This window comes from Pigmentiphaga soli, assembly GCF_039541095.1.
GTDB lineage: Bacteria > Pseudomonadota > Gammaproteobacteria > Burkholderiales > Burkholderiaceae_B > Pigmentiphaga > Pigmentiphaga soli.
Genome location: NZ_BAABFO010000002.1, coordinates 112,868 through 168,048, shown reverse-complemented (window position 1 = coordinate 168,048; position 55,181 = coordinate 112,868). Strand labels below are relative to the sequence as shown.

At 70.7% G+C, this 55,181-nt stretch carries 54 protein-coding genes and 1 riboswitch (2 of these 55 running past the window's edge); of the genes, 36 read left to right on the top strand and 18 right to left on the bottom strand.

The annotated features are described in order from the left end of the window. Positions 1-677 carry the 3' portion of a Glu/Leu/Phe/Val family dehydrogenase gene (locus tag ABD927_RS03175; protein WP_345246249.1) on the top strand. The gene continues 637 nt to the left of window position 1, outside the view, so only the last 677 of its 1,314 coding nucleotides appear in the window; its start codon lies off the left edge, out of view; it ends in the stop codon at positions 675-677. 148 nt (positions 678-825) lie between these two features. On the opposite strand, the gene dksA is transcribed toward ABD927_RS03175, so the two are convergent. The 7 genes from dksA to dapF form a co-directional block, all read right to left on the bottom strand. Further along, positions 826-1,257, bottom strand: a complete 432-nt coding sequence (gene dksA, locus ABD927_RS03170; protein ID WP_345246246.1) for an RNA polymerase-binding protein DksA — start codon at positions 1,255-1,257, stop codon at positions 826-828. A 94-nt stretch (positions 1,258-1,351) separates the two neighbouring features. Continuing rightward, positions 1,352-2,458 carry a CobW family GTP-binding protein gene (locus ABD927_RS03165; protein WP_345246244.1) on the bottom strand — a complete coding sequence of 369 codons (1,107 nt, stop codon included), beginning with the start codon at positions 2,456-2,458 and terminating at the stop codon, positions 1,352-1,354. Further along, positions 2,455-2,967, bottom strand: coding sequence for a Fur family transcriptional regulator (locus ABD927_RS03160; RefSeq protein ID WP_345246242.1), 513 nt, complete (start codon positions 2,965-2,967; stop codon positions 2,455-2,457). The genes ABD927_RS03165 and ABD927_RS03160 overlap by 4 nt, the downstream gene beginning before the upstream one ends. 296 nt (positions 2,968-3,263) lie before the next feature. After that, positions 3,264-4,457 (bottom strand): class I SAM-dependent rRNA methyltransferase, encoded by a 1,194-nt coding sequence (locus ABD927_RS03155; RefSeq protein ID WP_345246240.1) that lies wholly within the window; start codon positions 4,455-4,457, stop codon positions 3,264-3,266. Then, a complete protein-coding gene (gene xerC / locus ABD927_RS03150) occupies positions 4,450-5,517 on the bottom strand; it encodes a tyrosine recombinase XerC (RefSeq protein WP_425570159.1) in 1,068 nt (355 codons plus the stop codon). The genes ABD927_RS03155 and xerC overlap by 8 nt, the downstream gene beginning before the upstream one ends. An 81-nt stretch (positions 5,518-5,598) precedes the next feature. Then, positions 5,599-6,267 (bottom strand): DUF484 family protein, encoded by a 669-nt coding sequence (locus tag ABD927_RS03145; protein ID WP_345246236.1) that lies wholly within the window; start codon positions 6,265-6,267, stop codon positions 5,599-5,601. 53 nt (positions 6,268-6,320) lie between these two features. Then, the gene (gene dapF / locus ABD927_RS03140; protein ID WP_345246234.1) at positions 6,321-7,196 is read right to left on the bottom strand and encodes a diaminopimelate epimerase; all 876 of its coding nucleotides are present in this window, start codon (positions 7,194-7,196) and stop codon (positions 6,321-6,323) included. Between the two features lie 85 nt (positions 7,197-7,281). Between dapF and ABD927_RS03135 the strand changes: the two genes are divergently transcribed. Beyond that, complete coding sequence (locus tag ABD927_RS03135; protein WP_345246232.1) at positions 7,282-8,934, top strand: DEAD/DEAH box helicase; 1,653 nt, start codon at positions 7,282-7,284, stop codon at positions 8,932-8,934. 60 nt (positions 8,935-8,994) lie between these two features. Here the strand turns inward: ABD927_RS03135 and ABD927_RS03130 are convergent, their stop codons facing one another. Continuing rightward, positions 8,995-9,855, bottom strand: a complete 861-nt coding sequence (locus tag ABD927_RS03130; RefSeq protein ID WP_345246230.1) for a lysophospholipid acyltransferase family protein — start codon at positions 9,853-9,855, stop codon at positions 8,995-8,997. Between the two features lie 282 nt (positions 9,856-10,137). Here ABD927_RS03130 and metK point away from each other — a divergent pair, with 282 nt between their 5' ends. From metK to ABD927_RS03115, 3 genes are all read left to right on the top strand, one after another. Further along, the gene (gene metK, locus ABD927_RS03125; RefSeq protein ID WP_345246228.1) at positions 10,138-11,307 is read left to right on the top strand and encodes a methionine adenosyltransferase; all 1,170 of its coding nucleotides are present in this window, start codon (positions 10,138-10,140) and stop codon (positions 11,305-11,307) included. 8 nt (positions 11,308-11,315) lie between these two features. After that, positions 11,316-11,510, top strand: coding sequence for a DUF1289 domain-containing protein (locus tag ABD927_RS03120; RefSeq protein ID WP_345246226.1), 195 nt, complete (start codon positions 11,316-11,318; stop codon positions 11,508-11,510). 145 nt (positions 11,511-11,655) lie between these two features. Continuing rightward, positions 11,656-12,768 (top strand): glycosyltransferase family 4 protein, encoded by a 1,113-nt coding sequence (locus ABD927_RS03115; protein ID WP_345246224.1) that lies wholly within the window; start codon positions 11,656-11,658, stop codon positions 12,766-12,768. On the opposite strand, the gene ABD927_RS03110 is transcribed toward ABD927_RS03115, so the two are convergent. Beyond that, a complete protein-coding gene (locus tag ABD927_RS03110; protein WP_345246222.1) occupies positions 12,762-14,486 on the bottom strand; it encodes a GMC family oxidoreductase in 1,725 nt (574 codons plus the stop codon). The genes ABD927_RS03115 and ABD927_RS03110 overlap by 7 nt on opposite strands. Positions 14,487-14,675: 189 nt before the next feature. On the opposite strand from ABD927_RS03110, the gene ABD927_RS03105 reads away from it, so the two are divergent. From ABD927_RS03105 to metF, 7 genes are all read left to right on the top strand, one after another. Beyond that, complete coding sequence (locus ABD927_RS03105) at positions 14,676-15,599, top strand: LysR family transcriptional regulator (protein WP_345246220.1); 924 nt, start codon at positions 14,676-14,678, stop codon at positions 15,597-15,599. A 133-nt stretch (positions 15,600-15,732) separates the two neighbouring features. Beyond that, positions 15,733-16,794, top strand: a complete 1,062-nt coding sequence (locus tag ABD927_RS03100) for an Ldh family oxidoreductase (protein ID WP_345246218.1) — start codon at positions 15,733-15,735, stop codon at positions 16,792-16,794. Positions 16,795-16,926: 132 nt separating this feature from the next. Continuing rightward, positions 16,927-17,907: a tripartite tricarboxylate transporter substrate binding protein gene (locus ABD927_RS03095; RefSeq protein WP_345246216.1), complete on the top strand. Its 981-nt coding sequence runs from the start codon at positions 16,927-16,929 to the stop codon at positions 17,905-17,907. Between the two features lie 38 nt (positions 17,908-17,945). Beyond that, positions 17,946-18,749 (top strand): alpha/beta fold hydrolase, encoded by an 804-nt coding sequence (locus ABD927_RS03090; protein WP_345246215.1) that lies wholly within the window; start codon positions 17,946-17,948, stop codon positions 18,747-18,749. A 62-nt stretch (positions 18,750-18,811) separates the two neighbouring features. After that, a riboswitch (S-adenosyl-L-homocysteine riboswitch) is annotated at positions 18,812-18,923 on the top strand. Positions 18,924-19,004: 81 nt separating this feature from the next. Then, on the top strand, positions 19,005-20,426 hold the full coding sequence (gene ahcY, locus ABD927_RS03085) for an adenosylhomocysteinase (protein ID WP_345246213.1): 1,422 nt from the start codon (positions 19,005-19,007) through the stop codon (positions 20,424-20,426). A gap of 142 nt (positions 20,427-20,568) precedes the next feature. After that, positions 20,569-20,907 carry a phage holin family protein gene (locus ABD927_RS03080; protein WP_345246207.1) on the top strand — a complete coding sequence of 113 codons (339 nt, stop codon included), beginning with the start codon at positions 20,569-20,571 and terminating at the stop codon, positions 20,905-20,907. A 28-nt stretch (positions 20,908-20,935) separates the two neighbouring features. Further along, positions 20,936-21,790: a methylenetetrahydrofolate reductase [NAD(P)H] gene (gene metF / locus ABD927_RS03075; protein WP_345246205.1), complete on the top strand. Its 855-nt coding sequence runs from the start codon at positions 20,936-20,938 to the stop codon at positions 21,788-21,790. Positions 21,791-21,803: 13 nt separating this feature from the next. Here the strand turns inward: metF and ABD927_RS03070 are convergent, their stop codons facing one another. Continuing rightward, complete coding sequence (locus ABD927_RS03070) at positions 21,804-22,541, bottom strand: 5-formyltetrahydrofolate cyclo-ligase (protein WP_345246203.1); 738 nt, start codon at positions 22,539-22,541, stop codon at positions 21,804-21,806. Positions 22,542-22,596: 55 nt separating this feature from the next. On the opposite strand from ABD927_RS03070, the gene ABD927_RS03065 reads away from it, so the two are divergent. The 4 genes from ABD927_RS03065 to ABD927_RS03050 all read left to right on the top strand — a co-directional run bounded on the left by ABD927_RS03065 (position 22,597) and on the right by ABD927_RS03050 (position 27,153). Then, the gene (locus ABD927_RS03065) at positions 22,597-24,549 is read left to right on the top strand and encodes a lytic transglycosylase domain-containing protein (protein WP_345246201.1); all 1,953 of its coding nucleotides are present in this window, start codon (positions 22,597-22,599) and stop codon (positions 24,547-24,549) included. A 27-nt stretch (positions 24,550-24,576) separates the two neighbouring features. After that, positions 24,577-25,545, top strand: coding sequence for a complex I NDUFA9 subunit family protein (locus ABD927_RS03060; RefSeq protein ID WP_345246199.1), 969 nt, complete (start codon positions 24,577-24,579; stop codon positions 25,543-25,545). Next, positions 25,542-26,684: a tRNA nucleotidyltransferase/poly(A) polymerase-related protein gene (locus tag ABD927_RS03055; RefSeq protein WP_345246197.1), complete on the top strand. Its 1,143-nt coding sequence runs from the start codon at positions 25,542-25,544 to the stop codon at positions 26,682-26,684. The genes ABD927_RS03060 and ABD927_RS03055 overlap by 4 nt, the downstream gene beginning before the upstream one ends. Before the next feature lie 106 nt (positions 26,685-26,790). Continuing rightward, positions 26,791-27,153, top strand: coding sequence for a YkvA family protein (locus tag ABD927_RS03050; protein WP_345246195.1), 363 nt, complete (start codon positions 26,791-26,793; stop codon positions 27,151-27,153). Between the two features lie 75 nt (positions 27,154-27,228). Here the strand turns inward: ABD927_RS03050 and ABD927_RS03045 are convergent, their stop codons facing one another. Both ABD927_RS03045 and ABD927_RS03040 read right to left on the bottom strand, forming a co-directional pair. Then, on the bottom strand, positions 27,229-28,404 hold the full coding sequence (locus tag ABD927_RS03045) for a class I SAM-dependent methyltransferase (RefSeq protein WP_345246193.1): 1,176 nt from the start codon (positions 28,402-28,404) through the stop codon (positions 27,229-27,231). Positions 28,405-28,496: 92 nt separating this feature from the next. Further along, positions 28,497-29,114, bottom strand: coding sequence for an LON peptidase substrate-binding domain-containing protein (locus tag ABD927_RS03040; RefSeq protein WP_345246191.1), 618 nt, complete (start codon positions 29,112-29,114; stop codon positions 28,497-28,499). A gap of 159 nt (positions 29,115-29,273) precedes the next feature. On the opposite strand from ABD927_RS03040, the gene ABD927_RS03035 reads away from it, so the two are divergent. The 4 genes from ABD927_RS03035 to ABD927_RS03020 all read left to right on the top strand — a co-directional run bounded on the left by ABD927_RS03035 (position 29,274) and on the right by ABD927_RS03020 (position 32,418). Continuing rightward, a complete protein-coding gene (locus ABD927_RS03035) occupies positions 29,274-29,873 on the top strand; it encodes a chromate transporter (protein WP_345246189.1) in 600 nt (199 codons plus the stop codon). Further along, positions 29,870-30,397 carry a chromate transporter gene (locus ABD927_RS03030; protein ID WP_345246187.1) on the top strand — a complete coding sequence of 176 codons (528 nt, stop codon included), beginning with the start codon at positions 29,870-29,872 and terminating at the stop codon, positions 30,395-30,397. Before ABD927_RS03035 ends, ABD927_RS03030 begins: the two co-directional genes overlap by 4 nt. A gap of 190 nt (positions 30,398-30,587) precedes the next feature. Beyond that, positions 30,588-31,565 carry a tripartite tricarboxylate transporter substrate binding protein gene (locus ABD927_RS03025; RefSeq protein WP_345246185.1) on the top strand — a complete coding sequence of 326 codons (978 nt, stop codon included), beginning with the start codon at positions 30,588-30,590 and terminating at the stop codon, positions 31,563-31,565. Between the two features lie 46 nt (positions 31,566-31,611). After that, the gene (locus tag ABD927_RS03020; RefSeq protein WP_345246183.1) at positions 31,612-32,418 is read left to right on the top strand and encodes an SDR family oxidoreductase; all 807 of its coding nucleotides are present in this window, start codon (positions 31,612-31,614) and stop codon (positions 32,416-32,418) included. A gap of 29 nt (positions 32,419-32,447) precedes the next feature. Here ABD927_RS03020 and ABD927_RS03015 read toward each other — a convergent pair whose 3' ends face one another. After that, a complete protein-coding gene (locus ABD927_RS03015) occupies positions 32,448-33,371 on the bottom strand; it encodes a LysR family transcriptional regulator (RefSeq protein WP_345246181.1) in 924 nt (307 codons plus the stop codon). 138 nt (positions 33,372-33,509) lie between these two features. Here ABD927_RS03015 and ABD927_RS03010 point away from each other — a divergent pair, with 138 nt between their 5' ends. Then, complete coding sequence (locus ABD927_RS03010) at positions 33,510-34,463, top strand: dihydrodipicolinate synthase family protein (protein WP_345246180.1); 954 nt, start codon at positions 33,510-33,512, stop codon at positions 34,461-34,463. A gap of 4 nt (positions 34,464-34,467) precedes the next feature. Continuing rightward, positions 34,468-36,195: an oxidoreductase gene (locus ABD927_RS03005; RefSeq protein ID WP_345246178.1), complete on the top strand. Its 1,728-nt coding sequence runs from the start codon at positions 34,468-34,470 to the stop codon at positions 36,193-36,195. Between the two features lie 4 nt (positions 36,196-36,199). On the opposite strand, the gene ABD927_RS03000 is transcribed toward ABD927_RS03005, so the two are convergent. Further along, positions 36,200-36,688, bottom strand: coding sequence for a GFA family protein (locus ABD927_RS03000; RefSeq protein ID WP_345246176.1), 489 nt, complete (start codon positions 36,686-36,688; stop codon positions 36,200-36,202). A 111-nt stretch (positions 36,689-36,799) separates the two neighbouring features. Here ABD927_RS03000 and ABD927_RS02995 point away from each other — a divergent pair, with 111 nt between their 5' ends. From ABD927_RS02995 to ABD927_RS02970, 6 genes are all read left to right on the top strand, one after another. Further along, positions 36,800-37,612: an SDR family oxidoreductase gene (locus ABD927_RS02995; RefSeq protein WP_345246174.1), complete on the top strand. Its 813-nt coding sequence runs from the start codon at positions 36,800-36,802 to the stop codon at positions 37,610-37,612. A gap of 11 nt (positions 37,613-37,623) precedes the next feature. Further along, positions 37,624-37,998, top strand: a complete 375-nt coding sequence (gene folB, locus ABD927_RS02990; protein WP_345246172.1) for a dihydroneopterin aldolase — start codon at positions 37,624-37,626, stop codon at positions 37,996-37,998. After that, the gene (gene ttcA / locus ABD927_RS02985; protein WP_345246170.1) at positions 37,995-39,014 is read left to right on the top strand and encodes a tRNA 2-thiocytidine(32) synthetase TtcA; all 1,020 of its coding nucleotides are present in this window, start codon (positions 37,995-37,997) and stop codon (positions 39,012-39,014) included. The genes folB and ttcA overlap by 4 nt, the downstream gene beginning before the upstream one ends. A gap of 3 nt (positions 39,015-39,017) precedes the next feature. Further along, entirely contained in the window at positions 39,018-39,773 is a 756-nt protein-coding gene (locus ABD927_RS02980) for an ABC transporter ATP-binding protein (RefSeq protein WP_345246168.1), read from the top strand. A gap of 116 nt (positions 39,774-39,889) precedes the next feature. Then, positions 39,890-40,648 carry an ABC transporter permease gene (locus ABD927_RS02975; RefSeq protein ID WP_345246486.1) on the top strand — a complete coding sequence of 253 codons (759 nt, stop codon included), beginning with the start codon at positions 39,890-39,892 and terminating at the stop codon, positions 40,646-40,648. 78 nt (positions 40,649-40,726) lie between these two features. Next, positions 40,727-41,719 carry an ABC transporter substrate-binding protein gene (locus tag ABD927_RS02970; RefSeq protein ID WP_345246166.1) on the top strand — a complete coding sequence of 331 codons (993 nt, stop codon included), beginning with the start codon at positions 40,727-40,729 and terminating at the stop codon, positions 41,717-41,719. Positions 41,720-41,735: 16 nt separating this feature from the next. On the opposite strand, the gene ABD927_RS02965 is transcribed toward ABD927_RS02970, so the two are convergent. Beyond that, a complete protein-coding gene (locus tag ABD927_RS02965) occupies positions 41,736-42,464 on the bottom strand; it encodes a DUF3108 domain-containing protein (protein ID WP_345246164.1) in 729 nt (242 codons plus the stop codon). A 132-nt stretch (positions 42,465-42,596) separates the two neighbouring features. Between ABD927_RS02965 and ABD927_RS02960 the strand changes: the two genes are divergently transcribed. From ABD927_RS02960 to ABD927_RS02950, 3 genes are read left to right on the top strand one after another with little or no spacing between them, the layout of a single operon-like run. Beyond that, complete coding sequence (locus ABD927_RS02960) at positions 42,597-43,604, top strand: fumarylacetoacetate hydrolase family protein (RefSeq protein ID WP_345246162.1); 1,008 nt, start codon at positions 42,597-42,599, stop codon at positions 43,602-43,604. Continuing rightward, a complete protein-coding gene (locus ABD927_RS02955) occupies positions 43,601-44,398 on the top strand; it encodes a PhaM family polyhydroxyalkanoate granule multifunctional regulatory protein (RefSeq protein ID WP_345246160.1) in 798 nt (265 codons plus the stop codon). Before ABD927_RS02960 ends, ABD927_RS02955 begins: the two co-directional genes overlap by 4 nt. A 37-nt stretch (positions 44,399-44,435) precedes the next feature. Next, positions 44,436-45,674, top strand: a complete 1,239-nt coding sequence (locus ABD927_RS02950) for an FIST signal transduction protein (protein WP_345246158.1) — start codon at positions 44,436-44,438, stop codon at positions 45,672-45,674. A gap of 85 nt (positions 45,675-45,759) precedes the next feature. On the opposite strand, the gene ABD927_RS02945 is transcribed toward ABD927_RS02950, so the two are convergent. Next, positions 45,760-46,614, bottom strand: coding sequence for a DUF6279 family lipoprotein (locus ABD927_RS02945; RefSeq protein ID WP_345246156.1), 855 nt, complete (start codon positions 46,612-46,614; stop codon positions 45,760-45,762). Between the two features lie 69 nt (positions 46,615-46,683). On the opposite strand from ABD927_RS02945, the gene glmU reads away from it, so the two are divergent. Next, the gene (glmU, locus tag ABD927_RS02940; protein ID WP_345246154.1) at positions 46,684-48,069 is read left to right on the top strand and encodes a bifunctional UDP-N-acetylglucosamine diphosphorylase/glucosamine-1-phosphate N-acetyltransferase GlmU; all 1,386 of its coding nucleotides are present in this window, start codon (positions 46,684-46,686) and stop codon (positions 48,067-48,069) included. An 82-nt stretch (positions 48,070-48,151) separates the two neighbouring features. Here glmU and ABD927_RS02935 read toward each other — a convergent pair whose 3' ends face one another. After that, the gene (locus ABD927_RS02935) at positions 48,152-48,619 is read right to left on the bottom strand and encodes an Lrp/AsnC family transcriptional regulator (RefSeq protein ID WP_345246152.1); all 468 of its coding nucleotides are present in this window, start codon (positions 48,617-48,619) and stop codon (positions 48,152-48,154) included. Between the two features lie 153 nt (positions 48,620-48,772). On the opposite strand from ABD927_RS02935, the gene glmS reads away from it, so the two are divergent. After that, positions 48,773-50,605, top strand: a complete 1,833-nt coding sequence (glmS, locus tag ABD927_RS02930; protein WP_345246150.1) for a glutamine--fructose-6-phosphate transaminase (isomerizing) — start codon at positions 48,773-48,775, stop codon at positions 50,603-50,605. A gap of 13 nt (positions 50,606-50,618) precedes the next feature. On the opposite strand, the gene ABD927_RS02925 is transcribed toward glmS, so the two are convergent. After that, a complete protein-coding gene (locus ABD927_RS02925; RefSeq protein WP_345246148.1) occupies positions 50,619-50,942 on the bottom strand; it encodes a hypothetical protein in 324 nt (107 codons plus the stop codon). A 110-nt stretch (positions 50,943-51,052) separates the two neighbouring features. Between ABD927_RS02925 and ABD927_RS02920 the strand changes: the two genes are divergently transcribed. The 3 genes from ABD927_RS02920 to ABD927_RS02910 all read left to right on the top strand — a co-directional run. Continuing rightward, positions 51,053-52,744 (top strand): RecQ family ATP-dependent DNA helicase, encoded by a 1,692-nt coding sequence (locus ABD927_RS02920; RefSeq protein WP_345246146.1) that lies wholly within the window; start codon positions 51,053-51,055, stop codon positions 52,742-52,744. Positions 52,745-52,756: 12 nt separating this feature from the next. Beyond that, positions 52,757-53,836, top strand: coding sequence for a flavodoxin family protein (locus ABD927_RS02915; protein WP_345246144.1), 1,080 nt, complete (start codon positions 52,757-52,759; stop codon positions 53,834-53,836). A gap of 83 nt (positions 53,837-53,919) precedes the next feature. Further along, positions 53,920-55,181: the 5' portion of a putative bifunctional diguanylate cyclase/phosphodiesterase gene (locus tag ABD927_RS02910; RefSeq protein ID WP_345246142.1), read on the top strand. It continues 328 nt past the right edge of the window; 1,262 of the gene's 1,590 nt are visible here — the first part of the coding sequence; it begins with the start codon at positions 53,920-53,922; its stop codon lies off the right edge, out of view.

The following is a 55,181-nucleotide window of genomic DNA, read 5'->3' as shown; positions in this document are numbered from 1 at the left end:
GCGGCGTGTTCCTGGCCGCCCGGGAAGCGGGCCGACACCGCGGCATCGATCCGCGCGGCGCCCGCGTCGCGGTCCAGGGTTTCGGCAATGTCGGCGGCATGGCGGCCAGGATGTTCTTCGAGGCCGGCTCGCGCGTGATCGCCCTGCAGGACCATTCGGCCACGCTGTACCGGGACGCGGGCATCGACGTGCATGCCGCGCTGGCCCACGTGGCGGCGCACGGCCGCCTGGAAGGCTTCGAGGGCGCGGAAACGATCGGCGACGACGACTACTGGCAGCTGCCGATGGACTTCTTCGTGCCGGCCGCGCTGGAAGGGCAGCTGGTGGCGGAACGCGCGCGCAAGCTGCAGGCCAGGATCGTGGTGGAAGGCGCCAACGGGCCGACCACGCCGGCGGCCGACGACATCCTGCAGGAGCGCGGGATCCTGGTGGTGCCCGACGTGCTGGCCAACGCCGGCGGCGTGGCCGTGTCGTATTTCGAATGGGTGCAGGACTTCTCCAGCTTCTTCTGGACCGAAGAAGAGATCAACCAGCGCCTGGAGCGCATCATGGTCGGCGCCTTCGACAGCATCTGGAAGCTGGCGGCCGAACGCAAGACGTCGCTGCGCACGGCGACCTTCATCGTGGCGTGCCAGCGGGTGCTGGCGGCGCGCGAGCAGCGCGGGCTGTATCCCTGACGGGTCGGCCGTGCGCGGCGCGTGGCGGGTACCGCCGCGCGCGGCCCGGCGCCGGCGCATGGCACCGCGCATAAAAAAACCGGCGAACGCATCGCCGGCCTCTCGCCTCAGGCGCGGCCGCCCCGCGTAAGGGAGCGGCGGCCCGGGATCAATCGCCGTACAGCTTCTGCCGCAGTTCGCGCCGCTGCTGGGCTTCCAGCGATAGCGTGGCGGTGGGCCGCGCCAGCAGGCGGGCCACGCCGATGGGCTCGCCGGTTTCCTCGCACCAGCCGTATTCGCCGGACTCGATGTGTTCGAGCGCCTGCTGCACCTTTTTCAGCAGCTTGCGCTCGCGGTCGCGGGTACGCAGTTCCAGCGCGTGCTCTTCCTCGATCGTGGCGCGATCGGCGGGATCGGGCACGAACGGGGTTTCGCGCAGGTGCTCGGTGGTCTGCCCCGCGTTCTGCAACAGCTCGCGTTCGAGCGCCTGGAGCCGGCTCTTGAAGAAGGCGAGCTGCGCCTCGTTCATGTAGTCGCTCTCTGGCATGGCCAGGATTTCTTCTTCGGACAGGCCGCCTGCCGGGGCCGCTTGTTGGGTCAATACGCTTTCCAAAGCGTCCTCCTGGTTCACTTCTTGGGATTTGCTTGCCGCTTTCGTTGCCATCAAAGTACTCCGCGAGGCGTATCGGTTCTGGTCAAGACGCTAGGCACTGCTCCAGGCCGTGGGTGAAGATGTCCTTCGGCAGGTTGCGGCCGATGAACACCATCTTGGTGGAACGCTTCTCGCCGGGGGCCCAGGCCCGGCCGACGTCGGCGCCCATCAGCATGTGCACGCCCTGGAACAGCATGCGGCGGTTCACGCCCTGCATGTACAAGATGCCCTTGTACCGCAATAAATCGGTGCCGTACACCTGGACGATGCCGCCCAGGAATTCCTCCAGCTTCAGGGAATCGAACGGCTTGTCGGACTTGAACACGAAGGCGCCGATCGCGTCGTCGTGATGGTGGTGGTGGTGATGATGATGGTGATGATCGTGGTCGTGGCCATGGTCGTGGTCATGATCATGATCGTGGCCATGGGCGTGATCGTGGCCATGGTCATCGTCGACCGCGTCGGGATGCACCTCGGCCAGGAACTCGGGGTCGATGTCGAGGATCGAGTTCAGGTTGAAGCCGTTGATGTCGATGATCTGCTTCAGGTCGACTTCGCCGAAGTTGACCGGCGTGATCTGCGCGCGCGGGTTGATCCGCACCAGCCGCGACCGCAGCGCCTGGTATTCGTCGTCGCTGACCAGGTCCACCTTGGACACCAGCAGCCGGTCGGCGAAGCCCACCTGGTTCAGCGCTTCGGGCTGCTCGTCCAGGGTCTGCATGCCGTGCTTGGCGTCGACCACGGTCACCACGGCGTCGAGCCGGAAGTAGTTGGCGACGTCGTCGTCCATGAAGAAGGTCTGGCACACCGGGCCGGGGTTGGCCATGCCGGTGGTCTCGATGATGACGCGCTCGAAATTCAGCTTGCCGGCGCGCCGCTTGGCCTTCAGGTCGATCAGGATGCGCACCAGGTCGCCGCGCACGGTGCAGCAGATGCAGCCGTTGTTCATCTCGACGATTTCTTCGTCGCGGTCCTGGATCAGCAGGTCGTTGTCGACGCCTTCGGGCCCGAACTCGTTCTCGATGACGGCCACGCGGCGGCCATGGTATTCGTTCAGGATCCGGTTCAGCAGCGTGGTCTTGCCGGCACCGAGGAAACCGGTCAGGATCATGACCGGGACTTGCTTGGGAATGTTATCCGCCGCACTCATTTGACTGACTCCTTGCGCAATGCTTGACTGCCGCGCGGGCGCGAACGCCGCGCGGACGCGGCGTGCAGCGACTCGGCGCAGGCGGGGCACAGCCCGCGCACCACGACGTCGACTTCACGCCCTTCGAACCCGGCGGGCAGCCGGGCCAGATTCTGTTCGACGCCGACCGGGGCGTCGATGCAAAACATGCGGCGGCACACGTCGCACTGGAAGTGCCCGTGCGGCTCGCCGTGGTGATCGTGGCCGTGGCGCGCGTCGTCTTCGGCATGCCGGGCGACGCTGAAGCGCCAGACGCGGTCTTCGCCGGCGATGCGGTGGGCCAGGCCGGTCTGCACCAGCCACTCCAGCACCCGGTAGGCGGTGACCCGGTCCACCGAACCGATGCGGTCCAGCAGCTCCTGGTGCGACAGCGCGCTGGACGAAGCCATCAGGCCCGCGAGCACGCGCACCCGCGTGGCGGTCACCCGCGCGCCCTGGGTGCGAATCGCTTCGCGAGCTTGCTCTTCCAACGCGTTCTCCTATGCCCGCCGGCCAAATCCACAGCCCCACCAAAAGCCGGCAACGCCATCCAGGGCGCCGCGGATCCGGCTCCGCCGGTCCGCCAGCGCCGCCCCCTTGAGGGGATGCGGCCGAAGGCCGCGCGGGGGTGGGCTCAAAAAGCAGCGAACGGTGTAACACGAAATGCCGCCGGCAGGCGTTGGATATGTGTCCAAAGGAGGGGAATTCAAGGCCGCAGGGCCATTCTGTAACGTCCGCGGCGCGAAAAGCCGCTGCCAGCGCGCCGGAAGGACTCCGCCCCCCCTCCTCAGACCCGCTGCAGCAGCAGCCCCTTCAGGTATTCCCCCTCCGGATGGGTCATCCGCACCGGATGGTCGATGCCGGCGCCCAGCCGGTCCAGCAGGACGAAATCCAGCCGCGAGTCGATCGCCGCGCCGGCCACGATCTTCTGGAACAGGACCGGATCGACGGCCCCCGAGCACGAGAAGGTCAGCAGGTAGCCGCCAGGGCGAACCAGCTGCATGCCCTTGAGGTTGACGTCCTTGTAGGCGCGCGCGGCGCGCTCCACATGCTGGGCCGAGGGCGCGAACTTGGGCGGGTCCAGCACCACGATGTCGAACCGGCGCCCTTCGGCGGCCAGCGCGCGCTGGGCGTCGGCCACCTTGGCGACGCGGCATTCGAAGGCGGTGGCCGGGATGCCGTTGCGTTCGGCGTTGCGGGCCGCGGCCTGCAGCGCGTCGGCCGAGGAATCGACCGAAATGGCATGGGCGGCGCCGGCGCGCAGTGCCGCCAGCGAAAAGCCGCCGGTGTACGAGAAGCAGTTCAGCACGGTGGCCGACGGGCCGATGGCGGCCGCCAGTTCGGCCACGCGGCGGCGGCTTTCGCGCTGGTCGAGGTAGAAGCCGGTCTTGTGGCCGCCGATCACGTCCACCCCGTAGCGCACGCCGTCTTCCACGATCTCCACCCCGGCCTCGGGCGCCGGGCCGCGCAGGGCGCCGGTGCGCGGCGCCAGGCCTTCGCGCTCGCGCACCGCGGCGTCGGAGCGTTCGTAGACCCGGCCGCAGCCGGTGGCGGCCGCCAGGGCGTCGACCAGCGCGTCGCGCCAGCGCTCCACGCCGGCGGCCAGGAACTGGACCACCAGCTGGCCGGCATAGCGGTCGGCCACGAAGCCCGGCAGCGCGTCGGCCTCGCCGAATACCAGCCGCACGCCGTCGGTGCGGGAAGCCAGCGTGCGCCGGCGGCCCACCGCGTCGGCCACCCGCGCGGCCATCCAGGCCTCGTCGATGCGGGCCTCGGGGTCGAAGCTCCAGCAGCGCACCCGGATCTGCGAGGCCGGGCTGAAGGCGCCCCAGGCCAGGAAGCGGCCCTGGGCGTCGACCACCCGGACGGTGTCGCCCGGCTGCGGATTGCCGGTTGCCTGCGCCACCGCGGTGGCATAGACCCAGGGATGGCGGCGCAGCAGGGATTTCTCCTTGCCGGGCCGCAGAACCACGTCAATCATGCTTGTCCTGTTCGTCGTCGGCGCCGGCCGGCGCGCTCCCCACCCGCGCGGCGCGCGGATGGGCCTTGTCGTAGACCTTGGCCAGGTGCTGGAAGTCCAGCCGGGTATAGATCTGGGTGGTGGAAATGCTGGCATGGCCCAGCATTTCCTGTACCGCGCGCAGGTCTTCGGCCGACTGCAGCACGTGGCTGGCGAAGCTGTGGCGCAAGACGTGCGGATGCACGTGGGCCGGCACGCCGGAGGCCTTGGCCCATGCGGCCAGCCGCTCCTGCACCACGCGCGGCGCGATGCGCCGGCCACGCCGGCCGAGGAACAGCGCATGCGGGTCGAGCCCGGGCCGCGCCAGCGCCGGCCGCTCCGCCAGCCAGGCGCGCAGGGCATCGGCGGCCTGGCTGCCGACCGGCACCGTGCGCCGCTTGCCGCCCTTGCCCAGCACCGATACCTCGGCCTGCTCCAGGTCGAGCCAGCCGGCCGATTCGTAGCCCGGCTCGCGCGCGTAGCCGGCGTCGAGCCCGGTCAGCTCGGACAGCCGCAATCCGCTCGAATAGAACAGCTCGAACATCGCGCGGTCGCGCGCCAGCACCGCGCGCGCTTGCGGGCCGTCGTCGGCCGCCACGGGCTCGTGTTCGAGCAGCGCCTGGGCCTGCTCCACCGACAGCGCCTTGGGCAGGCCGCGCGGCGCCTTCGGCGGCCTCAGCCCCGCCACCGGATTGGCCGCCAGCCCGGCGCGCGGCGCCCACCACTGGTAGAAGCCGCGCCAGCCGGCCACCGTGCGCGCCAGCGTGCGCGGCCCCAGCCCGCGCGCATGCAGCTGGCCGAGAAAGCGGCGCACATGGCCCGGCGACAGGTTTTCCAGCGGCAGCGGGCCGGCCAGTTCGACCAGCCGCGCGAGGTCGCGGCGATAGGCTTCGAGGGTATGGCCCGAATAGCGGCGCGATCCGCGCAGGTACTCCAGCCACTGGGCCACCGCGGGCGGCGGCGACGATGCAAACGGCTCAGCCACGGCGCAATTCCTCTTGGTTTTCCACGACGCCACGCACCTTCGCCAGCGCCTCCCCATCCAGGATGCGACGGATCCGGCTCCGCCGGTCCGCCCGCATCGCCCCCTTGAGGGGGCGCGCGAAGCGCGTAGGGGGTGGGCTCACCCCAACAAGCGCGACAACGACGCGCTTGCCAATTCGCCGATGCGCGACAGGAAGGCGGTGCCCATCGACGGCGTGAAGCGGTCGGCGTCGGCCGAAGCCAGCGCCAGCAGCCCGAAGGCCTGCGGCGCGGCGCCCACGCGCAGCGCGATCAGGGCGATCGAGCGCGCCTCGCCATCCAGCCAGCCGGCGGCCTCGAAACCGGTGTTGGGGCCGCAGTACGGCGCCGTGAGATTGTCGGCGAAGGCCTTGGCGTCGGCCGACACGTCGGCCTGCCAGGGCTCGCCGGCCACGCCTTCGCACGGCGCCCAGATGCGCAGCGCCACCAGCGGCACGCTGAAGACCTCGGCCAGGCCGCCGGCGACCGCGTCCGGCAGGCCGGCCGCCGCGCGCGCCTTCAACAGGCCGCGGCACCACAGCAGCAGGCGATCGGAAATGTGCTCGTTCTCGGCCGCGGCGCGCACCAGCTCGGCCACCCGCAGCTCCATCAGACGCACCTTTTCGCGCAGCGTCAGCACCTGCCGTTCCGACAGCGAGATCGCCCGCCCTTCGTGCGGATGCGGCACGCGCATCGAGGTGAACAGGTCGGCGTGCTGGTCGAAGAAGTCGGGATGATCGCGCAGATACTGCGCAACGGCGTTGGCGTCCATGTCTTGGTTGGCATCCATTTCCAGTAATCCATCAAAAGCCCGCATGCGGGCGCAATGCAGCGCGCAGACCGCTACCCCAGCAGGCGATCGACGTCGACGCAGCCTTCGAACACCGTGACGGCCGGCCCGGTCATCAGCAGCTGTTCGCCGTCCCAGGCAATGGTCAGCACGCCGCCGCGCGTCTGCACCGCCACCGGCGAATCGAGCAGGCCGCGGCGGATGCCGGCGGCCACCGCCGCGCAGGCGCCGGTGCCGCAGGCCAGCGTTTCGCCCGAGCCGCGCTCGTACACGCGCAGCCGGATGCGGTGGCGGTCCACCACCTGCATGAAGCCGGCGTTGACGCGCCGCGGGAAGCGCGGATGGCTTTCGACGCGCGGGCCGACCGAGGCCACCGGGGCGGCGTCGACGTCGTCCACGACCTGTACCGCGTGCGGATTCGAAATGCCCACCACCGACACCCACACGATGCGTTCGGGGCCGCTGCCGCCCGACACGTCGAGCGGCCACAGGTCGTCCTGCCCTTCGCGGCGCGGCGCCAGGCCGGCGCTGTCGAACGGCACCGCGGCCGGCTCGAAGCTGGTGCGGCCCATGTCGACGCTGACCTCGCCGTCGTCGCGTTCGGTCAGCACGATGATGCCGGTGCAGATCTCGGCCCGCACCGGGTTGCGGTCGGTCAGGCCTTTCTCGCGGACGAAGCGCACGAAGCAGCGCGCGCCGTTGCCGCAGTGTTCGACCTCGCCGCCGTCGGCATTGAAGATGCGATAGCGGAAATCGGCATCGGCCCGCGTGGCGGGCTCGACCAGCAGGATCTGGTCGGCGCCGATGCCGAACTGCCGGTGGGCGAGCTTGCGCGCGCGCTCGGCGGTGAGATGGATGCTCTGCCGGACGCCGTCGAGAACGACGAAATCGTTGCCGGCGCCGTGCATTTTGGTGAAGTGCCAGTTCATGCGCGGATTATCGCATTTGCGCGCCGGGGCCGGCGCGACGCGGTATCCTGCGTGCGTCACAGTTCATCTTTGGCGCGAACGCATCATGGCCCGCATCGTTCCCGACGGCTGGCGCGAAGTCAGCGCCGCCGGCGCCGCCCGGCGGCAGATCGAAACCCTGGCGCTGCTGGCGCGCGGCCTGCCCGACGGCTACACCGTCTACCACGCCGTGCATTGGACCAATATCGAACACGGCTTCTCGATCTACGGCGACATCGACTTCGCCATCGTCAACGCCGCCGGCGACCTGCTGCTGGTCGAACAGCAGAGCGGCTTCCTCGACGAAACCCCCGACGGCCTGTGCAAGAAATACCCCGACCGCGTGGTCAACGTGCCGGCGCGCATCGGCCGCCAGGTGGCCACGCTGCGCGGCCGGCTGGTCAAGCGCCCGCAGCTTGAGAACGTGCGCGTCGAGTACCTGTTCTACTGCCCCGACTACACGGTGCGCCATCCCGAGACGGCCGGCATCGCCGCCGAGCGCATCGTCGACGCCGGCGAGCGCGACCGCCTGTGCGCCATCATCCAGCTGGCGCTGCCGCCGGCGCCGGGCCATCCGCGCGCGCAATCGGTGCGGCGCTTCCTGGACGACGTGCTGCAGCTGGAGCCCGACGCCAACGCGCTGATCGGCCAGGCGCGCGAACTGGTCACGCGCATCGCCGGCGGGCTGGCGAGCTGGGCGCGCCGGCTCGAATTCGCGCCGTTCCGGCTGCGCGTGATCGGCACCGCCGGCTCGGGCAAGACCCAGCTCGCGCTGGCCGAATACCGCGCCGCGCTGGAAGCCGGCCGGCGTCCGCTGTACGTGTGCTTCAACCGCCCGCTGGCCGACCACTTCGCCGGCATCGCGCCGGCCGGCGGGCTGGCCTGCACCTTCCACACGCTGTGCGAGCGGGTGCTGCAGGCGGCCGGCCAGACGGTGGATTTCTCGCGCCCCGGCGCCTTCGACGGCCTGGTCGAACGCGCCGCAGCGCAGCCCCTGCCCGACGCGCTGCGCTTCGACACCGTCATCGTCGACGAGGGGCAGGATTTTCCACAGGCCTGGCGCGACCTGGTGCTGCGCCACGCGGCCGGCGGCCCCGGCACCCGCGCCATCTGGCTGGAAGACCCGATGCAGAACCTGTACGACCGCCCGCCGGTGGAACTGCCGGGCTGGGTGGCGCTGCGCGCCGAGGGCAACTACCGCAGCCCGCGCAGCGTGGTGGCGCTGCTGCAAGGCCTGCTGCCCGGCGACGCGCGGGTCGAGCCGCGCGGCCCGATCGCCTCGGGCGGCGTGGAAATCATGGTGTACGACGGCGAGGAAGAAATGATCGCCCACACCAAGCGCGCGATCTCGCAATGCCTGGCCGCGGGCTTCAAGCGCGCCGACATCGCGGTGGTGACCTTCCACGGGCGCGAGCATTCGGCGCTGCTGGCCCAGCCGCAGCTCGGGCCGCACGCGCTGCGCGCCTTCACCGGCCGCTACGACCTGTTCGGCAAGCCGGAGTTTTCCGCCGGCGACGTGCTGGTCGAATCGGTGTACCGCTTCAAGGGGCAGTCGGCGGCGGCGGTGGTGTTCACCGAGATCGACTTCGAGCAGATGGACGCGCGCGCCGCGCGCAAGCTGTTCGTGGGCGCCACGCGGGCGATGATCAGGCTGGTGCTGGTGCTGTCGCGGCGGGCGGCGGCGCAGTGGCTGCCGGATCTGCACGAAGCGCCGCGCTAAACCCCGGCCGCGGCGTTCCGGCTCGGGCCGGCCGGCGCCGCGCGGCGTCCGGCCCGCCCGCTATGGCGATTCGGGCGCCGTCGCGTCGCGCACCGTGCCGGGCGGTGCCTTGTAGCGGTTGTAGCCCCACAGGTATTGCTCCGGACAGCGGCGGATCATCGCTTCCATCCCGGCGTTGATCCACGCCGCCTGCCCCTGCGGCGTATCGGGCAAGGCGCCCGGCATCCGCAGGTAATGGATGCGCCAGCCGCGCCCATGCGGCAGGCGCTCGCCGGCGGTCAGCACCACCGGCGCGCCGGTCTGCGCCACCAGCCGGCCGGGCAGCACGATGGTGAAAGCGTCGCGGCCGAAGAACGGCGCCCACACGCCTTCGCCGTTGCCCGGCACCTGGTCGGGCAGGATGCCGATCGACTCGCCCTTGCGCAAGGCCCGCACCAGCTGCCGCACGCCGTTCAGGTTGGCCGGCGCAGTGGCCAGGCCGGGCGCCGCCCGCGCGGTCTCCACCAGCCGCGCCAGCCAGGCCTTGCGCGGCGGCCGGTACAGAACGGTGATGGCGCCGTTGCGGCGCGCCAGGTAGCGGGCCGTGACCTCGAAACAGCCCAGGTGCGGCGTCAGGAACAGCACGCCCTTGCCTTCGGCCACGGCAGCTTCGACCACGCCCCAGTCGTCGGTATGGCAGCGTGCCAGCGCGCGTTCGGCGCGGAACCATACGCAGGGCACTTCGAGCGCGCTGGCGCCGGCCTCGGCCGCCGCGCGGCGCGCGAAGGCGTCGCCGGGATAGCCGGCGCGCGCGGCGTTCTCGCGCAGGCGTGCGGCGTAGGCAGGAGACAGGCGGTAGACCATGCCGCCCACGCGGCGGCCGATCCATTGCAGCCAGGACAGCGGCAGCCAGGCAAGCAGGCGATAAAGGACGAGAAGCATCTGGGGTGGCGCGAAAACCAAGAGCGGAAACGGAAACGGCATGCCGGGACACATGAGGCCCTCATGCCCGGGGCTGCCGGAAGTCGGGATTTTCCCCTAAAATGGGATCGATCGCCGAGTTAACACGACAACTTGCGGGGCGATCATGGCGCAGCTCCGGCTGCGCCAGCAAAATGCCGCTAAAGCGTCGCTGCTCGATCCAGGTCCTCCTGCCGTGCAACACGCCGCGGAATCCGGTCGCCGGCCGCCCAGCGCGCCGGCAACACATGAAAGGACTATCGAGTGGCCAACAACGACTACCTCTTCACCTCGGAATCGGTTTCCGAAGGGCACCCCGACAAGGTCGCCGACCAGATCTCCGACGCCATCCTCGACGCGCTGCTGGCGCAGGATCCCACCTCGCGGGTCGCCGCCGAAACGCTGTGCAACACCGGCCTGGTGGTGCTGGCGGGCGAGATCACCTCGCGCGCCAACGTCGACTACATCCAGGTCGCGCGCGACACCATCCGCGGCATCGGCTACGACAACACCGATTACGGCATCGACTACAAGGGCTGCGCGGTGCTGGTGGCCTACGACAAGCAGTCGCCCGACATCGCCCAGGGCGTGGACCGCGCCTCCGACGACTACCTGAACCAGGGCGCGGGCGACCAGGGCCTGATGTTCGGCTACGCGTGCACCGAAACGCCCGACCTGATGCCCGCGCCGATCTGGTACTCGCACCGCCTGGTGCAGCGCCAGAGCGAACTGCGCAAGGACGGCCGCCTGCCGTGGCTGCGGCCCGACGCCAAATCGCAGGTCACCTTCCGCTACGTGGAAGGCAAGCCGGTGGAAGTCGACACCGTGGTGCTGTCGACCCAGCACGCGCCCGAGGTCTCGCAGGAAACCATCCGCGAGGCGGTGATCGAAGACATCATCAAGAAAAGCTTCCCGGAAGGCCTGCTCACGGCCAGGACGCGCTACCTGGTCAACCCCACCGGGCGCTTCGTGATCGGCGGCCCGCAGGGCGACTGCGGGCTGACCGGCCGCAAGATCATCGTCGACACCTACGGCGGCGCCAGCCCGCATGGCGGCGGCGCGTTCTCGGGCAAGGATCCGTCCAAGGTCGACCGCTCGGCCGCCTACGCCGCCCGCTACGTGGCCAAGAACATCGTGGCCGCGGGCCTGGCCACGCGCGCGCAGATCCAGGTCAGCTACGCCATCGGCGTGGCGCAGCCGATCAACATCACGGTCGATACCTACGGAACGGGCGTGATCGCCGACGACAAGCTGGCCGAACTGGTGCGCGAACATTTCGACCTGCGGCCGAAGGGCATCATCGCGATGCTGGACCTGCTGCGGCCGATCTACCGCAAGTCGGCCGCCTACGGCCACTTCGGCCGTTCCGAGCCGGAGTTCACCTGGGAAGCCACCGACAAGGCCGCCGCGCTGCGCGCCGCCGCCGGCCGCTGATCCCGCCCATGGCCGATCGCCAGCGGCCCGCCGCGCAGGCAGACTCGCCCTGCGTGGCGGTTTGTTCCACGCTGTTCGACGAGATCTGCCGCGGCTGCGGGCGGACGGCCGCTGAGGTCGCGAACTGGGTGTCGATGTCGGACGAGGAAAAGCGCGTGGTGTGGGTGCGCATCCGCGCCCAGGGATACCCGCGCAGGCGGTAAGGCGTCGCAGAAAAGACGCCGCGGGCAAGGCGCGGCGGGACAGGCCGACCGCGACATGCGAGCGGCCGCCCGGGCCGCGTCTGTCTTTGTCATGTCATCTTACCGGCATCAAATACGGCGGCATCCACCCACCCCGGCACCGCCCATGCGCATCGTTCTCGTCACAGACGCCTGGCATCCCCAGGTCAACGGGGTCGTCCATACCTGGACCTATATGCAGAAGACCCTGGCGGGCTGGGGCCACGAGATGATCGTGGTCAGTCCGCAGGGCAGCCGCACCATGCCGGCGCCGTCGGAGCCCGACGTCCGGCTCTGCGTCGAGCCGGGCCGCCACCTGCGGCGCGTGCTCGACGGCCGCGCGCCGGACGCGCTGCACATCGCCACCGAAGGCCCGCTGGGCTGGGCGGCGCGCAGGATGGCGCTGCGCAAGGGCTGGCGCTTCACCACCTCGTTCCACACCATGTTTCCCGACTACCTGCATGCGCGCATGCGGATTCCGCCGGGGCTCACGTGGCGCGTCATGCGCTGGTTCCACCGGCCGTCGCAGAAGGTGCTGGTGCCGACGCCGACCGTGCGCGACGTGCTGGCCTCGCGTGGGCTGCGCAACCTGTACGTGTGGACACGGGGCGTGGACGCGGAGCGTTTCGACGCGGCCGACCGCGGCGCGCTGCCGCTGCCGCGGCCGATCTTCCTGAGCGTGGGGCGGCTGGCGCGCGAGAAGAACCTGGATGGCTTCCTGTCGCTCGACCTGCCGGGGAGCAAGGTCGTCGTGGGCGGCGGCCCGGACGAGGACAGGCTGCGCCGCAAGTATCCGAACGCGGTCTTCCTGGGCCGCAAGCGGCACGACGAACTGGCGCCCTACTACGCCGCCGCCGACGTGTTCGTGTTCCCCAGCGTGACCGATACCTTCGGCCTGGTCATGCTGGAGGCGATGGCGTGCGGCACGCCGGTGGCCGCCTTCCGTTCGCCGGCGCCGCTAGCCGTGGTCCGGGAGGGCGAGACCGGCATCCTGCGCGACGACCTGGCCCAGGCCTGCCGCGAGGCGCTGGCGCTGGATCGCGGGGCGATCCGGCAATATGCGCTGGCGCATGGCTGGGACACCACCGCGCGGCAGTTGGTCGGGATGCTGGTGGCCGCGGATCCCGAGCGCCAAGGAGGACTCCCCCCTACGCGCTTCGCGCGCCCCCCAGGGGACGATGCGAGCGGACCGGCGGAGCCGGATCCGCCGCATCCCGGATCGGGAGCACGGTCTCAATAAGCGTCGGCCACGATCCAGCCGGCGGCTTTTTCCGCGATCATCAGGGTGGGCGAGTTGGTGTTGCCGCTGGTGATGGTGGGCATGACGGAGGCGTCGACCACGCGCAGGCCGTCGATGCCGCGCACGCGCAGGCGTGAATCGACCACGGCTTGCGGGTCTTGCGCGGCGCCCATCCTGGCGGTGCCGACGGGGTGGAAGATGGTGGTGGCGATGTCGCCGGCCAGGCGCGCCAGTTCCTCGTCGGTCTGGTACCGGGGGCCGGGCTTCCATTCCTCGGGCTGGTATTGCGCCATGGCCTGCTGCGCGGCGATCCGCCGGGTCAGCCGCAGCGAGTCGGCGGCGATCCGGCGGTCTTCGTCGGTGCTGAGGTAGTTGGGCGCGATGGCGGGGGCGTCGCGGAAGTCGGGGCTCCGGATCGAGACGGTGCCGCGGCTGGTGGGGTTCAGGTTGCACACGCTGGCGGTGAAGGCGTCGAAGCGGTGCAGCGGCTCGCCGAAGGCATCCAGGCTCAGCGGCTGCACGTGGTATTCCAGGTTGGCGTGCGGCCGGTCGGGCGAACTGCGGGCGAAGGCGCCCAGCTGCGATGGCGCCATGCTCATCGGCCCGGTACGGCGCAGGGCGTATTCCAGGCCGATCATCGCCTTGCCCGCCAGGCTGCCGGCCAGGCGGTTGAGCGTGCGCACGTTGCGCACCTTGTACACCGCGCGGATCTGCAGATGGTCCTGCAGGTTGGCGCCGACGCCGGGCAGGTCGCGCACGACGGCGATGCCGTGCCGCTGCAGCAGCGGGCCCGGGCCGATGCCCGACAACTGCAGGATCTGCGGCGAGCCGATGCTGCCCGCGCTGAGGATCACCTCGCGCCGCGCCGCCACCGCCACGCTGCGGCCGTCCACCCAGACCTCGGCGCCGCTGCAGCGCGGGCGGCCGTCGGCGCCGTTCTCGAACAGCAGCCGCGCCACGTGGGCGCCGGTCCACAGCGTGAAGTTGGCGCGGCGCGCGCAGGCCGGGCGCAGGAAGGCCCGCGCCGTGTTCCAGCGCAGCCCCGCTTTCTGGTTGACCTCGAAGTACGACACGCCCTCGTTGTCGCCGCGGTTGAAGTCGGGCGTGGCGGGGATGCCGGCCTGCTGCATGGCGCGCGCGAAGGCGTCCAGCACATCCCAATGCAGGCGCTGCTTCTCGACCCGCCATTCGCCGCCGGCGCGGCCTTGCCTGAACAATGCGCGGTATGCCTCGGGCAGTTCTTCCGGCGGCTCGGGCCGGCGCGTCTGCGCGCCGTGCATGTCGTCGGCGCCGCGATAGTGGTCTTCGTGCAGCTTGAAATAGGGCAGGCAGCGCTCCCAGCTCCATGCCGGGTCGCCCGTCAGGTCCGCCCACTGCGCATAATCGCGCGCCTGGCCGCGCATGTAGATCATGCCGTTGATGCTGGAGCAGCCGCCCAGCACCTTGCCGCGCGGATAGCGCAGGCGGCGGCCGTTGAGGCCGGCGTCGGGCTCGGTCTGGTAGAGCCAGTCGGTGCGCGGGTTGCCGATGCAGTACAGGTAGCCGACCGGGATGTGGATCCAGTGGTAGCGGTCGCTGGTGCCGGCTTCGAGCAGCAGCACGCGGTGGCGGCCGTCGGCGCTCAGGCGGTTGGCCAGCAGGCTGCCGGCGGTGCCGGCGCCCACGATGACGTAATCGAAAACCTTGCCGTCCGGGCCGGGCGGTGCCTGGCGTGCCATGTCGTCTCCTGTCGCGCCTGCGGCGTCGTGGTCATCGGGCCTGCCGGCCATGGCGGATTGCGCGCCGACATCGGCGACAATATTTGCCTGGCTGATGGCAGGCTTGCGTCGTTGGCGTGTAGTTTGACGAGTCGGCCCGGGCTTTTCCAATGAATTGTCCTAAATCCACATATAAGAACCGCAAATATCATGGCGCTTCCCGACCCGCAGACCCTGCGCGCCTTCGTTGCCGTCGCGCGTGAAGGCAGCGTGTCGCGCGCGGCGCAGCGGCTGAGCCTGAGCCAGCCGGCCGTCAGCCTGCAGTTGAAGGGCCTGGCCGAGGCCACCGGCCTGGCGCTGTTCGCCCGCGGCGCGCGCGGCCTGGCGCTGACGGCCGACGGCGCCGCGCTGCTGGCCCAGGCCGAGCGGGCGCTGGCGGCGCTGGGCGACTTCAACCGCGCCGTGGCCAGCCTGCACGACACGATCCGCGGCCTGCTGCGCATCGGCACCATCCTCGACCCGGAATTCATCCGGCTGGGCGCCTTCCTGAAACGGCTGGTGGAATCGGCGCCGCAGGTGCAGACCGAACTGCGGCAAGGCATGAGCGGCGACGTGCTGGGCCAGGTGGGACGCGGCGAGCTGGACGTCGGCTTCTACCTCGACCATCCCGACGCCGTGGCCGATCCCGCCGGCGGGCCGCACGGCAGCCGCCTCGGCCGTTTCCATTTCACGCCGCTGGGCCGCTTCACCTACCGCGTGGTCGCGCCGGCGGGCTGGGGGCCGCAGGTGCGCGGCAAGGACTGGAAGGAACTGGCCGCGCTGCCGTGGCTGTCCACGCCGGCGGACTCGGTGCACCACCGCCTGCTGGCCCCGGTGTTCCGGCAGGCGGGCGGCGAGCCGCGCCGGGTGGCGCTGGTGGACCACGAAGCCTCGATGCTGGACCTGGTGCGCTCCGGCGTCGGGCTGAGCCTGCTGCGCGATTCGATCGCGATCCGGGAAAGCCAGGCCAGCGGCCTGGTCATTGCCGACCGCGTGGGGCTGGACTGCACGCTGTGCTTCGCCTGCCTGGCGGCGCGGGCCGGCGAGCCGGTGGTGGCCTATGCGCGGCAGGCGCTGGCCGAGGTATGGCGTTAAGGTGAGGCGCGGGAAGGCCCGTATTGCCGGCGCCTTTTCCACACTTGTATGATGACAATACTACCTTACAGCAATACGATACGCCGATACGCCGATACGCGGCCTTCCCCTCTTCGCAGCCCAAGAGATACAGATGACTTCCAGCACACCGGTCGACGCTACCCGCCTGCTCGCCTTCGCCGAAGCGGTCTACGCCGGCGCCGGCGTTCCCGCCCGGGACGCGCGCCTGATCGCCGACACCCTGGTCCAGGCCGACCTGTGGGGCCACCAGTCGCACGGCGTGCTGCGCCTGGGCTGGTATCTCGATCGCCTGCGCAACGGCGTGATGAACGCGGCCACCACGCCGGAATTCGTGGTCGACGCCGGCGCCATCGCGGTGATCGACGGCCACGACGGCGTCGGCCACGTGCTGACCGAACTGGCCACGCGCGAGGCCATCCGCCGCGCCCGGGCGCACGGCATCGGCGCGGTCGGCGTGCGCAATTCCAATCACTTCGGCACCTGCATGTACTACACGCGGATGGCCGCGGCGGCGGGCTGCGTGGGGCTGCTGGCCAGCAACGGCGGGCCCGCCATGGCGCCGTGGGGCGGCCGCAAGAAAATCATCGGCACCAATCCGTGGTCGGTGGCGGCGCCGGTGGGCGAACGGCCGCCGCTGGTGATGGACATGGCCAACACCGGCGTGGCGCGCGGCAAGATCTACCTGGCGCACCAGCGGCGCGAGCCCATCCCGCAGGGGTGGGCCATCGACGCCGAGGGCGCCCCCACCACCGACGCCCAGGCCGCGATCGAGGGCATCATCCTGCCGATGGCCGGACACAAAGGCTATGCGATCGCCACCATCGTCGACATGCTGTCGGGCGTGCTGACCGGCAGCGGCTTCCTGTCGGCCGTGCACAGCCCGTACAAGACGGCCGAGAAAAGCAACTGCGGCCACATGATGATCGCGCTCGACATCAAGGCCTTCCAGCCGCTGGAAACCTTCAACGAACGTATGCTGCGCTTCGTCGACGAAATCAAGTCGGTGCCGCTGGCCAAGGGCTTCGACGAAATCTTCTACCCCGGCGAAATCGAGGCCCGCAACGACGCGCGCAACCGGCGCGACGGCCTCCTGCTGCCGCAGGACACGCTGGCCGACCTGGCGCGCATCGCGCGCGAGACGGGCCTGGAGTCTGAATTGCCGTTCCAGCCTTAGGTAATCGGGTCGACGGCGGCGCCGGCTGCGAACCGCGTCCGGCGCCGTGCCGCTGCCAACCACCGAGCCCGTGCCGACGACCCGAGCGACGGCATGCTGCCACACGGTCTCGCACAACGGAGACATGCGACGATGACATCGCACGTGAAGCGCATTGCGGCAGTACTGTTGGGCGGCTGTGCGGCCGCCGCGGCCGGGCCGGCGCCGGCCCAGCAGGATTATCCGAACAAGCCCATCCGCTTCCTGGTGGGCTCGGCCCCCGGCGGCACCACCGACCTGGTGGCGCGCGCCATCTCGCAGAAGATGGGCGCGCTGCTGGGCCAGCAGGTGGTGGTCGACAACCGGCCCGGCGCCAACCAGATGATCGCGGCCGACATGACCGCCAAGGCGCCGCCCGACGGCTATACCCTGCTGATGGCGCCGGCCGGCTTCGCCATCAATCCGGCCATCTACAAGAAGCTGGCCTACGACCCGGTCAAAGACTTCACCCCGATCGCCATGGTCGCCAACGCGCCCAACGTGCTGGTGGTCCACCCCTCGGTGCCGGCGCGCTCGGTGAAGGAACTGGTGGCGCTGATGAAAGCCCGGCCGGGCGCGCTCAACTATGGCTCGTCGGGCGTGGGTTCGCCCAGCCACCTGTCGGGCGCGCTGCTGGAAATGCTGACCCGGACCAAGGCCACGCACGTGCCGTACAAGGGCTCGGGCCCGGCCATGACCGACCTGCTCGGCGGCCAGCTGCAGATGTCCTTCCCTTCCATTCCGGGCGCGATTCCGTACATCAACGCCGGCAAGCTGATCCCGCTCGGCGTCACCAGCAAAGACCGCTCGCAGGCGCTGCCCCAGGTGCCCACCATCGCCGAATCCGGCGTGCCCGGCTACGAGGTCGGCAGCTGGTTCGGCGTGATGGGCCCGGGCGGCATGGACAGGCGCCTGGTGGCCCGGCTCAACGACATCATCCGGCAGACGCTGGCCGCGCCCGAGATCCGGCAGGCGCTGATGAAGGACGGCGCCGAGCCCAGTGGCGGCACGCCGGAGGAATTCGCCGCCACCGTCAATGCCGACATCGAGAAATGGGGCAAGGTGATCCGCGCCGCCGGCATCAGCCCCGAGTAGTCCCGCCACGCATCCCCAACCTCCGATCGAGAACGCTCATGCCGTACCTTGAACTCGCGAACGACTTCAGGCTTTTCTACAAGATCGACGACTGGACCGACCCGTGGACGCGGCCGGAAACCATCGTGCTGGTGCACGGCTTTACCGAGACCACCGAAGCCTGGCATGGCTGGATCCCGCACCTGGCGCGCCACTACCGCGTGATCCGGATGGACCTGCGCGGCTTCGGCCAGTCGGGTCCGGTGCCGGCCGATTTCACCTACACCAACGAATTGTTCGTGGACGACCTGGTGCGCGTCATCAACAACCTGGCGCGCGAACCGGTGCACGTGATCGGCGCCAAGAGTGGCGGCATCAGCCTGGTCAAGCTGGCCGGCATGCGGCCCGACCTGGTGAAGACGCTCACGCTGGCCTGCACGCCCATCCTGCCCACCGACGGCACCGGCTGGATCGAGCACATGCAAGCCCACGGCATGCGCAGCTGGGCGCGCAGCACGATGCGGGCACGGCTGGGAACGAAGATGCCCGAGCGCGGCATCGACTGGTGGGTGGAAATGATGGGCGCCACCGCGCTGTCGACCGCCCATGCCTACCTGCGCTGGGTGGGCACGGTCGACATCCGGCCCGACCTGCCGAAGATCCAGTGTCCCACGCTGGTCATCGCCAACGACACGCCGCGCCGGCCGCGCGCGTATTTCGAGGAATACCAGAAAGACATCCCGGGCTCGGAACTGGCCATGGTGCCGGTGGACGGCTACCATCCCGGCGGCACCGACCCGGACGCCTGCGCGCGCATCACGCTCGATTTCCTGCGCCGCGCGGCGCAGAAGAACGCGGCGTAGCGGCAGCCGGCGCCGCGCCCGGCCGCTGCCCGGGCCGGCGCCGAACCGGCTACAATCGGCGCATACCTGAGGAGCGTTGCGACGCGGCCGGCGGCAGCCGGCACCGCGCCAGGCTCAGGTCTCGAAGGGCGGGCTGGCCGTGTGCCGCCGTCCCGGCAACGGCGCTCACCCATTACCCGCCTCCCGGCGGGCCGCATGGGGTGAGCGCGGGCGCTCCCTCCCGGCCGGCCGGGGACGACACCTGACGGAGTCCCCATGAACGCTGTACCCGATACCCAGGCCCAAACCGACTGCCGCGTCGCCGATCTTTCGCTGGCCGGCTGGGGCCGCCGCGAAATCCGCATCGCCGAAACCGAAATGCCCGGCCTGATGGCCATCCGCGAGGAATTCGCCGCCGTGCGGCCGCTGCGCGGCGCCCGCATCGCCGGCAGCCTGCACATGACCATCCAGACCGCGGTGCTGATCGAGACCCTGCAGGCGCTGGGCGCCCAGGTGCGCTGGGCCTCGTGCAACATCTTTTCCACCCAAGACCACGCCGCCGCCGCCATCGCCGCCGCCGGCACGCCGGTGTTCGCGGTCAAGGGCGAGTCGCTGGCCGAGTACTGGGAATACACCCACCAGATCTTCGAATGGCCGGCCGGCAGCCCCGCCAACATGATCCTCGACGACGGCGGCGACGCCACGCTGCTGCTGCACCTGGGCGCGCGCGCCGAGGCCGACCCGACGGTGCTCGACAATCCCGGCAGCGAAGAAGAAACCGTGCTGTTCGAGTCGATCCGCGGCACGCTGGCGCGCGATCCCAAGTGGTACTCCACCCGCCTGGCCGAGATCCGCGGGGTGACGGAAGAAACCACCACCGGCGTGCATCGCCTGTACCAGATGTCCAAGCGCGGCGAGCTGGCGTTCGCCGCGATCAACGTCAACGACTCGGTCACCAAGTCCAAGTTCGACAACCTGTACGGCTGCCGCGAATCGCTGGTGGACGGCATCAAGCGCGCCACCGACGTGATGGTGGCCGGCAAGATCGCCGTGGTGGCCGGCTACGGCGACGTCGGCAAGGGCTGCGCGCAGGCCCTGCGCGCGCTCAGCGCCCAGGTGTGGGTGACCGAGATCGACCCGATCTGCGCGCTGCAGGCGGCGATGGAAGGCTTCAAGGTGGTGACGATGGACTACGCCGCCGACAAGGCCGACATCTTCGTGACGGCCACCGGCAACTACCATGTCATCACGCACGATCACCTGGTCAAGATGAAGAACCAGGCCATCGTCTGCAACATCGGCCACTTCGACAACGAGATCGACGTCGCCTCGCTGTCGCAGTACCAGTGGGAAGAGATCAAGCCGCAGGTCGACCACATCGTGCTGCCGTCGGGCAACCGCATCATCCTGCTGGCCAAGGGCCGGCTGGTGAACCTGGGCTGCGCCACCGGCCACCCGTCGTTCGTCATGTCGTCGTCGTTCGCCAACCAGACCATCGCGCAGATCGAGCTGTGGACGCGCAACGACCAGTACGAGAAGGGTCGCGTGTACGTGCTGCCCAAGCACCTGGACGAGAAGGTCGCGCGGCTGCACCTGGGCAAGCTGGGCGCCACGCTGACCACGCTGCGTCCGGACCAGGCCGCCTACATCCACGTGGCGGTCGAAGGCCCGTACAAGCCCGAGCATTACAGGTATTAAGAGGTATTAAGCCCACCCCTACGCGCTTCGCGCGCCCCTCGAGGGGCGACGCCGGCGGACCGGCGGAGCCGGATCCGCGGCGTCCTGGGTCCAAGCTCGGGGGCCAGGCGCTGTAGAACGATTTCATCCTCTGGAGATTGTCATGACCCTGCTGCTCGTCTGGCTGCTCAACGCCGTCGCCCTGCTCATCGTCGCCTACCTGCTGCCCGGCATCGCGGTGGCCAGCTTCGGCTCGGCATTGATCGCGGCGCTGGTGCTGGGCCTGCTCAATTCGCTGGTCAAGCCGGTGCTGGTGCTGCTGACGCTGCCGATCACCATTGTCACGCTGGGCCTGTTCCTGATCGTGCTCAACGCGCTGCTGTTCTGGTTCGCCGGCTCGATCCTGAAGGGCTTCCAGGTCAACGGCTTCTGGTGGGCGGTGGCCGGCGCGCTGCTCTACAGCCTGATCTCGGGCGTGCTGTCGTCGATCATCCCGAGCTGAGCCTTCCATTCCTACGGACACGTTTCCCGTGAGTTCCCAGCCTTCTTCCTCCCCGCGCGCGGCGCCGGTCTACAGCCTGGAATTCTTCCCGCCGCGCGACGTGGCCGCGCAGGAACGTCTGGTGCGCGCCGCCAAGCAGCTTTTGCCCCTGGGCGCCGATTTCGCCAGCGTCACCTTCGGCGCCGGCGGCTCCACGCGCGCCGGCACGCTATCGGCGGCCGAGATGCTGCAGCGGCTCGGCTACGACGTCGCGCCGCACATTTCCTGCGTCGGCTCCACGCCCGACGACTTGCGTTCGGTGCTGGCCACCTACCGCGAGCACGGCATCCGCCGGCTGGTGGCGCTGCGCGGCGACATGCCCTCGGGCATGGGCGAGATGGGCGAACTGCGCTACGCCAGCGACTTGGTCGCCTTCATCCGCCGCGAAACCGGCGACTGGTTCAACATCGAGGTGGCCGCCTACCCCGAGATGCACCCCCAGGGCCAGACGCCCGAGCAGGACCTGGACCACTTCGTGCGCAAGATGCAGGCCGGCGCCAACGGCGCGATCACGCAGTACTTCTTCAACGCCGACGCCTATTTCGACCTGGTCGAGCGCGCCGCCGCGCGCGGCGTGACGGCGCCGATCGTGCCGGGCATCATGCCGATCACCAACTTCAGCCAGCTGGCGCGCTTCTCCGACATGTGCGGGGCCGAGATCCCGCGCTGGATCCGGCTGCGGCTGGCCGCCTTCGGCGACGACCGCGCCTCGATCCGAGCCTTCGGGCTCGACGTGGTCACCGCGCTGTGCCGGCGCCTGCTGGAAGGCGGCGCGCCCGGCCTGCATTTCTACACGATGAACCAGGCCGAGTCCGTGCTGGGGATCTGGAAAGCGCTGAAGTAGCCCCCGGCGGGCTTCACGCGCCTGCCGGCACCCAGCCGTTCTCGGTAACCACCGCGTCGAGCCGGGCGTCGTGGGGAGCGGGCACGTGTTCGTCCGGCCCCAGCGCGCCGCAGGCGTAGGCAACCCCGAACGCGGTCACGGCGCCGCCGCGGCGCAGTTGCGCCAGCGTGCGGTCGTAGAAGCCGCCGCCGTAGCCGATGCGGTCGCCTTGCGCCGTGAAGCCGAGCGTGGGCACCAGCACGATGTCGGGCCGCGCGGGCGCGGCGTCGGCCGGCTCGGGGATACCGTAGTCGCCGGCCCGCATCGCGGCGCCGGGCGTCCATAGGCGAAAGCCGAGCGGCGCGGCGCGGCGCTCGATCACCGGCAGCGCCAGGCACAGGCGCGGGTCGGCGGCCAGCCTGGCCAGCAGCGGCCGCAAGTCGGGCTCTTCGCCGATCGGCCAGAACGCCGCCAGCACGCGCGGGCCTGGGTAGGCATCCGTTTCGCCGGCGGCCCCTGCCGCAGCGGAGCCTTTCAGGGTGTTGGCGGCGCCGGCCGGCCCGGCCGCGCGCGCTTCGCCGGACCGGCCCCCCTCGATTCCGGCTTCCCACCGCCCCAGCCATTCGCGCACGCGAACCTCGATCAGCGCCGCGATCCGCGCATCGGCCTCGCTTCGCCGCTGGTTTCCGAGCGCGGCCCGCCGCGCCCGCAATCCGGCCCGCAGCCGGGCCAGCGCGGGGCCGGCGCCGGCCGGTCGCTGCGCGGACGCCACACTATCGCCGATGACCGCATCAGCCGTGGGTTTTGCCGGTGATATCCTACCCGTCATGGCCTGCCAGACCCTCCTTTTCCGATCCTGCATTACAGCACTGCTCGCCCTGTGGCTGGCAAGCGCCGCCGCGCAAGGCGAGCCGCCCGGCGCGCGTGACGCGCTGCTGGCTGCCCGCACCGCCGTGCAGACCGGCAACGCAGACCTGCTGCAGGCGCTGATCCCGCGCATCCAGGGCCACGTGCTGGCAGCCTACCCCGAATACTGGTGGCTGCGCCAGCAACTGGCCGACCCGAAGAAGCCGGTGCCGGAAGACGGGCTGCGCCGCTTCATCGAGCAGCACCGCGGCACCTACCTGGCCGAACGGCTGCGCGGCGACTGGATCGCCGCCGCCGAAAAGAACGGCGACTACGCCGCGATACGGGCCAACGCCGACACCACCGTCACCACGCCGCAGATCGACTGCGCCATCCTGCTGGCCCGCCACGACGGCGGCGACGCGGTCACCGCGCAGCGCGCCATGGCCGCCTTCGAGCCGGGCGACGCCTGCTGGGACCTGTACGACCGCCTGCAGGCCGATGGCGTGCTGCAATGGGACGACCTGGTCGTCCAGCTGCGCGCGATGACCGAAAGCAACGCGGTCACCGCCGCCCGGCGGCTGGCGCGCAACCTGTTCGACCCGGCCGGGCAGAAGGCCTTCGCCGCCGCACTCGACAAGCCCATGCCCTGGCTGGTCAAGGCCGACGCGCCGCGCGACCGCGAAAGCCGCGAACGGGTGGTGCAGGCGCTGGCGCGCCTGGCGCGCAACGACCTGTACGCGGGCTACGAATACTTCGAGCGCAACTGGGCGCAGCGCCTGCCCGCCGCCGACGCCGCCTGGGTGCGCAGCCAGTTCGCGCTGCAGGCCGCCCTCAAGCTCGACCCGGTCGCGCTCGACTGGTACGGCGCCAGCGAAAGCGCCCGGCTCACCGACTACAACGCCCAGTGGCGGGTGCGCGCCGCGCTGCGCCGCAGCCCGATCGACTGGGGCCTGGTGCAGCGCTATATCGGCCTGCTGCCGGCGCCGCTGCAGGACGAGCCGGCCTGGGTCTACTGGCGCGGCCGCGCCCTGGTCGCGCTGGGCGCGCAGGCCGAGGGGCAGCAGGCCTTCCGCCGGATCGCCGACCGCTTCGACTTCTACGGCCAGCTGGCGGCCGAGGAACTCGGCATCCCCACCACCATCCCGGTCAGCGCGCCTCCCGTCACGCCGGCCGAACTGGCCCAGGCGCAGTACAACCCCGGACTGCAGCGGGCGCTGGCCCTGTTCGACCTCGGCTGGCGCACCGAGGCCGTGCGCGAATGGAACTACGCGCTGCGCGGCATGGACGACCGCCAGCTGCTGGCGGCCGCCAAGCTGGCGCACGACGACGACATCTACGACCGCGCCGTCAACACCGCCGACCGCACCCGCAGCCAGCACGATTTCAACCTGCGCTTCCTGATGCCGTTTCGCGACGAACTGGTGGACAAGGCGCGCGAGATCGGCATCGATCCCACCTGGGTCTACGGCCTGATCCGGCAGGAGTCGCGTTTCGTGATGAACGCGCGGTCGAGCGCCGGCGCCAGCGGCCTGATGCAGGTCATGCCGGCCACCGCGAAGTGGGTGGCCAATCGCATCGGCATGCGAGGCTACAACCCGTCCGGCGTGACCGACTTCGACACCAATCTGACGCTCGGCACCAATTACCTGCGCATCGTGCTGGACAACCTGGGCGGCTCCGCGCTGCTGGCCTCGGCCGGCTACAACGCCGGCCCGCGCCGGCCCGACGCCTGGCGCGCCACGCTGAACGGGCCGGTCGAAGGCGCGATCTTCGCCGAGACCATTCCGTTCAACGAAACGCGCGACTACGTCCAGAAAGTGCTGTCGAACGCCACTTACTACGCGGCGCTGTTCACCGGCCAGCCGCAATCGCTGAAGGCCCGTCTCGGCACCGTCATTCCGCTGCCCGTGGAAACGACTAAGATTCCATAGTCATCCCGACAGGCAGGCATTTCCACCATGAAACATCAACGCGTACTCGTGATCGGCGGCTCCGGTTTCATCGGCAGCCACCTGGTCGCCCGGCTGGTGTCCGAAGGCCGGAAAGTGACGGTGCCCACCCGGCGCTACATCCGCGCCCGCCACCTGATCCTGCTGCCTACGGTCGACGTGATCGAAGCCGACATCCACGACGACGCCGCGCTCGCCGGCCTGGTGCAGGGCCAGGACGCGGTGGTCAATCTGGTCGGCATCCTGCATGGCGACCGCGGGCGGCCCTATGGCAAGGCGTTCCGCCGCAACCACGTCGAGCTGCCCGAGCGCATCGCGCGCGCCTGCGCCGCGCACGGGGTGCGCCGGCTGCTGCACATGAGCGCGCTGGGCGCCGATCCCGCCGGCCCGAGCATGTACCTGCGCTCCAAGGGCGACGGCGAGGCGGCCGTGCGCAAGGTATTCGACGCCTGGCCCGACGGCGCGCTGACGATCTTCCGGCCGTCGGTGGTGTTCGGCCCCGAAGACCAGTTCATGAACCGCTTCGCGTCGCTGGCGCGGCTGCTGCCGGTGCTGCCGCTGGCGGCCAGCTCGGCGCGGCTGCAGCCGGTCTACGTGGGCGACGTGGCGCTGGCGACGGCCCATGCGCTGGACGACCCGCGCACCTACGGCCGCAGCTACGCGCTGGCCGGGCCGCAGTCGTACACGCTGGGCGAACTGGTGGAGCGGGCCGCGGCCTGGAGCGGCCATCGCCGCCGCGTGCTGCCGCTGCCGCTGGCGCTGGGCAAGCTGCAGGCCGGCCTGCTGGAACTGCTGCCGGGCGAGCCGCCGCTGTCGCGCGACAACCTCGATTCGCTGTCGCGCGATGCCGTGACCGACGAGCCCATCGCCGCCGAACTCGACGTTCCGCCCACCGCGCTCGAGGCCATCGCGCCCGACTATCTCGGCAGCATGCGCACCGGCACGCGCTACGACCTGCTGCGCAGCCGACGGACATGACCCCCCCTACGCGCTTATCGGCTACGCAAGGGCTCGACGTCTATGTGGTGGGCGGCGCGGTGCGCGACGCGCTGCTCGGGCTGCCGGCCGGCGACCGCGACTGGGTGGTGCTGCGCGCCACGCCGGAAGAAATGTCCGATCGCGGCTTCGTGCCTGTGGGCGGCGACTTCCCGGTGTTCCTGCATCCGGCCACGCACGAGGAATACGCGCTGGCGCGCACCGAGCGCAAATCCGGCCGCGGCTATCGCGGCTTCACCTTCCATACCGGGGCCGACGTCACGCTGGAAGACGATCTCGGGCGGCGCGACCTCACCATCAACGCGATCGCGCAGGCGCCCGACGGCCGGCTGGTCGACCCCTACGGCGGCCGGCAGGACCTGGAGCGCCGCGTGCTGCGCCACGTGGGCCCGGCCTTCGCCGAAGACCCGGTGCGCATCCTGCGGCTGGCGCGCTTTGCCGCGCGCTTCGCCGATTTTTCGGTGGCGCCCGAAACGCTGGCGCTGTGCCGCGCAATGGTCGAATCGGGCGAGGCCGACGCGCTGGTGCCCGAACGGGTGTGGCGCGAAATCTCGCGCGGGCTGATGCAGGACCATCCTTCGCGCATGATCGCGGTGCTGCGCGACACCGGCGCGCTGGCCCGCATCGCGCCGGGCCTGGCGGCGGACCCGGCCACCGACGCGCTGCTCGACCGCGCGGCCGGCGAAGGCCTGCCGCTGGCGGGCCGCTACGCGCTGCTGTGCACGGCGGCGGCCGATCCGGCCGCGCTGTCCAGGCGCCTGCGCGCGCCGGCCGAATGCGCCGACCAGGCGCGCCTGCTGAAAGAACTGCTGCCAGCCTTGCGCGAGGCCGGCGGCAGCCATGCCGCGCCGCGCGATTCGGGTTCCGGCGATGCCGCCGGCCGCGACGCGACGCTGCGCACGCTGGAGCGAGCCGATGCGCTGCGCAAGCCACAACGCTTCGCCGAACTGCTGCAGGCCGCGCGGCTGGCCGCGCCGGTCGATCCCGCCCGCTGGCAGGCGAGCCTGGACGCCATCCGCACCGTCGATGCGGGCGCCGTCGCCCGCGAGCACGCCGGCGATCCCGGCCGCATCAAGGACGCCGTGCGCCAGGCGCGGCTGCGCGCGCTGTCGGCGCATTGAGAACGATCCGCGTCGGCGAAGAACATCGCCAGGCCGGCGGAACGAAACCGGGTGGCCGGGGTCAGTTGAAAGCCCAGCCGCAATCCAGTGCCGGAGCCGATCCGAGATGAAACGACTTCCCCACGCCTTCGGGCGCCGCCAGGCCGATAGTGGATTGATGCGCCGGCTCGCGCGCCATGCGCGCGGCGCCGGCGCGCAGGTAGTGGAAAAAGTGCTGTGGCTGTACTACGCGGCCCAGGATCCGGCCACCCCGCGCTGGGCGCGGACGGCCATCTACGGCGCGCTCGGCTACTTCATCCTGCCGTTGGACGCCGTGCCCGATTTCATCCCCGGGGTGGGCTTCGGCGACGACCTGAGCCTGCTAGTCACGACCATGGCGGCCACCGCGCTGTACGTGACGGACGACGTCAAGGCCAAGGCGCGGCAAACGATGGCCGGCTGGTTCGGCGATACGCGCGGCGTGCGCTGAGCGGCGGCCGGCGCCCTTCGCAGCCTCCATCGCGCGCAATGGCCGGCCCGGTCCAGGCCGGCAACCGGCCCGCCGTCAGAGCGCGTGGCGCCGGTCGCCGCGGGCGAAGCCGATCAGCGGCTGCGACAGGCCGCGCCCCACCGCCAATACCTTGAACAATTCCCCCATCTCCGCCGGCGACAGCAGCTTCTGCACCGGCGCGACGGCGCGCGCGTGGCCGCGGGCGTCGGACGGGTCCGCCGCAGCCAGCAGTTCCGCCAGCCCCGCGTTCATCAGGAACGACGCCTGCGCGGCATAGCCCAGCACCTCGAGGCCGCCCTCCAGCGCGGCCTCGGCCATGGCAGTGAAGTCGACGTGGGCGGTGATGTCCTGCACGCCCACGGCCACCAGCGGATCGGCGTGCGCCACGTGGCGCAGGTGGCACATCAGCGTGCCCTCCAGCCGCTGCGGATGGTAATACTCGCTGCGCCCGAAACCGTAGTCGATCAGCAGCGCGGCCCCGGCCTCCAGCCACTGGCCCATGCCGCGCACGAAGGCCTCGGCGCGCGGATTGATTTCCGACACATAGCCGGGCAGCGGCGGCATGCGCGCAGCCACCATCCCGGCCAGCCCAGCCGGCGCCGGCCGGTCGGCCCACGCGAAACGGTCGCCCGACCAGGCCACGCCGCGTTCCAGCAGCGCCGTCTCGCCCCAGCGGAACAGGCGCACCGGCATGGCGTCGAGGACCTCGTTGGCCAGCACGCAGCCGCGGAAGGACTCCGGCAGGCGGTCGAGCCAGCGCACCCGTTCGCCGCGGCGCGCCAGCCGGGCCTGCTGGCGCTCGCGCAGGTCGGCCGACACTTCGATGATCTGGTAGGACACGCGCAGCCCCAGGGCATCGCAGGCATCGAGCACCGATTCGGCCAGCGCGCCGGTGCCGGCGCCGAATTCCAGCACGTCGGCGCCGCCGCAGCCGGCCAGCACCTGCGCCACCTGGCGCGCCAGCGTGGCGCCGAACAGCGGCGTCAACTCGGGCGCGGTCACGAAATCGCCGGCCGGCGCCAGATCGGCGCCGCCGGCCAGCTTGCGGCTGCCTGCGGCGTAATAGCCCAGGCCCGGCGCGTACAGCGCCTGGTCCATGAAATCCTCGAACGACAGCCAGCCGCCGGCCGCGTCGATGCGGCGGCGCAGGTAACGCGCCACGGCTTCGGCGTGCGCCTGCGAATCGGGGTCGAGCGGGGGGAGCCTGTCGGGCATCGGCAAGGGGTTCATGGCGGGGATTTTCTCATGCGGCGCGTGCCGACCGCGCTGGGTCCCGGCCGATGGTCCGGGAGGCGGGGCGCGGCAGTTCGCGGGCGCTGGCGCTAGGGCGCCAGCAGCCCGCGCCGGTCGAGTTCGGCGTGCATCTCGCGCAGCCGCTGCGCCGGGTCTTCCTGCAGCAGCAGTTCCTGCTTGCGCTGCGGCGGCAACGGCAGCAATTCGGCCCAGCGGTCGGCCACCCAGCCGCATTCGTCCAGCCGGAATGGCGGCGCGATCGGCATCTCGGCCGCGGCCACTCCGCCGCGCTGCAGGCTGGCGATGAAACGGCCGAGCGCGTCGGCCGCGGCCTGCAATCCTGGCGGCAATTCCACCGGCGTGTCGGACGGCACCGGCTCGGTTTCGCCCACCCACAGGCCATGCCTGAGCTGGCGCGGCGCGGCCAGGCGGAATTTGCCCACGCCCAGGCAGCGCAGCTGCAACAGCGCCGGCATCGGCGCTTCCCATGCTTCGATGCGCGCCATGGTGCCGGCCTGCGCCAGCGTTTCGGAGGCGCCGGGAACACGGACCTCGCTGCCTTCCAGCAGCGGCACCACGCCGAAGCCGCTGCCGTCGGCGATGCATTTCTTGATCATGTCGAGGTAGCGCACCTCGAAAATGCGCAAGTGCAGCACGCCATCCGGGAATAGCGCCCGGGCCAGCGGGAATAGCGGTGTCGGCTCCATCCCGGCATGATGACACGGAAGCGGGACGGCCGGCATCCGGCTTGCGGCCCACGGAACGCTTTATCGCCAGACCCTTTAGTGCTTAAGATTATTAACTGATCCTCGACGTCTCCACTATTCCGGCGCGTTTCCGGCAACTCTCGAATCACGGCCACCCTCATGCACCAGCCATCCCCCGGCTCCCAGGCTCCCGGCCAGCCCGGCGACGCCTTCGTCCCCACGCTCGGACAAGTCTTCAAGGCCTTCGCCAAAGTGGGCCTCACCAGCTTCGGCGGCGGCCTGAGCGGATGGATGATGCGCGACTTCGTGCACCGCCGTGCCTGGATCTCGGAGACGGAATTCCTGACCGGACTGGCGCTGGCGCAGTCCTTCCCGGGCGTCAACGTGGTGAACCTGGCGATCTGGCTCGGCTTTCGCCTGCGCCAGGGGCCGGGCGCATTGATGGCTGCGCTGGGCATCGTGGTGCCGCCCATGTGCCTGGCCATCGGCCTGGCGGCGGCCTTCGCCAGCATCAGCCAGTCGCAGCCGGTGCACGTGGCGCTGTCGGGCGTGGCCGCCGCGGCGGTCGGCCTGTCGCTGCAGACCGGGCTGCGCGCCGCGCAGCGCGCGGCCGCCGAGCTGATGCCGCTGGCGGTCATGGCGGTCACCTTCATCGGCATCTTCCTGCTGCGCCTGCCGCTGCTGACGGTCATCGCGGCCATGGCGCCCCTGTCGATCGGCCTGGCCTTCGCCCGCCGGCGCGCCCGGAGGCCCGCATGAACGTCAAGATCCTGCTCAATATACTGGGCGTCTTCGGGCCGCTTTCCCTTCTCACCGTCGGCGGCGGCCAGAGCGTGATCGCCGACGTCCACCGGCAGGCGGTCGACGTCTACGGCTGGATGAGCGACGCGGAATTCCTGAACCTCTACGCGCTGTCTCGCATCATCCCCGGGCCCGGCTCGCTGCTGGCCACGCTGGTGGGCTGGCAGGCCGCCGGCCTGGCCGGCGCGCTGGTGGCATCGGTCGGCATCTTCATCCCCAGCTCGGTGCTGGTGTACGCGCTGGCGCACGTGTGGGCCCGGTTCCGCCACACGCCCGGGCTGCAGGCCATCGAGGCCGGCCTGGTGCCGGTGGCGGCGGGCATGATCCTGGCGGCGTCGTGCACCATCCTGCGCGCGGCCGAGGGCGGCGTGTGGGCGTGGGGGATGGCGGCGGTGTCGACGCTGGCGCTGATGTATACGCGGATCAGCCCGTTCGTGATGCTGGGCATCGGGGCGGTGTTGTTCCTGGCGGTGCAGCCCTAGGCCAGCCATTAGGCTGAACCGAATAATCGGTAAGTATTATGAATTTGATCCTATGTTTGCGCGTTGCTCTAATGCGCAGACGCTAGGGCGGACGACACAAGCTTCGTTCAGTCCCTGACGACAAGCCACGCACGGGCGGCCGTTCCGACGGACCGACCGGCGGCAAGTTCACGACTGGACGGAGACGACTATGAATCCATGCAGGCGCGCAGCCCTATTGCTGGCGTGCGCGGCAGGCCTTGCCTCGGCCTTGCCCATCACCGCGCAGGCCGATGCCTGGCCCGACAAACCCATCCGATTGATCGTGCCGTTCCCGCCCGGCGGCGCCACCGACATCCTGGCGCGCCAGATCGGCCAGAAGCTCGGCGAGCGCCTGAAGGTGCAGGTGGTGGTCGACAATCGCGGCGGCGCCGGCGGCAACATCGGCACCGGCATGGCCGCCAAGGCGCCGGCCGACGGCTATACGCTGCTGCTCGCGCCGGGCAGCACGCTGGCCATCAATCCATCGCTGTATAGCGAGCTGCCCTTCGACCCCGTCAAAGACTTCGAACCGATCTCGCAACTGGTGGTGGTGCCCTACGTGCTGGTGGTGCACCCATCCGTCCCGGTGCGGTCGGTGCGCGAGCTCATCGCCCTGGCCAAGGCCAAGCCGGGCAGCCTGACGTACGCGTCGTCGGGCAGCGGGCAGGCCACCCATCTGGCCGGCGTGCTGTTCAACCAGCAGGCCGGCACGTCGATGCTGCACGTGCCCTACAAGGGCGCCGGCCCGGCCTCCGCCGACCTGGTGGGCGGCCAGGTATCGATGATGTTCGCCAACATGGGCTCGATGCTGCCCTTCATCAAGAGCGGCAAGGCCATTCCGCTGGGCACCACCACGGCCCAGCGCAGCCCGCTCCTGCCGGAGGTGCCGACGGTGGCCGAATCCGGCGTGCCCGGCTACGAGATCAGCGAGTGGTTCGGCATCGCCGCGCCGGCCGGCACCCCACGCGCCATCGCCGACCGGGTGCACGACGAACTGGTGGGCATCCTGCCCGGGATGTCGAAAGACCTGCTCGCCCAGGGCTTCTCGCCGGTGGGCAGCACGCCCGAGGCGTTCGCCCGGCTGATCCGCGACGACATCGCCAGATGGTCCGTGATCATCAAGGAAGCGGACGTCCGCATCAATTGAAGCAACCGGGGCGCGCGGCGCCCTCATTCACAGCGAAGGCAATCGAATGGATCCCATCGGACAACACGGGAAAGGGCTGGATTTCAGTTGCCGGGGCCAGCGGGCCCTGGTCACCGGCGCGGCATCGGGCATCGGCCGGGTGATCGCCGAGGCGCTGCTCGACGCTCAGGCCCAGGTATACGTTTGCGACGTGTCGGCCGAGGCGCTGGCCGAATGCGAACAGGCCCTGCCCGGCGTACGCACCGCCCGCGCCGACGTGTCAGACGCCGGGCAGGTCGACGCCATGTTCGCCCGCATCGCCGAGGACTTCGGCGGGCTCGACATCCTCGTCAACAACGCCGGCGTGACCGGACCGGTGGGCCCCATCGAAGACAACGACCCGGCGCAATGGGAACGCAACATGCAGGTCAACGTGAATGGCATGTTCTATTGCACCCGGCGCGCCGTCCCCATGCTGAAACAGGCGGGCGGCGGCGCCATCGTCAATACTTCCTCGGTGGCTGGCCGCATGGGCTACCCGGGCCGCGCCGGCTACGCCGCCTCGAAGTGGGGCGTGGTCGGGCTGACGCGCAGCCTGTCCGCCGAACTCGGGCCGCACAACATCCGCGTCAATGCGGTGCTGCCGGGCACCGTCGAGGGCGAACGCCACGAGCGGCTGTATGCGGAACGGGCGAAGCGGCAGAACATGACCTTCCAGGAAGCCGAAGCGCTCTACACGACGCAGGTGGCGCTGCGGCGCTTCGTCACGCCGCGCGACATCGCCGCCGCGGTCGTGTTCCTGTGCTCGCCCGCCGCGCGCAACATCTCGGGCCAGGCCCTCGGAGTGTGCGGCGACGTCCAGTACATGCGCTGAGGGCGCCGGCCGGCGGCGCCGCGGCGCGCTCAGCGCGCGGCGGCGCGGGCCCCGATGCCGGTGGCCTCGATGCGCTCGCGCAGCAAGGCCTCGAACCGCTGCGCGGCCGGCGAGGCGGTACGGTCGCGGCGGCGGCCGATCACGATGCGGCGCCTGGGCGTGGGATTGCGCAGCCGGCGCCACGCCAGCCCGGCCATGTTGACCTCGGGCAGCACGGTAAGCGGCACGATGGTCATGCCGAACCCGGCCCTCACCATGGCCAGCGCGGTGAACATGTTGGCCGTCTCGTACTCGTTGCGCTTGTCGATGCGGTTGTGCCGCAGCGCATGCCGTACCTGCTCGCGTATGCTCGATTGCAGGGCGGTAAGGATCAGCGCCTCGCTTTCCAGCGATGTCCAGGACAGGATCCGGCGCCGGGCCAGCGGGTGCGACTCCGGCAGCACGGCCACCAGTTCCTCCACGAACAGATCGTCGAAGTCCAGGTCGCGCGTGCCTTCGCTGTACGCGCAGATGGCGAAATCGTCCTCGCCCTGGGCCAGCCGGTCGAGCAGGGAGCCGTTGTGGTCTTCGTAGAGGCTGACCGTCAGGCCCGGAAAGCGCGTGCGCATTTCCCCCAGCGACTGGGTGACGATGCCGACCGCCAGCGACGGCAGGGTCGAGACGGTCAGATGCCCCCGCTCCAGGCGGGCGATGGCCTTGGCGTCTTCGCAGGCCTGGTCGATCTCGAACAGGCCGCGCTTCATCTTGCGCAGCAGCGATTCGCCGGCGGTGGTGAGGATGACGCGGCGGGTGGTGCGATCGAACAGCCGCACGCCCAGCCCGGCCTCCAGTTCGCCGATCAATTGCGAGAAAGCGGGCGGCGTGACGTGCAGGCTCTCGGCGGCGCGCGCGAACGATAGCGCCTCGGCCGCGGCGATGAAGCCTTCGATCTGCCTGAGCGTGATGTGGCGCATGCGGGGCATTTCCGATACTTAGGCCGCACGATAATAATCGATAAAAACAATGAAGTTGTTCTTACTATTGAACGACGCTGTAATGCCGGCATCTTTGCCTGCCAAGCCGCATAGCGGCCGCACCTCCGAGGAGACGTGATGAGCAAGTACCCCGATTTCGTTCCGCGCGGCGTCATTCCCGCCTGCCTGCTGCCGTTCAAGGAAGACCTGTCGATCGACGAGGCCGCCTATCGCAGCCATCTGCGCGACGTGGCCCGGGTCGACGGCGTCGACGCCATTACCGTCAACGCCCATTCGACCGAGGTCAACGCCTGCTCCTTCGAGGAGCAGCGGCGCGTGCTCGACGTGACGCTGGACGAGATCGGCGACCGGACGCCGGTTATCGCCGGCGTCTATGCCGACGGCAGCTTCGAGGCGGCCCGCATCGCCCGCATGGCCGAGCGCGGTGGCGCCTCCTGCCTGCTGGTCTTTCCTCCCGGCCCGTTCGCGCTCGGCACCCATGGCCGGCCCGAGATCGCCGTCACGCACTTCAAGACCATCGCCGACGCCACCGACCTGCCCATGATCTGCTTCCAGTATCCGCTGGCCGGCGGCCTGGGCTACCCGCTCGACACGCTGCTGGCATTGGTCGAGGCGGTACCGTCCATCAGGGCGATCAAGGATTGGTGCAACAACGTTCCGCAGCACGAACGGCACATTCGCGTGCTGCAGAGCCTGCCGCGGCCGGTCAACGTGCTGACTACCCACAGCGCCTGGCTGTTCGGCTCGCTCGCGCTCGGCTGCAACGGCCTGCTGTCGGGATCGGGCAGCGTGATCGCCGACCTGCACGTGGCGCTGTGGCGCGCCGTCCGCGCCGGCGACCTGGCGCTGGCGCGCCGGCTCAACGACCGGATCGCGCCGCTGGCCGCCGCCTTCTACGCCGATCCTTTCATCGACATGCACAACCGCATGAAACAGGCCCTGTACGCGCTGGGCCGCATCCCGTGCCCGGCGGTGCGCCCGCCGCTGGTCACGCCCCGCCCGGCCGACATCGAGGCCGTCAGGCGAGCCCTCGAAGCGGCCGGCGTGACGCGCGCCGGCGCCTTCGCCTGAAGCGATGGACCCGCTGTTCCAGCCGGGGCAGATCGGCACGCTGCAACTGCGCAACCGCATCGTCATGGCGCCCATGACGACCCGCCTGGCCACCGCCGACGGCCACGTCACCGATGCGACCATCGCCTATTTCCGCGCCCGCGCGGCGGGCGGGGCCGGGCTGCTGACGGTCGAGATGGCATCGCCCGAACGCGTCGGCCGGCACCGGGCGCACGAACTCGGGATCCACGACGACCGCTTCCTGCCCGGCCTGGCGCGGCTGACCGGCGTCCTGCACGAGCACGGGGCCAAGGTATCGATCCAGCTCGGCCACGCCGGCGGCCATACGCGCGCCGACATCTGCGGCGAGACGCCGATCGCGCCCTCGGCGCTGCCGCACCATGTCTACGAAGGGCACGGCGAGACCATCGTCCCGCTGGCGATGGACCGCGCCAGGATCGAACAGACGATCGCGGCCTTCGTCGACGCGGCGGCCCGCGCGCGGCGGGCCGGCTTCGATTGCGTCGAACTGCATGCGGCGCACGGCTACCTGCTGTCGCAGTTCCTGTGTCCGGCGGAAAACCGGCGCGACGACGAATACGGCGGCTCGCTGGAAAACCGCGCCCGCATCGGGCTGCGGATCGTGCGCGGCATCAAGGAGAGGCTGCCCGGCTTTCCCGTGATCTACCGCCTGAGCGCCGACGACCTGTTCGACGGCGGCCTGCGGGCCGATGAGGCCGAGCAGGTGGCGCAATGGGCGGCGCAGGCCGGCGCCGACGCCATCCACGTCAGCGCCGCCCACTACCGCTCGCAGCCGTCGGCCGAGCTCATGATCCCGCCGATGGCCTTCCCCGAAGGCGTGTTCCTGCCTTACGCGCAACGGATCCGGCGCCGCGTCGGCGTGCCGGTGATCGCGGTGGGACGGCTCGGCAGTCCCGCCGTGGCGCGCGCCGCGCTCGCCGAGGGCCGGGCCGACTTCATCGCGCTGGGACGCAGCCTGCTGGCCGATCCGGACTGGCCGGCCAAGGTCCTTGCCGGCCGGCCGGTCCGGCGCTGCGTGGCCTGCAACACCTGCGTGAACGATATGCGAGGCGGCAGCCGCCTCCTATGCCTGGTCAATCCGGCGGCCGCCGACGAGACCCGCTTTCCACCCGGCGGCGCATCGGTCCGGGGCGAACGGATCTGCGTGGTGGGCGCCGGGCCGGCCGGCCTGTCGTATGCGCTGCTGGCCGCCCCGGCCAACCGGGTCACCGTGCTCGAGCGCGGGCTGGTCGCCGGCGGCGCGCTGCGCCAGGCCGGCAAGGCGCCGAGATTCCAGGACGTGGCGGCCGACGAGTCCGCCTTGCGGCGCTATGCGGAAGAACTGGCGGCGGCATGCCGGGATGCCGGCGTCGACCTGCAGTTCGGCGTGGACGTCCGCCGCGAGCCGGCACGGCTGCAAGGCTACGACCGGATCGTGGTGGCCACCGGCGCGCGCTACCGCTTCGGGCTCGGCTGGCTGGCCCGGGCGATGCTGGAACGGGGCTGGGCCCGGTCGCGGCTGGCGCGCGGCCTGTTCGAATCCGGACGGCTGCGCGACTGGCTTTACTACCGCGCCCGCCGTCCCACCGGCGCGGCCATCGCGCGGCTGGCCGCGCCGGGACAGCGGGTGGACGTCATCGGCGATGCCGCCCGCGCGGGCAAGAGCCGGGACGCGATCCTGTCCGGCTACCGCGCGGCATACGGGGAGCCGCCCGCCGCCGGGCGGGGCTGAGCGCTCAGCGTTCCAGCCCCAGCCGCTGGTGCCATTCTGCGATCGACTCCTCCGGATAGACATCGAACTGCTTGTCCTTCGGCCCGGCCTGCACCTCCACCCACGGCGCCTTGGAACCCAGCATCAGATGCGTATGCTCCGGCGGCACCGGCAGCGGCGTATCGATGGCCGACGCGAACGGATGCACCAGTTCCGGCCATTCCGGGCTGAACAGCCACAGCGCGCTGCCGCAGCGGCGGCAGAAATGCCGTTCGGCGGTGCTGGCGTGGGAACGCCGCTCGCCCGCTTCGCGCAGCTTGGCGTGGTAGACGGAGATATCGTCGCGCCCGGTCACCTTCAGCGTGCGCGCGTCGCCGCCCAGGTTGATGGCATAGCCTCCCCCGCCCTGCGTCTTGCGGCAGATCGAGCAATAGCAGCGCTGGTAGGGATAGGGATGGGCGCTCTGCAGGCTGAACCTTACGGCGCCGCAATGGCAGGAACCTTCTAGCAGCATGGTGGCGCACCTCGTGGTTGCGTGTATCGCCGTCGCGCGGCAGCCCGGCGGGGCTTGGTAAACTGCGGGAACGCGCTGGCGGCATGCCGGCCTTTCGCATTTTACGTTCCCATGACCGCTCCTTCCGCTTCGCCCCGCCCCGTCGCGCTGGTGACGGGCGCCGCACGCCGCATCGGCCGCGAGATCGCGCTGGCGCTCGCCCGCGCCGGCTGGGACGTGGCCGTCCATTACGCGCACTCGCGCGACGACGCGCTGGCCACCGAATCGGCCCTGCGCGGCCTGGGCGTGCGGGCGGAAACCTTTGCCTGCGACCTTGCCGACCCGCAGGCGCTGGCCGGGCTGGTGACGGCCGTGGAAAGCCGCTTCGGCCGCATCGACGCGCTGGTCAACAACGCCGCCCACTTCGATTACGACGACGCCGGCAGTTTCGACGCCGCCTCGCTGCAGCGGCACATGCTGCCCAACCTGGTGGCGCCGGTGGTGCTGGCGCGCGAGCTGGCGCGGGCGGTCGGGCGCCGCGGCGCGCAGGCGCGCGGGGTGGTGGTCAACCTGCTCGACCAGAAGCTGTGGAACTACAATCCCGACTTCTTTTCCTACACGCTGAGCAAGGCCGCGCTCGAATCGGCCACCACCATGCTGGCGCAGGCGCTGGCGCCGGCGGTGCGGGTGGTGGGCGTGGCGCCGGGGCTGACCATGATCAGCCATCTGCAAACGCCTCAGCAGTTCGCGCAGACCCACGCCATGGCGCCGCTGGGCCACGGCAGCCGGCCGGAAGACATCGCCGACGCCGTCGCCTTCGCGCTGCGCAATCCGTCGATCACCGGCACCACGCTGGTGGTGGACGGCGGCCAGCACCTGGTGCGCTTCGAGCGCGATTTCAGCATGATGCATTCCACGGCGGCCCCGGCCGCCGGCAACTCTTGAGCCGAACACCCATGCGGACCCGTCGCATCTTTTTCAACCGCCTGGCCGTCGACGCCCAGATCGGCATTCTCGACCACGAGCGCGGCGCCACCCAGCCCGTGCACGTCGACGCCGAGATCGACCTGGCCGCGGCCGACATTCCCCGCCACGACGGCATCGCCGAAGTGCTGGACTACCGCCGGCTGCGCGAGGCGATCGTCGACGAGTGCACCCGCACCCACGTCAACCTGATCGAGACCCTGTGCGACCGGCTGGCCGCGCGCCTGCTGGCGCAGTTCGCCGAAGTCAGCCACGTGCGGCTGCGCGTCAGCAAGCCGCAGGCCTTCGCCGACTGTTCGGCGGTCGGGGTGGAGATCTCGCTCGGCCGGGAGGACGCGCAAGCATGAGCACCGCCGCCGACATCGCCAACGACGCCGCAACCGATACGGCGGCCGGCATCGCGGCCGCCGCCGACGACCGCGCCGCGCTGGCCGCGCGCGCCCGCCAGCGCCACGAACGCGAGCGCAACAAGCTCGACAAGCGGCTGATGCGCGACCTGGGCCGCGCGGTGGCCGACTACAACATGATCGAACCGGGCGACCGCGTGATGGTGTGCCTGTCGGGCGGCAAGGATTCCTACGGCATGCTCGACCTGCTGATGAAGCTGCGCGAGCGGGCGCCGATCGATTTCGAGATCGTCGCGGTCAACCTCGACCAGAAGCAGCCCGGCTTCCCGGACGACGTGCTGCCGCGCTACCTGTCGGGCCTGGGCATCCCCTTCCACATCGAGACGCAGGACACCTATTCCATCGTCACGCGCCTGGTGCCCGAGGGCAAGACCATGTGCTCGCTGTGCTCGCGGCTGCGGCGCGGCATCCTGTACGGCGTGGCCGACCGACTGGGGGCCACCAAGATCGCGCTCGGCCACCACCGCGACGACATCCTGGCCACCTTCTTCATGAACATGTTCTACGGCGGCCAGCTCAAGAGCATGCCGCCCAAGCTGGTGTCCGACGACGGCCGCCACACCGTGATCCGCCCGCTGGCCTACGTGAAGGAAGACGACCTCGTCGCCTACGCCGAGTGGAAGGCCTTCCCGATCATCCCGTGCAATCTGTGCGGCTCGCAGGACAACCTGAAGCGCGTGGAAGCCAACCGGCTGATCGACGAATGGGAGCAGCGCTACCCCGGCCGCGTCGAGAACATCTTCAACGCGCTGTCGCGGGTCACGCCGTCGCATCTGATGGACCGCGGCCTGTTCGACTTCTTCAATCTCAAGCCCACCGGCGTGCCCGATGCCGACGGCGACACCGCGTTCGACCCGATCGACCCGCAGGCCCCGGCCGCGGCCTGCGGCGACGATGCCGAACCGGGCCTCGACGGCGAGCGGACGCTGCATTTCGTCCGTCCGGGCAAGCGCTGAGCGATGGCCGCGCCGGTCTTGCAGGCACAGGGCGCGGCGCGGCGCTTTCCGAACGGCACGCAGGCGCTGGCGCCGGTCACGCTCGACGTGGGCGCGGGCGAGTTCGTCAGCCTGCTGGGGCCGTCGGGCTGCGGCAAGACCACGCTGCTGCGGCTGTTCGCCGGGCTGGACCATCCCAGCGCGGGCCGCATCGGGCGCGGCCCCGAGGCCGGACGGCTGTCCTATGTATTCCAGGATCCGACCTTGATGCCGTGGGCGACGGTGGCGCGCAACGTGCGCCTGCCGTTCGACCTGCGGCGCGGCCCCGGCCGGCTGGGCGCGGCCGAGCGGCAGCGCCGGGTCGACGCTGCGCTGAAGCGGGTCGGCCTCGGCGAGTTCGCCGATGCGCTGCCGCACGAACTGTCGGGCGGCATGCGGATGCGCGTATCGATCGCCCGCGCGCTCGTTACCGACCCGGCCGTGTTGCTGATGGACGAGCCCTTCGGCGCGCTCGACGACATCACCCGCCAGCGGCTGGACGACGACCTGCTGGCCGTGGCGCGCGCGCAGCGGCTGACGGTGGTGTTCGTGACCCACAGCATTTTCGAGGCGGTGTATCTGTCGAGCCGCGTGATCGTCATGTCGCCGCGCCCGGGCCGCGTCACGGCCGACATCCCGATCGACGCGCCCGTGCGCGACGCCGCGTTCCGCGTTTCGCCCGAATTCGCCCGCTTCGCGGCGCGGCTGCAGGCGGAGCTGGCGGAGGCCCACGAAGCATGAGCCCACCCCCTGCGCGCTTCGCGCGCCCCCTCGAGGGTGCGATGCGGGCGGACCGGCGGAGCCGGATCCGCCGCATCCTGGATGGGACGGCGCGGGTTCGTGCGTCGTCGCTGCGGATGTCGGCGCCGGTGGCGGTAGCCGTGCTGTCCGTCGTACTGTGGCACGCCCTGGTGCGGCTGTTCGACGTGCCTTCCTATCTGGTCCCCTCCCCGGTCGACGTGGCCCGGGCGCTGGCGCGCGATTGGGGCCTGCTGTCGGGCTCGCTGTGGTTCACGCTGAAGGTGACCGGCCTGGCGCTGGCCGCAGCCACCCTGCTGGGCGTGCTGCTGGCCTTCCTGTTCGTGCAGAACCGGCTGATCGAGGCCAGCCTGTTCCCGTACGCGGTGCTGCTGCAGGTCACGCCCATCGTGGCGATCGCGCCGCTGCTGATCATCTGGATCGACGATACCGTGGCGGCGCTGACGCTGTGCGCGGCCATCGCTGCGATCTTCCCGATCATCAGCAACACGGTGCTCGGCCTGCGCAGCGTGGACCCGGGCCTGCTCGACTACTTCCGGCTGCAGCGCGCCAGCCGCTGGCAGGTGCTGTGGCGGCTGCGGGTGCCGTCGGCGCTGCCGGCCTTCTTCGGCGGGTTGCGCATCGCCTGCGGGCTGGCGCTGATCGGCGCCGTGGTGGCCGAGTTCGTGGCCGGCACCGGCGGCACGCAGACGGGGCTGGCCTACCAGATCCTGCAGGCGGGCTACCAGCTCAACATCCCGCGCCTGTTCGCGGCGCTGTTCCTGATCACGGTGACCGGCGTGGCGCTGTTCGCGGTAATGACGCTGCTGGGCCGGCTGGCGCTGGGCCGCTGGCATGCCAGCGAACGCGAGCACTGAGGCACGACGCCATCGCCAGCGAAGGCCGGCAGGCACTACACTTGCCGCCATCCCCCCGAAGACAATTGGAGCGCCCCCATGCGAATCCTCTCTTTCGTCCGCCTGCTGTCGACCGCCGGCGCCCTGCTGGTCGCGGCCTGCGCCAGCGCCGCCGGCGGCCCGCCCGACAAGATCGTGTTCGGCTCGAACTGGTACGCCCAGGCCGAGCACGGCGGTTTCTACCAGGCCGTGGCCGAAGGCATCTACAAGAAGCACGGCCTCGACGTCGAGATCCGCATGGGCGGCCCCCAGGTCAACGTGCTGCAATTGCTGCTGGCCGGCAAGTACGACATCGCGATGGGCGACGACCTGCAAACGCTCAAGGGCATCGAACAGGGCCTGCCGCTGGTCACGCTGGCCACCACCTTCCAGCGCTCGCCCACCGTGCTGGTGGCGCACCCCGGCCCGCAGAAGCTGGAAGACCTGAAAGGCCACACGCTGTTCATCGGCCAGGCCAGCGAGACCACCTTCTGGCCCTGGCTGAAGAGCCGCTACGGCTTCACCGACGCCCAGAAGAAGCCCTACACCTTCTCGGTGCAGCCCTTCCTGGCCGACAAGAACTCGGCCACCCAGGGCTACCTGGCCTCGGAACCCTTCACCATCCAGCGCGAAACCGGCGCCGCGCCCACCGTGTTCCTGCTGGGCGACTACGGCTATCCTCCGTATGCGCAAACCGTGGTGGCCACGCAGAAGAGCCTGGCGGCCAAGAAAGACGCGCTGCGGCGCTTCATCGAGGCCAGCGCCGAAGGCTGGAAGAGCTATCTGAAGAACCCCGCGCCGGGCAACGCCCTGATCCGCAAGGACAACCCCCAGATGACGCAAGACCTGCTGGACTACGGCGTCGACGCGCTGCGCCGCGCGCACCTGGTGGACGGCGGCGACGCCGCCGCTCGCGGCCTGCTGACGATGACCGACGAACGCTGGCAGGCCACGCGCGATTTCATGGTCAAGGAAAAGCTGCTGGACCCGAAGGTGGACGTGCGCAAGGCCTACACCACCGAACTGGTGGACCAGGTGCGCGTGCTGCCGTAAAAGGCGCCGATCCCGCCTAGCGCTCGATGCGGGTCAGCACCTGGTCCAGCGAATCGCCGCTCGTCTCTTGCGACAGCACCCGCACCGGCAGCCAGTCGTAGGCGGACGACAGCCAGACCTCGATCTTCTGGCCGTCGTCGTGGTCGCGTTCGCGCACCAGGTGCACCGCGTCGATCTTGCCCAGCGTGGTGTCGAGCTGTTCGTTGCCCACGGCCTTGAAGCGCCAGGTGTCGCTGTGGCTCGAGCCCGCCACGCGGAAGCTCGCCACCTTGCCGGCCGCGAAGGCGCCCGGATCGGCGCGCCCCATCGCGGCCAGCTGCATCAGCACCGACATGCGGTCCTGCATGCCGGCGGCATAGGGCTCTTGGCTGCCGCCGGTGTAGCGCACCTGGCCGGCCTGGGCATCGAAATCCACCGCCTTGACCTTGCGGTTGCGGGTTTCCTGGTAGCGCGCGGGATGCACGCCGGCGTCGTCCACGCTGCCGTTGCTGGCGAATTCGAAGCTGAACACCAGGAAGCTGCCGTGGTTGACCAGGCGGTAGCTGCCGCCGTCGCGCGACCAGTCGAGCTGGCTTTCGACATTGATGCGAAAGCCCTTGGCCGTTGCCTTGAGCTGGTAGGTGAGCCGCGCCGAAGGCGGCGGCGCCAGCGGCGCGGCGGCGGCCGCGGCGGCAGCCGCCGCCAGGGTGCAGGCGGCGGCCCAGCGGGCCAGGCGCCCGGGCGAAAAGAAGGAACGCGTCATCATCGTGCATGCGCCGCGACGGCCAGCGGCCGCCGAGCAAAGAAAGGGTCGAACGGATATCGTACCGGACATCCACGGCCGGCATTGCCGCGCGGCCGTGGTAACGTTGATCGTCCACGCAACATCCGCAAGCCTATGAAACTCGCATCCTGGCGCGACGGCTCCCGCGACGGCCAGCTCATCGTGGTATCGCGCGACCTTTCCACCGCGCATTTCGCCACCGATGCCGCCCCCACGCTGCAGCGCGCGCTCGACGACTGGAACTTCATCGCCCCGCAGTTGCAAGACCTGTACGACGCGCTCAACGCCGGCCGCGCGCGCCACCCCTTTCCCTTCGATCCGGCGCGCTGCGCGGCGCCGCTGCCGCGCGCCTACATGCGAGCCGAAGCGGCGGCCTGCCCGGGCCAGGCCGGCGACGCGGCGCCGTCGCGAACGCCGCGCAGCGCCCCCGTGCTGCGCCAGGCCGGCAGCGATGATCTGCTGGGGCCGACCGACGACATCGTGTGCGGCGCAGAAGCCTTCGGCATCGATTTCGAGGCCGGCCTGGCCGCGATCACCGGCGACGTCCCGCTGGGCAGCACGGCGGTCGAGGCGGCCGACGCGATCCGGCTGCTGATGCTGGTCAACGGCGTGGCGCTGCGCGAACTGGAAGCGGACGAACGCGCCGCGGGCCAGGGCTTCTTCCTCAGCCGGCCGGCCGCCGCGTTCTCGCCGGTCGCGATCACCCCCGACGAATTGGGCGCGGCCTGGCGCGACGGCAGGGTGCATCTGCCGCTTACCGTGACATGGAACGGCACGCCGGCCGGCCGCCCGCAGGCCGGCGTCGACATGGCCTTCGGTTTCCCCACGCTGATCGCGCAGCTGTGCAAGACACGCAATTGCCGCGCCGGCAGCATCGTCGGCACCGGCCCGGTGTCGAACCGCGACCCCGAGGCCGGCTATGCCAGCATCGCCGAACAGCGCGGCCGCGAGATCGCTGCCGCAGGCAGCGCGCGCACCGGCTTCCTGCAGTACGGCGACCATCTCCGCATCGAGATGCTCGACGCCGGCGGCGCCAGCCTGTTCGGCGCGATCGACCAGGCCGTGCGCGGCCCCGCTTCATCACCCGAACCCGGCCCGGCCGGTCCAAGGACGACGCCATGATTTCCAACCCGGGCAATCCCTTCGGCTTTCCCGGCGCCGCGCCCGACGCCGCCGCCAATCCAGTGCTGCAGAGCCTGGAAATGATGCGGCAGATGTGGGGCAGCCTGACGCCGGCCGCGCCGGTTTCCCCTTCCATGGGGCTGGACGAACTCGACCGCCGCATTACCGACCTGCGCGCCATCGAGAACTGGCTCAATCTGAACCTGACGATGCTGCGCGGCACGATCCAGGGGCTGGAGGTGCAGCGCGCCACGATTTCCACGCTGCGCTCGTTCGCCGAGGCGGTCGGCAATCCCTACGCCAGCCACGACGATGCCGGCGCCGCGGCGGCCAAGGATGCGGCGCCATCGCCGCTGGAAGTCGTGCTTGGGCTCAGGCCGGCCGCGCCGTCGGCGGCCGCCGGGCCGGCTCCTGCCCCGCCCGCAATGCCGGCCGCCGAACCGCCCCGGGCGGAGCCGGCGGCGAATGAGCCCGGCGCATCTTCCGCCGGCGAAGCCGCCGCGCCGCTGCATGGCATGCCCGCGGCCCAGGCCTGGTGGTCGATGCTGCAGGATCAGTTCAACCGCATCGCCGCGGCCACGGCGCAGACCTTGCCCCACCAGGCCGCCGCCGCGCCGGCCGCCCAGGGCGGCGCGGGCCCCGCCAAGCCATCGCCCCGGCCGCGGGCCGGCGCGGCGCGCAAGGCCGCCGGCAAGACCGCGGCCAAGGCCGCCACGCCCACGCCCCCGGCCAAGACGGCGCGCAAGCGCGCGCCCGCCAAGCGCGCCGCACGGGCGCCCAAGAGCGGGGCATGAACGCGCCTGGCCCCGCCGCACGCAGGAAGGTGCTCCGATGAACGATCCCTTCCCCTGGGCCCACGCCACGCATCCCGACTGGCGGATGTCGACCGCGCTGTGCCTGGCGCAGATCGAGCAGGCCTGCCGCCGCGGCGCGGGCGCGCGGGCCACGCTGGGACTGCTGTACCTGACCGACCACTACGCGGACGCGGCGGCCGGGATCCTGGCCACGCTGCGCGAACGCACCGGCGTCACCCACTGGGTGGGCGCGATCGGCGTCGGCATCGTGGCCGGGGCCGCCGAATACATCGACGAACCGGCGATGGCCCTGATGCTGGCCGATTTCGCGCCGGGCGATTTCCAGGTGTTTTCCGGCAAGTCGCCGCCGCCGGCGCGCGACGCGAGGCTGCCCGACGGCCGCCGCGCCGCGTGGACGGCGCTGCTGCACGCGGACGCCTCCACGCCCGACATGGCCGGCATCGTGCGCGACATGGCCGGCAAGCTGGCCGGCGGACGCCTGTTCGGCGGCCTGTCGAGCAGCCGCCATGCGTCCACCCAGATCGCCGACGAGATACTGGCGGGCGGCCTGTCGGGCGTCGTGCTGTCGGAAAACGTGGCGGTGGCCGGCCGCGTGAGCCAGGGCTGCCAGCCGATCGGGCCGGTGCACCGGATCACCGCGGCCCAGGGCCGGCTGCTCAGCAAGCTGGACGACGAACCCGCGCTCGACGTGCTGCTGCATGACATCGGCGCCCCGGACACCTTGTCCGCCCCCGGCATCGTGGACACCCGCCCGCCGCGCGCAATGGCCGGCGAGCCCAACAACGGTCCGCCCGCGGCGCGCGGCGAACGCGCCGCCACCGTGCAGATGCTGCAAGGCACCTTCGTCGGCATCGGCAAGGGCGAGGCTTTCGTCCGCGGCGACTACCTGGTGCGCCCGCTGATCGGCGTCGACGCCCGCCGGCGCGCGCTGGCGCTGGCCGCCGAACTGGACGCCGCCGACCACGTGGCATTCTGCCGCCGCGACCGCCAGGCCGCGCAGGCCGACCTGGTGCGCGCCTGCACCGAACTGCGCGACGCCATCGAACGCGGCCACGGCGGCATGCAGGCGGTGCGCGGCATGGTCTACATCTCCTGCCTGGGCCGCACCGGCACGCTGTTCGGCGGCCCCTCCGCCGAAATGCAGCTGATCCGCAAGCAACTGGGCGAAGTGCCGCTGATCGGCCTGTTCGCCAACGGCGAGATCTGCAACGACAAGCTGTACTGGTACACCGGCGTGCTGGCGGCGTTCCTGTAGCGGCGAACGTCGTGTAGCAGCGGATCCCTGCTGCGGCGCGGTTTCCGCAGCGGCTGCGCACCACGCTTCGCGACGGCGCCTGGCCCTAGTGCTCGCGCGACAGCACCGTGAAGTCTTCTTCCATCGACCGCAGGCGTTCACGCGCGCGGGTGCGCTGGGCGGGCGTCGCGCCGTTGATCAGGTCGGCCGTCATCGCCGCCCAGCCGGCCAGCATGGCCTGGCGCCGCTCGCGCGCGGCCGGATCGGCGGGCGTGTCGAAGTCGGCGAACAGCGCGCGCAGGCTGGCCGCGGTCTGTGCCTGCGGAACCGACGGCGCCGCGTCGACGATGGCCACGAACGTCTGCTGGCGCCGCAGCCGCTGCGCCAGCCGCCCTTGCGGATCGGGGTCGACGCCATCGATCCACTGCCGGATCCGCTCGCGCTGGGCGCGGTCGAGCCTGCCCAGCCAGAACTCGTAGCGGTCGATGGTTTCGTCCAGCCGCCGCTCGCGCAGCCGCGCCAGCGGCCGGTCGACGTTCTCCTTGCGGAAGTCGCGGTTGCTGTCTTCGATCTTGGCGGCCAGGCGCTCGCGCTGTCGCGGGCCGAAGCCGGCGAGCACCGGCGCGAACTCGCTCGCCACCCGGTCGCCCACGCGCAGCAGGCGCTGCGTTACACGCTGTTGCATAGTCAGCACCTCGGCCGCGGTGAGCGGCCGCGGATCGGCCAGGCGGGCGTCGACTTCGCGCAGCATGGCCGCGTACTGCGGCAGCTCCTCGCGCCGGTGCCAGGCCTTGACGCGCCGGACGCCGTCCTTGGCGGCGTCCTCGACGTCGCCGCTCAGCGCGAACCAATCGTTCATGCGAAAGGCGATCACGGTATCGGCATGGTCGTAGCCCAGCCGCAAGCCGCTGCAGCCGGACAGTGCCAGCGCGGCGACAACGATCAGCAACCGACGCAACATATGCTTGTCTCCGCCGTGCCTTACACTGCCACGCTCTGGCAACCATCAATCGATCTGGAGTGGCGCTTCATGCTCAATATCGTGATCCTCGCGGCCGGCATGGGTAAGCGGATGAAATCCGATCTGCCGAAGGTGCTGCACGGCCTGGCCGGCCGGCCGATGCTGACGCACGTGCTGGGCAGCGCGCGCGCCCTCGGCCCGGCACGGCTGGTGATCGTGGTCGGACACGGCGCCGATACCGTGCGCGAACGCTATGCCGCCGAAGGCGATCTCGCCTTCGTGCTGCAGCAACCCCAACTGGGTACTGGACACGCGGTCCAGCAGGCAGTTCCTGAACTGATGGAAACAGGCGGCGACGACGACGTCACGCTGGTGCTGTACGGCGACGTGCCGCTGGTGGCGCCCGGCACGCTGCGCCGGCTGCTGGAGGCGCGCGCCGCGCAGCCCGGCTCGCTGGCGCTGCTGACGGTGGAACTGGACGACGCCACCGGCTACGGGCGCATCGTGCGCAATGCCGACGGCGCCGTGGGCCGGGTGGTCGAGCACAAGGACGCCACCGAGGACGAACGCCGCATCCGCGAGGTCAACACCGGCATCGTGGCCGCCCCCACCGCCGCGCTCAAGCGCTGGCTGGCCGCGCTGCGCAACGATAACGCGCAACAGGAGTACTACCTGACCGACATCGTGGCGATGGCGGCTGCCGAGGGCGCGCCCGTGGTCGCCGCCCAACCCGACCACGTGTGGGAGACGCTGGGGGTCAACAGCCGCGCCCAGCAGGCCGAACTGGAAGGCATCTATCGCGGCGCTCAGGCGGCGCGGCTGATGGAAGACGGCGTGACGCTGGCCGACCCGGCGCGGCTCGACGTGCGCGGCGAACTGCGCTGCGGGCGCGACGTCTTCATCGACGTGGGCTGCGTGTTCGAAGGCAAGGTAGAGCTGGCCGACGGCGTCAGCGTGGGCCCGTACTGCGTGCTGCGCGACGTGCGCGTGGCGCCCGGCGCCCGCATCGACGCCTTCAGCCATCTGCACGAGGCCGAGGTCGGGGCGGATGCGCGCATCGGCCCCTATGCGCGCATCCGCCCCGGCACCCGGCTGGCCGAACGCGCCCACGTGGGCAACTTCGTCGAGATCAAGAACAGCTCGCTGGGCGCGGACGCCAAGGCCAACCACCTGAGCTACGTGGGCGACGCCAGGGTAGGCGCGCGCGTCAACATCGGCGCCGGCACCATCACCTGCAACTACGACGGCGCCAGCAAACACCTCACCGTGATCGAGGACGATGCCTTCATCGGTTCCGACTCGCAACTGGTGGCGCCCGTCACCGTAGGCAAGGGCGCGACGCTGGGCGCGGGCACCACGCTGACCAAGGACGCCCCCGCGGGCCGCTTGACCCTGTCGCGGACCACGCAGACCACGCGCGAAGGCTGGCAGCGGCCGGCCAAGCAAACGCGCTGAAGCCCGCGGGGCGGCCGCCGACGGCCGCCCGCCGCAGGCGCGGCGCAAGGCCGCGAAAGCCGCGCGCGCCGGCCTGCCTTCCCTACAACGGCACGCGCGTGTCGAACTTGCTGCGATGGACCGAGAAGAACGTGCGCACGTTGCGCACGTTGCCGCGCGCGGTGAACGCGCGATGCGCCAGCGCGTGATAGGCCGCCATGTCGGGCACCTGCACCACCAGCACGAAATCCGGCCCGCTCGACACGCGGTAGCACTGCGTGACGGCGGGCTCGTCCGCCATCGCGCGTTCGAAGGCCGACAGATGCTCGGCGCCCTGCGCGTCGAGCGTGATCTCGACGATGCCCGTCAGCCCCGCGCCCACCTTCTCGGGCGACACGATGGCCACCTGTTTCTCGATCACGCCGCGCTCGAACAGCCGGCGCACGCGCCGCAGGCAGGTGGGCGGCGAGACGTGCACGCGCGCGGCCAGTGCCTGGTTGCTCAGGGTGGCGTCCTGCTGCAGAAGCGCGAGAATGCGGCGGTCGACCTCGTCCAGCGCGGCATCGTCCATGAAATATTCCTTTTATCTCCATTCATTCATGAAATTTTATTTCCTGACAATAAGTTTAAGCAATAAATGACCATTCCCAAGCCGTACATTGAACGCTTATTTCACCGCAAACACGTCAGAATGCGTCCACCTGCATTTACCGAGTAGCGAACCATGTGCGGAATCGTCGGCGCCGTCGCCCAGCGCGACATCACCCCCGTCTTGCTGGAAGGCCTCAAGCGCCTGGAATACCGCGGCTACGATTCCTGCGGCGTGGCCGTCCACGCCGACGGCGAATTGCGGCGCACGCGCAGCACCTCGCGCGTGGCCGAACTGGAAGGCCTGATCGCGCGCGACGGCCTTGCCGGCTTCACCGGCATCGCCCACACGCGCTGGGCCACGCACGGCGCCCCCGCCACCAACAACGCCCACCCGCACTTCTCGCCCGACCGCAACGGCCGCCCGCGCATCGCGCTGGTCCACAACGGCATCATCGAGAACTACGAGGAGCTGCGCGCCGAACTGCAGGCCGCCGGCTACGAGTTCGAAAGCCAGACCGATACCGAGGTCATCGCGCACCTGCTCAACCACCTGTACGACGGCGACCTGTTCGCCGCCATGCAGGCCACCATCAAGCGCCTGCAGGGCGCCTATGCGATCGCCGCCTTCTGCCGCGACGAGCCGCACCGCGTGGTGGGCGCGCGCCACGGCTCGCCGCTGATCGTGGGCGTTGGCCAGGGCGAGAACTTCCTGGCCTCCGACGCGCTGGCGCTGACGGGCACCACCAACGAGATCATCTATCTCGAAGAAGGCGACGTGGTCGACCTGCAGCTGTCGCGGGTCTGGATCGTCGATATCGACGGCCGTCCGGCAGAACGCGAAGTCCGTACCGTGGTGGCCTACACGGCGGCGGCCGAACTCGGCCCCTACCGCCACTACATGCAGAAGGAAATCTTCGAGCAGCCGCGCGCCATCGGCGACACGCTGCAAGGCATCGAAGGCGCCGATCCGGGACTGTTCGGCCAGGGCGCCGACGCGATCTTCGACGGCGTCGACTCGCTGCTGATCCTGGCCTGCGGCACCAGCTACTACGCCGGGCTCACCGCCAAGTACTGGATCGAGGCGCTGGCCGGCATCCCGGTCAACGTCGAGATCGCCAGCGAATACCGCTACCGCGTCAGCGTGCCCAATTCGCGCCACCTGGTGGTCACGATCAGCCAGTCCGGCGAGACGGCCGACACCCTGGCCGCGCTCAAGCACGCGCAAAGCCAGGGCATGCGCAACACGCTCACCATCTGCAACGTGGCCACCAGCGCGATGGTGCGCGAATGCCGGCTGAACTTCCTGACCCATGCCGGCGTGGAAATCGGCGTGGCCTCCACCAAGGCCTTCACCACCCAGCTGGTGGGCCTGTTCCTGCTGGCGCTGACGCTGGCCAAGCTCAAGGGCCGCCTCAACGCCGAGCAGGAGGCCGACCACATCCGCGCGCTGCGCCACCTGCCCGTGGCCATCCAGTCGGTGCTGGCGCTGGAGCCGCAGATCATGTCGTGGGCCGACGAATTCGTGCGCAAGGAAAACGCGCTGTTCCTCGGCCGCGGCATGCACTATCCGATCGCGCTCGAAGGCGCGCTCAAGCTCAAGGAAATCAGCTACATCCACGCCGAGGCCTATCCGGCCGGCGAACTCAAGCATGGTCCGCTGGCGCTGGTGACCGAGCAGATGCCGGTGGTGACGGTGGCGCCGCAGGACTCGCTGATCAAGAAGCTGCAATCCAATATGCAGGAAGTGCGCGCCCGCGGCGGCCATCTGTACGTATTCGCCGACGCCGGCAGCAACATCCGCAACGAGCCCGGCGTGCACGTGATCCGCATGCCCGAGCACTACGGCATGCTGTCGCCCATCCTGCACGTGGTGCCGATGCAGCTGCTGGCTTATCACACCGCGTGCGCGCGCGGTACCGATGTCGACAAGCCGCGCAACCTGGCCAAGAGCGTGACGGTGGAATAGCGGCGGCGACGCCTCACTTCCCCGGCCGTCCCTCGCGCATCCCCGGCGCGTTGCCGTCCTCGGTAAAGCCCGCGGTGCGGTCCGGATCGGCCGGGTCGTCGCGATCGCCGCCGGGCGCGCCGGCGCCCCGGCCGTCGGGCCGCATGCGGGTGAAATCTTCGGCGCCCGGCAGTGTGCCGGTGCGCGCCTCCTGCTCCTCTGCGGCCGTGCCCCGGTCGAACAGGGTTTCGGTATCGCCGGCGCGGGGCGGATGGTCCATGTCGGGGCGGCGCTCCTCCTGGTCCGACATGTGGCGCGGACGCGGCGCGGCGGCATTGGTATCGGGCACATTCTTCATGGCGTTCTCCTGCTGTTCCTTCGGAAGAAGGCCCGAGCCCAGCATCTTCCGTGCCGTCTCCCGGGCACGAAAAATGCGCAGGCTCCGTCCCCTTTCCGATGGCCGAACGCATGAATCCACACTCCGACGCAGGCGACGGGTCCGACCGTCTGGGCGCCGCCAACAGGCGCCGCGTGCTGCGCGCCCTGCACGCCGCCTTCGGCCTGTCCCACCTGCGCGAGGGCCAGGAAGCCGTGATCGCCCGCGTACTGGCCGGCCGGCCCACCATCGCGGTAATGCCCACCGGCGCCGGCAAATCGCTGTGCTACCAGTTGCCCGCCACGCTGCTCAAAGGCCGCACCATCGTCGTCTCGCCCCTGATCGCGCTGATGAAGGACCAGTGCGACAAACTTCATGAGCTCGGCATCCCGGCCGTGGCGCTGCACAGCATGCTGGACGCGGACCAGCGCCGGGAGGCCGCGGCCAGCGACGCGAAAATCGTCTACGTGACGCCGGAACGGCTGGCCACCCAGGCGCTGCTGCGAAACCTCGCGGCGGGACCGGTGGACCTGCTGGTGGTGGACGAAGCCCACTGCGTATCCCAATGGGGACACGACTTCCGGCCGGCCTTCCTGGAGATCCGGCGCGCCGCCGACGCGCTGGGCCGGCCGGCGATGCTGGCGCTGACCGCGACGGCCACCGCCGAGGTGCTGGCAGACATCGCCGCGCAATTGGGCATGCCCGAGGCCCGCGTGATCAACACCGGCGTCTACCGGCCGAACCTGCGCTACCGCGTGGAACTGATGGCCGACGAAGCCGCCAAGCGCGAGCGCGTGGCGGAACTGGCGGCGCAAACGCCGGGCTGCGGCCTGGTGTACTGCGCCACCGTCGCCGCGACCGAAGCGATCCACCGCCTGCTGCTGGATGCCGGCGAATCCGCCGCGTGCTACCACGGCCGCATGCGGGCCGCGGCGCGCCGCGACGCGCAAGAGGCCTTCATGCGCGGCGAACGGCGCGTGATGGTGGCCACCAATGCCTTCGGTCTGGGGATCGACAAACCCGACATCCGCTTCGTCGCGCATTACCAGCTTCCCGCCGGGCTGGACGCCTACTACCAGGAATCGGGCCGCGCCGGCCGCGACGGCGACGAGGCCGAATGCACGCTGCTGTACCACGAGGGCGACCAGTCGCTGCAGCATTTCTTCATGGGCGGCCGCTATCCCTCGTTCGACGACGTCGACGCGCTGTACCGCGCGCTGTCGAAGCAGCCGCCGTCCGGCGGCTGGTCGGCCCGCACGCTGTGCGCCGCGGTGGAACGGCCGCGCGGCAAACTGCAGGTGGCGCTGAGCCTGCTGCGCGATGGCGGCATCGTCGGCGCCGATCGCCAGGGCCGCCTGCGCCTGCGGCGCACCGGCGTGGACGAAAGCGAACTGCGCGCCCTGCCCTTCAGGTACCAGGAAAAGCGCCAGCGCGACCGCCAGGCGCTGGAAGAAATCGTTGCCTACGCCCATGCCGGCAGCTGCCGCTGGCAGGCGCTGCTGCGGCATTTCGGCGAGACGCCGGCGGCGCCCTGCGGCCGCTGCGACAACTGCCTGCGCATCGCCGAAATGGCGCAGCGGGATGCCTTGCGGGCCGCCGGCGGCGAGCGGCCGGCCTGGACCGCGCCGCCGCCCCCCGCAGTGCGGTTCGCGCCCGGCGATCGCGTGCGGGTGCGCCGCTACGGCATCGGCACCGTGACGCAGGCCGACGCGCTGGCCGTCACGGTGGCGTTCGGCAGCGGCGAACCGCGCGAATTCCTGGCGAACCGCGTCCGGGCCGCATGAAGGAGACGAGCCATGACGGAAAAACCGCTGGTCAGAAAAGGACAATGGCAAGGCCGCCTGTCGCGCGACGCGTTCCGCGAGCGGTTCAGGCGCCGCTTCTACGATCCGGCCTTCGACGCCGAACGCGCCGCCATCGACCGCCTGGAAGAAATCGCCTGGCAGGCCTACCAGCAAGGCCGCAAGGCGCCGCGCACCGAGCCCGCCGGCGAAGGCTACGCCGACCCTGACTACGCGCTATCGGTGGAGTGGAAAGCGGCACGGGCCCGCCTGGAGGCGGCGCAGGCGCGCCAGCGCGATCCGGCCGCGCCGTCGCGCATCCTGGTCATCGCGGGCGCCGCCCGCAACGACGGCAGCTGTCCGGGCGAAGTCTCCAAGACCTGGCGCCTGGCCCGGCTGCTGTGCGAGGACATCGCCGCCGACGGCATGCAGCCCGACCTGCTCGACCTCAGCGACCTGACCTCCGGCTACCAGCGCATCATCCATCCCTGCAAGGGCTGCGTGTCGACCGCGATGCCGCTGTGCCACTGGCCGTGCAGCTGTTATCCGAACCATTCGCTCGGCCAGGACAACGACTGGATGAACGAGATCTACGAACGATGGGCCGCGGCGCACGGCGTGATCATCGTCGCGCCGGTCTACTGGTACCAATCCCCCAGCCCGCTGAAACTGATGATGGACCGCCTGGTATGCGCCGACGGCGGCAACCCCGACCCCACCTCGACCTCGGGCAAGGACGCGGCCAAGGCCAAGGCGCTCGAGCTGGCCGGCTGGCCCTACCCCAAGCACCTGGCCGGCCGGGCCTACGGGCTGGTGGTGCACGGCGACGTGGCAGGCATCGAGGGCACGCGGCGCGCATTGAGCGACTGGCTGGACTGGATGGGCCTGATCGACGCCGGCAGCGGCGCGCGGCTGGACCGCTTCATCGGCTACTACCAGCCCTATGCCACCAGCCACGACGAGCTTGACCGCGACGCCGCCGTGCAGGAGGAAACGCGCAACGTCGGCCGCGCGCTGCGGCGCGCGGTGGGCCAATTGCGGGCCGGTCGGCTGTCCGCCCCGGACCGCGGCCTGCGCTCGCCGCGGCCGAAATGAGCCCCGGGCGCCACGGCACGGCACTACAATCGCAGCCGCAGCGTGCGCCCCGCGCTCTTTTCCAACAGCCGGCACGATACGAGATGAACGGCAACCGATCCGCGCTATCCAACCTGAGGAGCTTCATCATCCGCCATCGGGTCAGCATCCAGGACTTCTCCCTGCTCGCGGTCGCGCTCTGCGTGGCGGCCTACATCTTCTTCGAGGTGGACGTCTTCGAGAACGAAGCCACCGCCACGCCGCGCGCCGAACTCATCGAGCTGGACGAGACGCTGCTGCTGGGCGGCCTGTTCGCGGCCGGCCTGCTGGTGTTCTCGGTACGGCGCTACCGTGACCAGAAGCGCGAGAACGCGCGCCGCACCGCGGCCGAGCGCCGGATCCGCGAACTGGCCTTCCAGGATCCGCTCACCGGCCTGGCCAACCGGCGGCAGCTCGAAGACACGCTGGCCGCGGCCATCGCCGCGCCGCCGGCGGCCGGCGCCATGCACTGCCTGCTGCTGCTCGATCTCAACGGTTTCAAGCAGGTCAACGACGTCCACGGCCATGCCGTGGGCGACGAGGTGCTGATCGAAGTGGCGCGGCGGCTGGTGCTGGCCGTGCGCGAAGGCGACCTGGTCGCGCGGCTGGGCGGCGACGAATTCGCCATCGTCGCGCAGCACCTGGTGGGCCCGGAGGCCGCCACCAATATCGCGCTGCGCATCAGGCAGGAGCTGGCCGCGCCGGTGGCGGCGGGCACCGGCATGCACCAGATCTCGGCCGGCATCGGCATGGCCCGCATCCCGCAAGACGCCGACACCCGCGACGAGGCGATGCGCAAGGCCGACGTGGCGCTGTACCGCGCCAAGGCCGAACGGCGCACCGCGCTGCGCTTCTTCGAAGAAGAGATGGACCGCCTGGTGCAGGAGCGGGCCCGGATGGAACGCGCCTTCCGCGCCGCGGTGGCGGCCGGCGCCATCGAGCCGGTGTATCAGCCCTCGGTCGACCTGCGCAGCCGGCAGGTGGTGGGCTTCGAGGCCAGGCCGCGCTGGATCGACGCCGAGCTGGGTCCGGTGCCGCCCGAGCGCTTCCTGCCGATCGCCGAGGAAACCGGCCTGATCCACGACCTGGCCACCCAACTGCTGCGCCAGGCCTGCAGCGTCGCGGCGCGCTGGCCGGCCGGCGTGACGCTGTCGATCGACCTGCTGCCGGGCCAATTGGCCGACCGCGACCTGAAGGACCGCATCGTCCGCATCCTGGGCGACACCGGCTTCGATCCGCGCCGCCTGGAGATCGAGATCACCGAGAACACCCTGGTCCATCACCTGGCCGCCGCCCAGCGGGTGCTGGGCTCGTTGCGCGAAATGGG

What these genes read in the sequence shown, in the direction of transcription:
- ABD927_RS03165 (WP_345246244.1), bottom strand. Translation starts at nt 2,458, where the DNA reads ATGAGTGCGGCGGATAACATTCCCAAGCAAGTCCCGGTCATGATCCTG.
- ABD927_RS03155 (WP_345246240.1), bottom strand. Translation starts at nt 4,457, where the DNA reads ATGATTGACGTGGTTCTGCGGCCCGGCAAGGAGAAATCCCTGCTGCGC.
- xerC (WP_425570159.1), bottom strand. Translation starts at nt 5,517, where the DNA reads ATGGGGAGGCGCTGGCGAAGGTGCGTGGCGTCGTGGAAAACCAAGAGG.
- ABD927_RS03145 (WP_345246236.1), bottom strand. Translation starts at nt 6,267, where the DNA reads ATGGATGCCAACCAAGACATGGACGCCAACGCCGTTGCGCAGTATCTG.
- dapF (WP_345246234.1), bottom strand. Translation starts at nt 7,196, where the DNA reads ATGAACTGGCACTTCACCAAAATGCACGGCGCCGGCAACGATTTCGTC.
- ABD927_RS03135 (WP_345246232.1), top strand. Translation starts at nt 7,282, where the DNA reads ATGGCCCGCATCGTTCCCGACGGCTGGCGCGAAGTCAGCGCCGCCGGC.
- ABD927_RS03130 (WP_345246230.1), bottom strand. Translation starts at nt 9,855, where the DNA reads ATGCTTCTCGTCCTTTATCGCCTGCTTGCCTGGCTGCCGCTGTCCTGG.
- ABD927_RS03120 (WP_345246226.1), top strand. Translation starts at nt 11,316, where the DNA reads ATGGCCGATCGCCAGCGGCCCGCCGCGCAGGCAGACTCGCCCTGCGTG.
- ABD927_RS03115 (WP_345246224.1), top strand. Translation starts at nt 11,656, where the DNA reads ATGCGCATCGTTCTCGTCACAGACGCCTGGCATCCCCAGGTCAACGGG.
- ABD927_RS03110 (WP_345246222.1), bottom strand. Translation starts at nt 14,486, where the DNA reads ATGGCACGCCAGGCACCGCCCGGCCCGGACGGCAAGGTTTTCGATTAC.
- ABD927_RS03105 (WP_345246220.1), top strand. Translation starts at nt 14,676, where the DNA reads ATGGCGCTTCCCGACCCGCAGACCCTGCGCGCCTTCGTTGCCGTCGCG.
- ABD927_RS03100 (WP_345246218.1), top strand. Translation starts at nt 15,733, where the DNA reads ATGACTTCCAGCACACCGGTCGACGCTACCCGCCTGCTCGCCTTCGCC.
- ABD927_RS03095 (WP_345246216.1), top strand. Translation starts at nt 16,927, where the DNA reads ATGACATCGCACGTGAAGCGCATTGCGGCAGTACTGTTGGGCGGCTGT.
- ABD927_RS03090 (WP_345246215.1), top strand. Translation starts at nt 17,946, where the DNA reads ATGCCGTACCTTGAACTCGCGAACGACTTCAGGCTTTTCTACAAGATC.
- ahcY (WP_345246213.1), top strand. Translation starts at nt 19,005, where the DNA reads ATGAACGCTGTACCCGATACCCAGGCCCAAACCGACTGCCGCGTCGCC.
- ABD927_RS03080 (WP_345246207.1), top strand. Translation starts at nt 20,569, where the DNA reads ATGACCCTGCTGCTCGTCTGGCTGCTCAACGCCGTCGCCCTGCTCATC.
- ABD927_RS03065 (WP_345246201.1), top strand. Translation starts at nt 22,597, where the DNA reads ATGGCCTGCCAGACCCTCCTTTTCCGATCCTGCATTACAGCACTGCTC.
- ABD927_RS03060 (WP_345246199.1), top strand. Translation starts at nt 24,577, where the DNA reads ATGAAACATCAACGCGTACTCGTGATCGGCGGCTCCGGTTTCATCGGC.
- ABD927_RS03055 (WP_345246197.1), top strand. Translation starts at nt 25,542, where the DNA reads ATGACCCCCCCTACGCGCTTATCGGCTACGCAAGGGCTCGACGTCTAT.
- ABD927_RS03050 (WP_345246195.1), top strand. Translation starts at nt 26,791, where the DNA reads ATGAAACGACTTCCCCACGCCTTCGGGCGCCGCCAGGCCGATAGTGGA.
- ABD927_RS03045 (WP_345246193.1), bottom strand. Translation starts at nt 28,404, where the DNA reads ATGAACCCCTTGCCGATGCCCGACAGGCTCCCCCCGCTCGACCCCGAT.
- ABD927_RS03040 (WP_345246191.1), bottom strand. Translation starts at nt 29,114, where the DNA reads ATGGAGCCGACACCGCTATTCCCGCTGGCCCGGGCGCTATTCCCGGAT.
- ABD927_RS03035 (WP_345246189.1), top strand. Translation starts at nt 29,274, where the DNA reads ATGCACCAGCCATCCCCCGGCTCCCAGGCTCCCGGCCAGCCCGGCGAC.
- ABD927_RS03030 (WP_345246187.1), top strand. Translation starts at nt 29,870, where the DNA reads ATGAACGTCAAGATCCTGCTCAATATACTGGGCGTCTTCGGGCCGCTT.
- ABD927_RS03025 (WP_345246185.1), top strand. Translation starts at nt 30,588, where the DNA reads ATGAATCCATGCAGGCGCGCAGCCCTATTGCTGGCGTGCGCGGCAGGC.
- ABD927_RS03020 (WP_345246183.1), top strand. Translation starts at nt 31,612, where the DNA reads ATGGATCCCATCGGACAACACGGGAAAGGGCTGGATTTCAGTTGCCGG.
- ABD927_RS03015 (WP_345246181.1), bottom strand. Translation starts at nt 33,371, where the DNA reads ATGCGCCACATCACGCTCAGGCAGATCGAAGGCTTCATCGCCGCGGCC.
- ABD927_RS03010 (WP_345246180.1), top strand. Translation starts at nt 33,510, where the DNA reads ATGAGCAAGTACCCCGATTTCGTTCCGCGCGGCGTCATTCCCGCCTGC.
- ABD927_RS03005 (WP_345246178.1), top strand. Translation starts at nt 34,468, where the DNA reads ATGGACCCGCTGTTCCAGCCGGGGCAGATCGGCACGCTGCAACTGCGC.
- ABD927_RS03000 (WP_345246176.1), bottom strand. Translation starts at nt 36,688, where the DNA reads ATGCTGCTAGAAGGTTCCTGCCATTGCGGCGCCGTAAGGTTCAGCCTG.
- ABD927_RS02995 (WP_345246174.1), top strand. Translation starts at nt 36,800, where the DNA reads ATGACCGCTCCTTCCGCTTCGCCCCGCCCCGTCGCGCTGGTGACGGGC.
- folB (WP_345246172.1), top strand. Translation starts at nt 37,624, where the DNA reads ATGCGGACCCGTCGCATCTTTTTCAACCGCCTGGCCGTCGACGCCCAG.
- ttcA (WP_345246170.1), top strand. Translation starts at nt 37,995, where the DNA reads ATGAGCACCGCCGCCGACATCGCCAACGACGCCGCAACCGATACGGCG.
- ABD927_RS02980 (WP_345246168.1), top strand. Translation starts at nt 39,018, where the DNA reads ATGGCCGCGCCGGTCTTGCAGGCACAGGGCGCGGCGCGGCGCTTTCCG.
- ABD927_RS02975 (WP_345246486.1), top strand. Translation starts at nt 39,890, where the DNA reads ATGTCGGCGCCGGTGGCGGTAGCCGTGCTGTCCGTCGTACTGTGGCAC.
- ABD927_RS02970 (WP_345246166.1), top strand. Translation starts at nt 40,727, where the DNA reads ATGCGAATCCTCTCTTTCGTCCGCCTGCTGTCGACCGCCGGCGCCCTG.
- ABD927_RS02965 (WP_345246164.1), bottom strand. Translation starts at nt 42,464, where the DNA reads ATGATGACGCGTTCCTTCTTTTCGCCCGGGCGCCTGGCCCGCTGGGCC.
- ABD927_RS02960 (WP_345246162.1), top strand. Translation starts at nt 42,597, where the DNA reads ATGAAACTCGCATCCTGGCGCGACGGCTCCCGCGACGGCCAGCTCATC.
- ABD927_RS02955 (WP_345246160.1), top strand. Translation starts at nt 43,601, where the DNA reads ATGATTTCCAACCCGGGCAATCCCTTCGGCTTTCCCGGCGCCGCGCCC.
- ABD927_RS02950 (WP_345246158.1), top strand. Translation starts at nt 44,436, where the DNA reads ATGAACGATCCCTTCCCCTGGGCCCACGCCACGCATCCCGACTGGCGG.
- ABD927_RS02945 (WP_345246156.1), bottom strand. Translation starts at nt 46,614, where the DNA reads ATGTTGCGTCGGTTGCTGATCGTTGTCGCCGCGCTGGCACTGTCCGGC.
- glmU (WP_345246154.1), top strand. Translation starts at nt 46,684, where the DNA reads ATGCTCAATATCGTGATCCTCGCGGCCGGCATGGGTAAGCGGATGAAA.
- ABD927_RS02935 (WP_345246152.1), bottom strand. Translation starts at nt 48,619, where the DNA reads ATGGACGATGCCGCGCTGGACGAGGTCGACCGCCGCATTCTCGCGCTT.
- glmS (WP_345246150.1), top strand. Translation starts at nt 48,773, where the DNA reads ATGTGCGGAATCGTCGGCGCCGTCGCCCAGCGCGACATCACCCCCGTC.
- ABD927_RS02925 (WP_345246148.1), bottom strand. Translation starts at nt 50,942, where the DNA reads ATGAAGAATGTGCCCGATACCAATGCCGCCGCGCCGCGTCCGCGCCAC.
- ABD927_RS02920 (WP_345246146.1), top strand. Translation starts at nt 51,053, where the DNA reads ATGAATCCACACTCCGACGCAGGCGACGGGTCCGACCGTCTGGGCGCC.
- ABD927_RS02915 (WP_345246144.1), top strand. Translation starts at nt 52,757, where the DNA reads ATGACGGAAAAACCGCTGGTCAGAAAAGGACAATGGCAAGGCCGCCTG.